This window comes from Paenibacillus sp. USDA918EY (genome assembly GCF_009870825.1).
Classification (GTDB): domain Bacteria; phylum Bacillota; class Bacilli; order Paenibacillales; family Paenibacillaceae; genus Paenibacillus_AQ; species Paenibacillus_AQ albilobatus.
This window is the reverse complement of record NZ_WTWY01000006.1, coordinates 171,603-227,850: the sequence shown is the minus strand read 5'-3', so window position 1 is coordinate 227,850 and position 56,248 is coordinate 171,603. Positions and strand designations below refer to the sequence as shown.

Sequence of the window (56,248 nt, the reverse complement as noted above, 5' to 3'; positions counted from 1 at the left end):
GAAGATATGCATGCAAGTCCGAATAATCAACTTTCTCAAGAAGATATGAAAACACTCAATAAATTCATGGTAAATAATATAGCATATGTTTTTAAGTTAATTATTGAAAATCGTTGGATTGAACTTGATTTCCTTATTAAGCATACTGATATGATGTATGGGCATGACTGGGATAATGCTGAACCGGACGATGGAGATAACAGAAAGATTATTGAAATGATGATTAAAATGCAATAGATTATGGGATTATTCAAAGTACCGTCGTATAACAAAGTATTCATGCATCGGAGCTATCGCCCCTCGGTCCGGCCGGAGTTGAAGAGGATTCGATTGAAGTGATCTCAAATACTGGAAGTGAATCAGCCGGACACATCGATCTCCCTAAGATAGGGGCTATCTAAGGGAGATCGACGTCGTGAATACAATAACGTTATATAAAAGAGATGCAGATAAAGTGAGAAGTCCTCTATTACAGTAGATTATAATTGTCGTTGTTCTGTTTTTATAAGGCCAAAGGAGTTAGGTTATTAATGAAATTTATATACGAAAGTTTCGCGTGTGATGTCGATACTTTTTTTTATAATCAAGATATTTTAGTTCGATTTTATGATGGCTCTAAGGAGCAAGAAGAAAGTGAAATTATTAATTTGGTTTTTGTAGATCCTGGTTATGGATATCTGCTTGTTAAAAATAAGGGCGAAAACTCAGCCCTGTTAAGTGGCTTCTTAGATGAAGATGTATTTAGTACTGATGAGATAGTTGATGCTGCAATTAGTTTCATAGAAAATTTATCTCCTATTTTAAAGAATAAATATATGCCATATCATATAAAAAGATTTAAAAAAACGAGTTTTGTAGAATACAATGGTGAGTACTAAGTGAATATGAAAATACCAAAGTAGTTTACTCGAAGAAGGCATCTTCATCATATAACACGGTATTCACGCATCAGGGCTATCACCCCTTGGTTGACAGATGTATAATCATGGATGAAGTTCAGTCAACAAATGACCCATCCTAAGATAAGAGCTATCTAAGGCTGGGTCGTTTCGTGAATAAACAAACGTTAACTGAAATGCGATTGTAAACCAATATGAAGACCAAAGATAGTTCAACAAGAAGCAAACCAATACTTGAGACGTTATTTTTAAATATAGAAAGATCGATTCCGTATCTTGAAACTCATTGCTTGTAAGGGTTACCTAGATATGGTTTTGTCGTTTGAAGGAATGTAGCAAGATAAGGTTGAATTCCTTTTAGGAAGATATTGGATTTTCGGATGAAGGCGTATCTGATAAGGGACTGACTAGACGAAATTTGAAATGGCAGAAAGCAAACATTAGGTGGTAAAGGTCAAAGCGTCCATCCGTCAAAAATAATGTATATGCAAAACGTTAGGAGAAGAAGTCGTGACTGACAATAAAATCATAGTACAATTTACGCTACTGACATTTTGCATAGCCTATCTTGTGTCAGGTGCTTTGATTACTCTTGGGCAATTCGGATTTTCGGTTCACTCTTCGGTTCAATCGTTACAGCAGTTTGGGATGCATATTCCTTTTGCGATCTATATTTTGTCGCCCGCTATTGCTTCATATATCGTTCTGAGGAAAAATAACAAAATAGCAGATTTTAAGGAATGGTTGAAAACTGTTTTTTACGCCAAAAATAACACATTTCTTTATTTGTTCGTTGTTGCAGGGCTTGCGCTGTATTTTTTGATACATTTTGCAGTTTCAGGCCGCACTGATACGGTTCTTCCACTTTATATGTTCTTCCTTGCCCTGCCTGGCAACCTTATTATCGGTGGCTTGGAGGAAGCTGGCTGGACGTACATGTTGCAGCCGGGGTTTAATAAGAAATATGGTTATGTATTATCATCTCTTTATGTTGGAATCATTTGGATTTGGTGGCATGTCCCTCTCTTCTTCATTCCAGGGACGGGTCACTACGAGGGCCTCATTGACTTCTGGATGTTTGCAGTTCAACTCATTGCGTTTCGGTTTTTATACGGGGCAATCTACAAAATATCAGGCAAAACCCGTGTGTTTATGTGCGTATTATGCCATACCATGTTCAATGCGGCAAGCTCCGTCTTTGGCATCCTGCCTATGACTTGGGCGGGAACCATTGCCGCAAATGCGGTGATTGTTCTTGTTTCAATTGTAACCGTTGTGATATACGACAAAAAGAGCAGGCGAATAGTATAAGTATTTTCTCCATTATGCCTTAGTCCAACAAAGTGAATGTACAACTTGCAGATTTACTCGCAAATCAGGCCGTTACGCCTATCCAGCCAGTCAATGGACGAGTAGTATTTTGCTGACGTAAAATCTCCATATATAGTTTGGTTCATTATTATTTTTTTAGAAGACTTACAATAGGGAGAACCACATTGAAGAAAATACTAAGTAAAACAGGCACATCAACAGCATGTGTCATCCTACTTATCGCAATCATTACTACTATAGCGTGTTGGGATGAACTTGGGAGTTTAATAAGGAAAGGGAATTATGATAATACGGATAATATGGTGGAAACCATAATGGCCAAAACAGCGACTCCAGGGGTGGCTATGGTAGTATCAGAGCAGGGCAAGACAGAATATAAGAATTACGGATATGCGGATGTTAATAATAAGAAGAGGGTGACTGAAGAGTCATTATTTGAATTGGGATCGACTACAAAGGCATTTACGGCTTTGGCCGTTATTTTATTAGAAAATGAGGGCTACTTATCTCTTTCAGATTGTATTACAGATTATATTCCATCGTTTGAGCCAACCATTAAGGGTAAGAAAGTTAATATTACGATTCATCAGTTGTTAGCCCATACAAGTGGAATTCCACCGTGGAGTATTCGGTTAATTCCTGAAGGTACCACGGATGATTTGCTTGAAAAAACGATACATAATGTGTCAGGCATTGCATTAGATACGTATCCTGGGACAGCATATAATTATGCTACAGTTAATTATGATATTTTAGCGTTGATTATTGAAAAAGTTACAGGCAAACGTTATCAGGATTACATGACTGAAAACATACTGGTTCCTTTAGGAATGAAGGATAGTTATTTTTCAACAGGTCAGGAAAAGGAATCTGATAAACTTACCAAAGGGTATCGTGTATTTTTTGGAAAAAGCTTAGAATATGATGCCCCTAGATATTATGGGAATATCGCTGCAGGATATTTGGTAACGAATTCAAAAGATTTAGAACGCTGGATTAATGCCCAAATGGGGATAGGCGACATACCCGATCATTTATTGAAAGCGATACAACAATCTCATCAAGTCGACATCAAAACGGCGGGATATGAAGGTGAAAGTCGATACTATTCATTCGGATGGAGTATTCATACGAAAAATAGAGTTGTTAGTCATAATGGATCTAATCCTAATTACTCCTCGCAGGTTCTTATTGATTTAGAAAAGCAGCAGGCCATATTTGTTCTGGCTAATTTGAATTCAACTGCACCATCGCTCATTGCTAATAACATATATGAGAATATGAATGGAAATCACATGAATAAATTTAATTATGATGACGTGTATCTATTCATTGATTTGGTATTTTCATTCTTAGTCATAATAGCCGTCGTTATCTTATGTGTCCAAGTAATTAAAATCTTTAGAGGAATAAAACTAAATATTAAAGATGAAAAGACAAGATTCAGAAAAATGACAGGAAGTAGTATCACTCTAATCTTAAGCATTATGCTTTTGGTATTGGTAATGATCTTACCTTATTTATTAGACAATAATTATTTAATGGTATGGGTGTGGATGTCGTATTCAGTATTTATTTGGATGGGTCTTACTTCTATCAATTGTATTTTATCGATAATAATTAATATTAAAAAAATCGGGATTATTAAAAGCAATTTATAAAAAAAAAATTAGAGGTGAAATGTAAAAAAACCACATACAATTGTTTGTCTGATTTTGATTTCTCAAATCTTTAAGGAAGAATAGGTATATTTCGAAGAAGTCGCTGACATCCGATAACACAGCATTCCTACAGCGGGCATTCGCCCTTGATCGCTAAGAAGGATTTCCAAGGAGTTTATTCAAGCGATACATTCAACCAGCAAAGTCAGACGACACGTTTCCTACGGTCACTTAAGCTGCTTGATCGTCAGGAATGCCAAACGTTATATGCAATGCTCGAAAATCCTTAAAAAGAAGGTACTACTAATGCTAAAAGAAATATCTAATTTGCTAAATAACTCAAAACAATTAGCTCAGATTTGGGCAAATGTAAATTTGAAAGAAATTAACTTTAGTAAGATTGTTATTCCTGATGAAGATCAGCCACGCGGTGATGGGATAGAGTCATTAACAATAATTTCTTGTAGAAACAAATTTACTTCTTATGAGGCAGCATTCGTAACCCTATTGAAGAAGATGATATATGATTCTGAGGAATGGCACGAGGAACAATATAATGACGGACCTGAAATCTGGGAAGAGTTGTTAGATAGAATCTGGATCCCAGAATATATAAAAAAAGAATCGTTTAAAACTTGTGATCCAACTAATTTCTTAAATAATTTATCAGTAGATCTACACAGATTGAATATACCGCAAAGCGTTATGGAAGATCTATTCGAAAATATGAATGATTTAAAAGTTATTGAATTTAATAACGGTCTTTTATGCTTAGACATATTTGGTTTATCAGATGATATTTGTTTCTTTTACTCATGGTGGATTGGTTATTAAGAATTGTTTTTAGTATTTAAGAGATGTCGCGTACTACATATAACACTGTATTAACGCATCATGGCTACCGCCATTAGATTGTCAGGTGTATAATCATGGAAGAAGCTCAGACAACACACGACCCGTCCTAAGATAAGAGCTATCTAAGGCCGGGTCGTTTCGTGAATACAATAACGTTATAGAAAATCAGCGCAGAACGTTTAAATCATAATGAGTACCTCGATTATTCATTTTGTATTTGATGGAGGGATTGACTTGTGGTTTGTTCAAATCGCTAATAGCAATCAATTACAAATAAAAACAGGATCATTTGAAGGAATAACGGGTAATGCAGCTTTCAATTCAAATCGTTCAAGACGTTATTTCTTAGAAAAACGTTGGGAACAAGGTGGAAAAATACTAACTGCAATTATGATGAATCCAAGTAATGCAGCTCATAATAAATCTGATAAAACAGTTGATCAGTTAATCAATGTTGCAAGAAACCAAAGTTGTCATGCGTTATATGTGGTGAATGTTTCTAGTGTAATTGATGGTTCTAGTAGTAATTTAAATACTTCAAAGTTTGCTTATGATCCTATCAATTGGTCTTTTATCACTGGAGCAATCTCAGAAGCAAAAATCGTTTTCATCGGATGGGGTTTGAAGGGTCATAATGGAATACTAATGCAACAAAAAAGCAATCCCTCTATTATAAATACTTTTAGAAATGCACTAAATAAAACATATTGCTATGAAGTTTTGAAATCGACTGATAAAAAATATGTTAATAAACCGCTACATTATGTGCCTCATCCGCGCCCTCTTTATGAGCAAGATAAATATATTGATGTAGAAATTCAGAAGTTGAACGATTTTGAATTTACAAGATTATTTATTCGATGATTTCATTTCAGTCTGACTCGTATGGGAAATGAGACATTAATAAGATTTTGAAGTGATTCTGAGAAGGCGTTGACATCCTATAACATCCATATCCATGCGTCGGAGCCTTTCGCTCCTCGGTCTGCCCGAAGGGGATTGGCATGGGAGAGGAATCAAGCGGACACAACCGCACCGACTAATCGCATCGCGGCCGCCACTTCGTGGCTTAAGGTGGTGGGACGTCGTGAATACAAGAACGTTATGCGAAACCCCGTAATGAAAAATAAGAGCTGAGGGGGAAGTACAGTGAGAAACATTATCTTATTGATATTGCTGTTATTTCTCACATCGGGATGCTCTATGAGTGAAGGAAAAAAGGTTGAACATTTGGATGATATTTTGTCAACTGTTTTCACTTATGAACTAAATCAAATTGAACCTGAACATGGTCGGGAAGTCAATGAATGGTTGACTAAAGCAAGACAATCTGGGGAAGTGGGACAGTATTTTATTCATTCTTTCAACAATGACACAGATGAATATATGTACACATATGTTTACGAAAAAGGGTATTCCGATTATGAAGTATCATTTGTATATAACCCAAATGACTTGCAAAACAAAGGAAGTATACACGTAACAGGACTAAAAAACAATTCGATAAATGATTCTTTTGTTAAAATCAAATCAATAAATGATTTGTCAATTCGGTTTATTATGTCAAATGATACGATAGAAGAAAAATTAAAAGACTAACGCTGAAAGTAATTCGTTGAAGACGGGTGACCGCATAACACTGTAATCACGCTGCGGGGCTAATGCTCCTTGATTTTTATTAACTAATTAGATATTGGAGAATGAATACATGGGAATCCGGAAATGGTCTGGATCTAGATTTTTTCAAGCAAATCAAAAGTGTACCAGATCTAAGAGCAACATTTTCCCTTTATCATAATGGAGGAGAGATATGGATTTCCTGTATAGATATTCTTGGTGCAGATATGCAATTAATTAAAGAATAGGTAAAAAATAATGAAGACTTAATGAGGACTTAATGAGGACTACTAGTAAACAATATCGTGTACTATACCATTTAGATGGGACAGATGTCATATATGAAGTCGCAGAATATATAGTGGAAAGCCTAATAAGGACTAATCAAAATATAATGAAGATTGCGATAGTTGGGGCTACAAGAAGCGGAAAGAATAATATCCTTAAATGTTTAACGAATGAAACTGCGAGGCGTAGTTTAGGTATCAAATATTTTTCAAGTATGGATCAAGCTAAAGACTGGTTAGTAAGTGAGAGGTATTAATTTACTTTTTAAATACGTAAATACTACACGGGATTATTCGAGAAGGCCTAGACGGCATATAACATCGTATCTGCGCTTGCGGGCATACGCCCTTGGTTCGTCAGATGTAGTAGACAATAGAATATTCAACTCACACCCTGCGAGGCTAAGTCCGTCGGACCCGGTCGCGTTGCTCCCTTAAGCCTCTCGGGTTCGTAGATACAAGAACATTATCAGAAACCGGAGAAGTGCATTTAAAACATATAGAAAGATGGTATAACTATTTGAAACAAATCATTTATTTCTTAATATTGATTTCTTTCCTATGTAGTTGCTCCGGTGGCAATCATACAAAAATTGATCTGAATCATAATACTATTTTTAGTTATAACAACAATTCATTGAAATCAGTAGAGATCAGTATGTATCGAACCAATTCTATAAGAGTCCAACCCGAGTTAATAAATGTATATTTTGAGCAATCTGAGATAGAAAAAATAAAAAATTGGATTATGAATATAACAAATGCGACCACATCAATTTCCTCATCAATAAATTCAATATTTCTTTATAAGTTCATTTATCAAGGATTAAATCATATTGAAGAACAAAAAATGCTAGTATATGTGATAGACCAAAATAATGATGTATTTATTCATCAGATTTCGGCAGACACTTTAAGAAAAATAAATAGTTTTGATACATTCCAAGAAAAAGATCGGTCAACCCTATTAAGTTATATAGGAGAAGATGATTGGTATAAGACAAACGATTTAATAATGAATTAAGAGACTGTGTAAGTAGTTCAAGAAGCCTCTGGATCTGAAAACACCATATTCACGCTTCGCCCCATTCAGCCTTCGGTCCTGCCGAGTTTTTTCGGGGAAGCGGGAGCAGCCGGACACATCAAACTCCCTAAGATAAGAGCTTTCTAAGGGGGATTGACGTCGCGAATATAATAACGTTATAAGAAATCAATGCAAGTGATGCTGTAAGGTGTATAGGAGTTGATGGTTATGAACTCAATCATTGAACAAGCAAAACAAACTTTCGAAACATGGGGGATTAAATGGGCCATTTGTGGAGGAATGGCTATTGATATATTTCTAGGTGAAGAAACTAGAAAACATTATGATTTAGATCTGTTCGTTTTCTGGTCAGATAAAAGAAAGATTGTTGAACTAATGTTGAAAGATGATTGGAGAGTATTCGAAGCATGCGGCAATGGAGTGGTTCAAGAATTACTTATCGAAGCACAAGCGACTGAAAACCACCGAAATTTATTTTGTTTCAAAAGAGATGAGCCCAGAGTTTCATTAGAATGTATTCGTGAACAGAAATATCGATTTCATTTTGAGGAAAGGGAACAAACTGAATTTACATATATTGAGTTCTTATTTAACACAAAAGATAAGGACTATTTCTACTATGTTGATCAACCTAACATCAAAAGAGAGTTATCAAAAACAATAATAAATCAGAATGAGACTCCATATCTTTCACCTGAAATTGTACTATTGTATAAATCAAATTATGTAGATGATAGAAGTGTTGGTAAACATGATAATGATTTTAACAATACAGTATTACATATCGACATGGAGCAGAAAAAATGGTTACGGGAATCCATTCATCGATTACATAATGGAAACCACAAATGGCTAATGCACTTGTAAGTAGGTTCCATAGATGGCATTGACATCTGATAACATAGTATTCACGCAGCGATTCGGCTGGCGCCGTCTCTAGTATTTTCGGAGAAGAAGAATCAGGCAGACAACACTACATCATATAACCGCATCGCGGCCGCTTCACTTCGTTCGCTTAGGGTAGTGAACACGGAAAAGTTCGGCGAATACAAGCAAATATTTTGAGTGAGGGATCCAAAGATGTCGATTAAAATGCCTGAAACATTAGAAAGACTCGTTCTATTGGATACGGAATTGCGTAAAGATTATGGACGGACGATCGACGATTACATAGGATTTTATATATCTTTTAATAACGATGAAGATAGATACTACTGTACTCCTAATGATTCGATCGTATTTGGAAGGACAGGGGTAAATGGAGATCACTTTGCTTTTTATACTTTTAAAGGTTCTACCATAGACTTAGAAGAAGCACCTATTATTTTTATACAGCCTATGTCTTTTGGAAATGAAATTAGTTTAGTTGCAAGAAATCTTAAAGATTTTTTATCTTTATTCGTTAGTCTTAGAGAAATTTATATTCTGGAACGCTTTAGATTTTATAATAATAAGATGGATTTTATTAATGACTATAACGAGAATTACTTTACTGGGATAAATTCGAGAGAAAGTGACCTATATTTTTTTATTGAGTTATTAAGAGAAAAGATTAAAGGAATTAAAGAGATTAATGATGTGTACAAATACATTACTGAACTAAGAAAACAATTAAAACTGGAAATTGATAAAGAATGGGATATTTAGGGCCATTCAAAGATGTCCCGCACTTTGCCTAACAAGTATTCACGCAGCGGGGCTATCACCCCTTGGTTGTCAGGATGTATAATCATGGAAATAGCTCAGACAACACACGACCCGGCCTAAGATAAGAGCTATTTAAGGCTGGGTCATGTCGTAGATCGAAAACGCTAAGTAAAATTTCATAAAGAACGGAGTGAATGTATGGTCACGGTAGTAGATGTTACTTCGGAAAATATTGAAGAAAAGGGTTTCTTCTGCATGAGAAGTAAATCTAAGACACAAGGCTATAAAAGAAAACAATCATGGCTGCTCGATAGATTCCAAGAGGGACTCAGATTGAAAATCATTGAAGAAGAGGGACGCCCGAAAGGTTTTATCGAATATATACCTATTGAGTATACCTGGCGTGGGATACAGGGATCTAATTACATGGCTATACATTGTTTGTGGATTGTTGGGAAAGGAAAAGGGAAGGGATATGGATCTCGCCTATTGACAGAGTGTATTGCAGATGCACGATCAAGTAACATGTCCGGTGTTGCTATGGTAACCAGTTCGAAAACTTGGCTAACGGATACAGATTTTTTTGTCAGACATGGTTTTGAGTTAGTTGATTCTGCTCCACCACACTTTGAGTTAGTCGTAAAACGCTTTGACGATCAGTCTTGCCCAGTTTTTAATCATGGTTGGGATGAAAGAGCAGGTAAATTCAAAGATGGAATTACCATTTTGAAATCTGATCAATGCCCTTACATTTACGATGCTATCAATACGATTATTGAAGTAGCTGAAGAGAGAGGTATAAGATCGCAAGTAGTTGAGTTGCGCAATTCAATGGAAGCACAGTTTGCACCATCCCCCTATGGAGTCTTTAATGTCATCTATAACGGCAAATTACTTACATATCATCCAGTTACCAAAAGGGAATTAATTAAACTGCTTGAGGAAGCATAGTCAATGAAATGCCAATCCCCATCCTACAATGCATTTACGCATCGCAGCCTTCAGCTACTCGGTTCGCAAGAGGAATTTCGGAGTGATTCAGCGGAAACATGACACTTACTAACCGCATTCGCGCCCTGCGACTCCTCGCCTTGCGTCGGTGGGACGTTATGAATGCGGGAACGTTATCAGACATGGCCGAATAAAAATTGGGAGAAAAATGTATGTGCAACATAACTCCAAATTACAAATTCATGTTTAGTAAGGAGATTTATATGAACATAAAATTGATTACCGAGAATGGAACTGATATTGCCCTTATAGATAGTAGTGAAATTTTGATTTATGATATTCAGTCCGCCTTGGATCTTATGGCTACGATTAGTTATCAAACAGGGGCTGATCGGTTTGTTCTAAACAAATCAACCATTGATGAGAAATTCTTCGATCTAAGTTCTGGACTTGCCGGAGAAGTTCTTCAGAAATTCACCAATTATCGAGTGAAAGTCGCTATCATAGGTGATTTTTCAATCTATTCGAGTAAAAGCTTAAAGGATTTCATATATGAGAGTAATAAAGCAAACCATATATTTTTCCTACCCAATGAACAACAGGCCATCGAAAGATTAAGCAAAATATAGATTATCATTTAACTCAGATTATGAATGCACCCCCCAAAAAAAGTCCTTCGATTGTTATAAAACGGAGGGCTTTTACCATTTCTTTGACAATTGCAGATTTATTTTGAAAATAATTCGAACGATATCATTCGTTTTTACCAATAAATACTGTAAGGCTTAAGGGGGAGGTGGCAAATGAATCATTCAACTGATTATTTAAGGCTCGTTGCACTTGCATTAGCGGGATGCCGTGATGCATTTGGCGAGTTATATGAAGCAACCATCAAGGACGTTTACAAAACCGTTTGTTTTCTTGTTAAAGAACAGTCTGACGCAGAGGATGTCATTCAGGAGATCTACATTCAAGTATATCGGTCTTTGGACAAATTTGATGCAAACAGGCCGTTTCGGCCTTGGTTAATGGGGATCGTGATGCGGCAAATTCAAGCACATCGAAGAAAAAGTTGGACACATGTACGGATCATCAAAAGAGTGGAACAGGTTGAACAATTGGTGACCTATGATTTCTCCAACGAAGTGGTGAACAAGGTATCGAACCGTTCGCTGCTTGCATGCGTAGATCGGCTTCCTTTTAAGCTGAAGATCGTAATTACCCTGCATTATTTAAACGATTACACGCAAGAAGAGATTGCAGCCATACTAGATATCCCTCTGGGAACCGTAAAATCAAGGATCCATGCTGCTTTGCAAAAGATACGCAAAAAACAGAATATGAACATTCCGGCGATGGGAAGGGTGGAGAAACTAAATGAGTCTTGATGAAAGATTGAAAACGGCTTTTACGGAAGAAAGCAAAGATTGGAACGTACCCGCGGATCTTAAGGGAAAAATAATGAGCCAGGTCGTCACTCATCAAACTGGACGGCGAATGAAAAAATGGATTGCTGCGGGTATTTTGGCCGCGGCCTTGGTAATCCCGACAGGCGCATATGCCGGGTACAATTACCTAGCGGATTCCATCTATGGTTCACAGGAGAATATCGCCAAGTATGGGGTGGGTCAAAATCAGTACGAAGAGCTAGAGGCAAAGCTGCAGAGCGCCAAACAAAACCTCAGTGAAGAGGAATTTACAAAATGGATGTCTTTACTTCAAGAGTTGGGAACCATGAATATGAAAATTGCCGATGCCCATGGGGACATTCATCCTGATCGCTTGAGCGCAGAGGAGCTTAAACACTATAAAAGCTTAACATCAGAGCTTGAGCCTATCTTTAATAAATTGAACGAAATTCAAACATCATCAACAAGGGAAGTAAAAATGGTAGATAGCGCTGCTTTCTGGGGAGGAATCGTAGACCAAGCCAGGCTGGCATTGAGTAAAGAGGAATTTGATGCGTTCCAAACGTTGATCAATGAATTGAAGGCGTATGACGACAAGACGCTCGATCCGGATGGAAGCGTTCATTTAGAACGAATCTCAGAGGAAGATGAATCGAATATAGATCGGTTGACAGAGCAGCTGCAGCCGTATTTTAAGAAGTTGGGCATCACAGTTAAACCAAGATCTTGATTTTCCCTGATTTATATGAGTTTGTTAAAATGAGCATTCTATACTGGAAGTAAGTCTATCAACATTGGGGCGCATCATCACTGCGGGCCGATTGACGGCCCCTTGGTGTGCCCGGTTCGTAATCCATTTTTTTAAGGATGATTCCATGAAAAAGAATCTTATACTCGTTGAAGGAATTCCGGGTTCAGGCAAATCCACATTTGCCCGATTTTTGGACAATCAATTTGAACGGAATGGGATCGCGTGTGGATTATATCTTGAAACGACATATGAGCACCCGATTATCGAGTTTACCGGTCACGAAAATAATGCAGTGTTCCTTGAAGCTTATTATGATCGATGGTCTAAATTTCTGGATCATTTTCCTAAAGAAGAAGTGGTTGTGATGGAATCCGCATTTTTGCAGAGCCCGATGGTTCATTTGCTCCATAAAGAAGCGGAAAGAGAGCTTATTAAGTCATTGGTACATAAAGTGAGTGATCGGTTGAGTAAGGAAAATTGTAATTTGATCTACTTTTACCAGAAGGATGCGCCAACCGCCATTAACAAGATGATCGAGGCCCGTGGTGGCAGAGAGTACTTGCTGCGAAAACATGAGGAATATAAAGACGAGCCCTACTTTAGAAACCGGCAAGAGCAAGGTCCCGAGTCGCACATCTCGTTCTTTTTGGAATATGCCGAAATTGCCAATGAGATTATTCGTGAATTGAACATCCCAGTTGAGATCATTGAGAACTCGTCCGCAGATTACGAGACGTATCAAAAACAAGTGCTTGAAAAATTTAATCTGAAGCACATTCCGGATCCCGTTCTTGAACCTTCATTGCTCAGGAAATACTCAGGTGTTTATCATCATCAGGAAATGGATCTCAAGATTTCAGTAGAATTCATCCATGATGAACTGTGGATTTTTGGGAACAAAAGGTTGAGACCGAAAAGTGCCGATCAATTTTATCTGGATGATATCAGCGTAACTGTAAGGTTTATTACAGATCAAACGAATGTCACTGGTTTACTGATCACCGAAAAGGATTGGTATGCTAATCGAAACGATGAGGGGACCGTTTTTGAAAAAATCTCAGCACCAGATAACAATTCTGTTTAAGGCTTATTAATAGATGATACAATATATTTAAAACGTTTGAAGGGATCTAACGTGAAGTGGCAAGAATTACGGAAAATTTCACCAAACCAGTTTGTAAAGTTTGAAATTCTTCATTCCAGAAAGACTGCCAAGAAATAATTGATGATGTGGCTGTAATTGGACCTATTAGAGATGAAGAAGCGACAGAGGAATTATTAAATAGTAAAGGTAAAACTTTGGTTTACCACACTTCAAAGGATCAGGTTATCGTGAAAATTCGGAAGAATGTTGGCCTTTCTAGAGATTATATAATAACCAGTTATGGAATCGGCGGAAAAGAACATGCATTCACCAAGGAAATTGAAGCGATCCAGGCAGGGGAATACACCCTAAGGAATATCCAATTGGACTTTACTTCATTCAGATATCATTCGATTAACGGATTACTAGGATTGGATATCTTAATAAACGGCAAATTCAATATAGATCTAGACAAACCCGAACTACTAGGTCTGCAATGATGATTGCGGATTTTTTTGTTTATTTTCAGAGGATAAAACCCCCGTATCAGACACCGACTTTCTGTTAACAAATATGGATATATACCAAAACCGCTGCGAGAAAAGGAACGAGCATAACAATGGAAAATAAAATGAATCCCAAAGTAGATGCATTTGTAGGCAGAGCCACAATGTGGCTTGAAGAAATGGAGAAGTTGAGGGAGATCCTGCTAGACTGTGGGCTTACCGAAGAATTGAAGTGGGGGAAGCCTTGTTACACGTCTCAGGGACGAAACATCGTGATCATCCAAGGGTTTAAAGCTTACTTGGCGCTTCTGTTTTTTAAAGGTTACTTGTTACAAGATCCTCACGGTGTTCTAGTCAAAACCGGGGAAAATACGAAGGTAGGACGCCAGATTCGGTTTAACGATACCCAAGAAATCGTGCAGCTGGAACCCATCTTGAGAGCTTATATTGCGGAAGCCATTGAAGTAGAACAATCCGGTGTGAAAGGGGATCCCATCCAGGATACAGAGCTTGATATTCCCGAAGAATTTCAACATAAACTTGACGAAAACCCTGCCTTGAAAGCGGCCTTTGATGCCCTGACGCCAGGACGGCAGAGAGCGTACGTGTATTACTTTTCGGTGCCCAAACAATCCAAAACCCGGGAGTCCCGGGTCGAAAAATGCACGCAGCAAATCCTCGATGGCAAGGGATTGAACGATCGGTAAAATCCGGTGCGCAGGGCATAGCGAGATTCAGTTTTTAAGACGGATTTTACATCTGGAAAATGCAGCATTCATCCAATACTCCAAGTCCTTTTATATACTTAAATCTGAGTATAGCTAATCACAAGGACTAGGGTGGCGATGACATGTTAAAACAACGTGAGTTGCACGAATGCCATGTACTTTACAACCTGATGACGGATCCGGCCGTTTTTCCCTATGTCCGTTATCCATGCCAATCGTATGAGGAATACTTATTCATCACCAAGCAGTTAATCGTTGAAGAAGAGCAGGGGACATGCATTTCCAGAACGATTCTTGACGAGATCGGCCATCCCATCGGCACCATTGATCTATATCATATCCATCATCAAACAGGCTTCCTGGCGACTTGGATTGGGGCCCCTTATTTTGGAAAAGGGTATAACCAACGCGCAAAGGAAGCATTTTTGGCTGAGCTGTTTTTTGGACATGATATCGAAACAATCTTTTTGAAGATCCGCACCCAGAACATCCGATCGAAGAAAGCAGTGGAAAAGCTGCCGTATGTCACATTAGCCAATGAACGGTACGAGCAGGTCTATCAATCGATTAATCATTCGCAGCAGCGCTATAATTTGTATTGTGTGGAGCGGTCTGATTTTTTGGAAAGCATTGGAGGCATACAGCATGAGGTTGCCACATAACCGACCGTGCAAAAATGCTCTTGATGAAATTTCGCAACCCGGCTAAAAAAGAACTTAAGGCTAAGGTGTTTCGGCAATATATCATGAACACCGTACTGTTGGGATGCTGCAGGCGGTTTTTTTCTTTTTAGAAGGAAACTTAATGGAACCCCCGGTAAAAACGAATTTCACGCTGCAGGACTACCGTCCTTTGGTTGTCAGTTGTATAATCAAGGGAGACCTAGCAGACAACAATCGACCCAGCCTAAGATAAGAGCTATCTAAGGCTGGGTCTTTTCGTTGATACAGAGCGTTAGCTGCAGTCATATCCAATGACAATTAGGGGGGGAGATCAATGAAAGTTGACCAATCCGTAATCAATCAAATTCTTGATGTATTGGACCACCACGGAACAGACATTCATTTACTTGGTGGATATTTTAATAACGTTTACGAAATCACTTCCGAAGTACCGATCGTTGTTAAGATTTTTAATAGAGAGTTTAATACGGAGCAGGAAATGTTGTCTGAAATCGAATGGACTCAATTCCTTCATGAAAATGGAGTAAATGTATCGATTCCTATAATCATAAATGGAGAATCATATATCAATAATTTGACGAACGATCTATTTTTTGTTGCTTACGAGAAAGTTAAGGGAACTCATATTGATATTAACGGTGAAGACTGGAACGAACAATTATTCAAGCAATGGGGTAAGGGGATGGGGACGATGCATTCCTTATCCAAAAAGTACAAAGGGAAGTACAAACGACCGGAATGGAATGAGCATAAGATTTATCAGATGAGTATGGATTCGTTTAACAGTAGGATTAAAGAGAAATGGGAGCAATGTCTTAAAAATATCAAATCAATGGGCAAGTCTGAAGAATTTTATGGAATCATACATGGCGACCTAAATCATCATAATTTCATATATGATAAGGGCGAAATCACATATATTGATTTTGGAGACAGTGAATTTAATTGGTTTGCATATGATATTGCAATTGCTATATACCATGCTTCGCAAACGATTAAAGATAGAGCTCGGCGGGATCAGTTTGCATCCATATTTTTCGATTCATTTATTGAAGGATATTCAATAGGGAATTCAGTGAATGAAATATTGAAGCACGTAGATTTTTTTGTTGATTTTAGGCATCTGTATTCATTTGTTTATCATCATCAATTTTCACAAAAAGATCAGTTGAATAAACAACAGCTTAAATATTTAGAAGAAATGGAACAGACCATAATAAACGAGAAAACTTATTTGGGAATTTCGTTAGTTTAACAGGAAGGCATATGGCATTAGCTAACAATGCACCTACGCTGGGGTCTTTGCCCTTGTTTCGCTAGAAGAAATAGGCGGTGAAGTGGATTAAATTCAAACGCCTTCAAGGCTAAGTCTGTCCGGATCCGGGGCGTCGTCATGAATACAAACACGTTAGCTGAAATCAACGAAAAAGTGACTGAAAATCGGAAGGAATATAAAGAATGAATTTAATCCATATTGAACCAATTAATAAAGGTAACTGGGAAGAAGCCCTCTAAAATTAAAATAAAACTTGTTTTTGGCTACTCGAAGACCCGGCTGCCTTAAGCCGCCTGACGTCAGGAATGCGAAACATTAACTGAAATTAATGAAAAATTAAAAAATCAAAAGCCGGAGGATCCATATGCCATTTAAAGATGCATTTCATACTTTTCCTAAGCTTGAAACTGAGAGATTTATACTGAGAGAGTTACGTTCTGATGATGCCAAGGAATATTACACTTATCTCTCGGATCATGAAGTAACAAAATATTGGGGATATGAAGGACCTAAAAATGTGGAGACAGCCGCAAAAACATTTACGCGGTTTCATAACGCATTTACTAGAAAAGAAATGATCACTTGGGGAATAGCTGCCAAAGATGATGATAAAATTATTGGGACATGTATATTGAATGATTTTATTAGGGCATCGATGGTTAGTTTATCCTACAACTTATCAAGAGATCATTGGGGAAAAGGCATCATGACTGAAGTGCTCCAAACGATCATTCCCTTTGCATTTCATACACTTGATATGAATCGAATACAAGCTAAAGTAATGCCGGAAAACAATTCATCTGTAAGGCTTTTATCAAAATTGGGTTTTGTGCAGGAGGGTTTACTTCGGGACTTTATATTTGGTGAGAGCATTACGGATACATTGATATTTTCAATTCTAAAGAAAGATTTTATTAAAAAGGCTCTTTGAGTTAATTCAGAAGATGTTTGCAACAGTAGCTACACCGTATTCACCTTCGGGATATCCTCCAGTTTGCCCGAGGCATTTCACAGAAGTGGAATCAGGCGAAAAACCCTCGAACCTAACCGTGTTTGCAACCGGCAGCAGAAGTTGCCTTATGGTTCTCGGGTTTGTGAATACGGGAACGATTCTTGCTATTACAAATCAAGTGAATCTTCAAGTTCATGCTTTAACTGATTCAATATTTCTGGAGCACTTGTTAAAATACCCTTTTTAAGAAGGAAGATTATTGTATCCTCAATAGAGCACGTGGTGGAGTTGTTGTTGATTTGATTGATTATATTGATTTTGTTTATTATGCTCTTAGGAAGCCGAATAGTAATTTCTTCTGTAACTGATGAATCATTTGTATTAGTAATTCTAGTTTGAATAGATGGTAGTGTTATTTTTCGCCCTGAACTTGTTTGAACGAATTCTAATCGTGGATTATTTCCTGAATTCATTCTAATATTTCTCTCAAGTGTTTGAGCAAAGGATAATTCAGGTTCCTTTGCAGAACTGGATACTAAATTTCTATCAATAATTAATTTTGCAAGTTCCTTAGAAGATAAAGGTTGGTTAAATTCTTTTAATAAGGTTTCTGCAGCTTGTTGGACAGTCAACATAAAATCACCTCTTCAATGATTATAATCTGATTATAATCATTGGATAAGAAGTTGTAAAGTGATTCTTTTAGTGTTGTGGTTAACAATTCTAGATGATTATTCAATGAAGGCAATTCAATAAAGGCAATTCAATAAAGGCAATAACTTCATCGACATTGCATTCAACGCTGTGGGCCGAGCGGCCCTTGGTCAGTAAGAGGCATTTTCAGGGAGTGATTTCACCGTCGTGGATGCAAAAAGCAAAGGAGCTCAGAGCATTGACATTCAGATGATTCAAGGAGGGTTTATACATATTGAAAGATCACGAGGAAATCCTGACCGGTGGAAATATTAATAAAGTCGTAAAGGTAGGGGAGACGGTACGCCGTGAATCAAAACCAAACCCATATGTAAATGATCTTCTAATGTATCTTGAGCAGCGAGGTTGTCCATACGTTCCAAGATATTTAGGAGTTGACGGGAAGGGAAGAGAAGTACTCTCTTACATTCAAGGCGTAGTTCCCGGGAATAACTACCCTGAAAATGAAAGTTATATGTGGTCAAATATGGCGCTGGCTGAATTGGCAAAGATCTTAAGGGGCTTCCATGATTCATCTGTAGGATTTTCAACATCTGAAAAATCTTTAAATGATTATCCAGAGGAATCTCAGCATGAAGTAGTCTGTCATAACGATGCTGCGTTATATAACGTTGTGTTCAAGGATGAGCTCCCAGTTGGGATTATTGATTTTGATATGGCGGGATTTGGGCCCCGTATTTGGGATATTGCTTACACTCTGTACACGTCTGTTCCCCTAGCTGGGTTTGCGCCAAGCGGAGAAGATTATACGGTTGTTGAATACAACAAAATAGATCATGCATCCATGCGGAAAGAACGAATAAAGTTATTTTTTGATTCCTACGGTATGGATGTGCCGATGGATTTAAAAAGATGGGTTATTTCTCGTATCAATTTTATGTGTACCACACTGTCTGAGCGTGCTGCAGCCGGGGATCCTGCCTTTATAAAACTAGTTGAAGAAGGTCATCTAGCTCATTATAAAAAGGAATTAATCTTCCTTGACAAACATTTCGATGATTGGAGTTAATTGGTTCTCTCCGCCGGTAGTGAAGTAAATTCGATTGAGGTACTTCGGGTTGACGAAGCATATTCAGCGGACACATCCATACTGACTAATTGCATCGCGGTCGGCAGCTGTCGGAGCCTTAAGTCTGTGGGGCGTCGTGAATACGGGAATGTTATAGGAAATCAGCGAGAATCTAACCCGTTATTATTTTTGGTTTAAACCCAAGATCGTATAATTTTCGGTGGGAAATCCGGAACCAGATCATGATCGAGCGAGTAAAAAATACCGTTAATTCTAATCAAGGTAAAAAAATTCTTTGCATTATAGGTGCGGATCATAACTATATCTTCATCGATGAATTAAAAGGGCACGACATAGAGCTGAAATATCCTTTAAGATAACTCGAAAATGTCGATGTATTCAGATCACAATAAATTGGCATGCTGGTTTTCCTAGGGGGCCATTGTAGCTAGAGGTTTTGTTAGGAATCAGATACAGGCCAGGCGAAAGACCCTGCAGAAAAGGGTTGAAACACATATGTGTTAGATTGGAGAGGTGACTTTGAAGATAGAAAAAGTATTTGAATATGATTTAAGTAACGAATTAGAAGCAGCTATACAAGAATTGTTAATCGACAGTTTTCCGGATATTTATCCTAAGGATCGAATTTATTTTAAACAATTACCGCATTTTAGATTTTTAGCTTTTAACGAAGAAAATCAGCTCATAGGGCATGTAGGATTGGAATATAGAGTGATGAATTTAAATGGGAAACCGGTGAAAATACTGGGTGTAATTGATTTGTTAGAAGTTGATCAATTTTCTGAGGGCCGAAATATCGATTTTATACTTTTATTTACCGATAAGATGAACTTCTATTTGAGAAATGGATATAAGCCGGTAAAGAATAAATGTAAATGGATGAAAATTGATTATGAAACGCAGACAATCAACGGTATAGGCCATGAAGAGGTTGATCAGTTAATGATTAAGGAAGTAGGAAAGACCGTTTGGAGCGGGGGAGATTTGGATTTTTTAGGCTACTTTTATTGATCTAATGTTTTCTGATGAGAGGGGGATGTAAGGGATAAAATGGCTGGCTAACGTTATACGAAATACGATAAAAAAAGAGGAACCACAATGAAAAGAGGAATTACTTTAAAAATCCCAAATGAATATGGAAGTTTTCTCTCGGAGCTGTTAGAGCCCCTCGAAGTATCCCAATATGACTGGCGTATTGGAGGAGAGGAGTCCTACTTAATAAATGACGGCGATTTAGAGCCGCTATTCCCTGACAATGTAGAAGCGGTGGACGGCGCGCTTTTTAATAACATCATTCGAAAGACGTATTATTTGATTTTTGCAGATTTCAAAGCATTTCCAAAAGGCAAAAAAGTAATTCATGTTGAAACCTATGAAGAGTTTTTGAACAGCGAATGTTACCTTGTTCTGTTGGTAGTGGATAGCGTCTATATCACTATTTACTGTAAAAACGATAATGAAATAGATATCCTATATAATAATGCCATTGAAAAAGGATTCATACATGTTCGTCTTATCACTGATGAGAACGATTCAAGGACTAAGTTGTCTGTATGGTAAAAAGTTACCGCGTCGCGGCGGCTCTCTTGGGGCTTAGTTTGTTTTTGGTGAGGATTCATGAATACTGGAACGTTTATGAAAAGGCACAAAAAACATGTGAAGAAGAGGAATCTAATCCATGAATATACATGATATTCCCGATGAGATATTGGGGCAAATCGGAAAAATCCATAATATTAATTTTCCACGACAGGGTCATACTTCAATCGTGGCAATACTTGAAACTACGAATGGGAAATTTGTAATCAAAAAGACAGAAAACGAACTCTATAATGAGTGGTTATTAGAAGAATATAAGGCACTTCAATACCTCTCGCAAACAGGACTACTTGTTCCTAAAGTATATTCTTTTCATGTTGAGAATAAAACGAGATGGCTTTTAATGGACCATATTGAAGGTATAAGTTTACGAGCGTTTTTATCCGGAACACCAAACCTCAAAGATAAAGAAAAAGCAATTACTAATTTTGGATTAGGTTTAAGAAGTATACATGAATGCCCGTGTCCGATTGAATTCATCAAAGACGATAAACCGTGGTTGGATACAATGCTCAGTAAAGCGGAATATAATTTAAATCACTTTGAAGTTGACGGAACAGAAGAGCTTCTCTCGCAGCTGAAAGAGGTTAGGCCCAAATCCATGGAAAACACATTCATTCATGGTGATTTTACAATTGACAATGTATTGGTGAATGATTGCAATATTGTAGGAATTATTGATTGGTCCGGAGCAGCATACGGAGATCCAAGATATGATATTGCATTAGCAATTAGACCCAAATTTAATGCCTTTGATCATGATAGAGATAGAGAGTTATTTTTAAATGCGTATGGAAAGATAAGATTGACTGAAGAAGAATATAATTATTTCGAGGGTGGGTTATATCAATTCTTTTAGTATCGTTTTAAAGCGTGCTCCTTCAAACCATTAAGGGATCGTGAAGTAAAAGAACGTTCTCTAAAATTACCGAATTACATAAAATCATAAACAAGTAGGTGAATATGGAATCGTTTATATAAAATCTGTGAAAGCAATATCAATGGAGGTACTCTTATGGAGGTTTCATTTAAAAATTACCTGATCTCAGATGATCGTTTCAAGATTAATCGGGAAATTGTTTTAGACTTTTTAAGCAAAAGCTACTGGGCAAAAAATAGAGCTCCAGAACGTATCTTAAAATCAATTGAAACTTCTCATTGCTATGGTGTTTATTGCGAGGATAACCAAATTGGATTTGCTAGAGTCATCACAGATGAAGCAACATTTTATTATATTTGCGATGTATTTGTTTTGGAGGAATATCGTGGTCAAGGCATAGGCAAAAAGCTTATTGAAACCATTGTACATTCTGAACGATACGAATGGATGACTGGACTATTAGGGACAGCAGATGCACATGGATTATATGAACAATATGGTTTCGAAAAGGATCCAGAACGTTATATGAGACGAGCACCTCAAAGCAGAATGAAATAATTTCTTATTCGAGATGTGCAGATCTTTATGTAACTTATCGGAGATGGCAGCAACAAAATTACAAAGAATCATCGCGAGGTGTAGTAATACTAAGCAGTCCATAAGCCGTAATGCCATACCGTTAGATGCACCAAGAAAATACAGCATTCGTTCAATCCCATCGGTACGCTGGGGCGCGTCGTCACGTCGTAAACACTATCATGAAAACCATGTTGTTCGGATCGCCGGCAGGCGGTCTTTTTTCTTCTTCAGGGAACTTGGCGTTGTAGGGTGTTTTTGTAGTAAGCTGAAACTAAAGTGAATTTAACCTGAAACAGTGAGGATACGAAAATGACGAAAAAGCTTTATTACGAATCCGCTTATATCCGGGATTGGGAGACGCGAATCACGAGCAAATTGAAGCGGGAGGACGGAATATATTTGGTGCTGGAGGAGACGGCCTTTTATCCGCACGGCGGGGGGCAGCCCTGTGATTTGGGGTGGATCGATGCCATTCCGGTGCTTGATGTCGTTCAGGAGGAAGGAGAAATTCTGCATAAGGTCGAGCGTGTTCCTGAAAAAGACGTGGTTGGCTGCCGGTTGGATTGGGACAGAAGGTTCGACCATATGCAGCATCACAGCGGCCAGCATTTGCTGTCGGCCATGTGTCTGGAGGCATGCAAGGCGGAAACGCTTAGTTTCCACTTGGGTCAGGATTACGCCACCATTGATATTGCCCGATCCGACTTGCCTCAGGACGAGCTGATGATGCTGGAATTGGAAGTAAATGATCAGGTTTATCTCAACCGGAAGGTAACGAATTATTTTGTGAGCCGGGAGCAAGCGGCCGCCTTGCCGCTGGTGAAGCAGCCGACGGTAGCCGAAAATATCCGGATCGTTGAAATCGAAGGGATCGAATACAACGCCTGCGGCGGCACGCATGTCTCTGCAACGGGTGAAATCGGAATGGTCAAACTGCTGAGAGCCGAGAAGCAGAAAGGACATATGCGTCTTTATTTTAAATGCGGTTATCGTGCGCTTAGAGAATTTAATGCCGGCATGGAGATTCTCGGCAGTCTGTCGGCCCGTTTTAATACCGGAAAGGAAGAGATATTGGACCGGATCGCAAAATGGGATCAGGAGCAGAAGCAGCTCCAAGCTGAACTGAACGCCGTGAAGGCCGAAAATGACGCGTACTTGGCCGAAAAGCTGTTGGCAGACCGTCAGGGCAGCCTGATCAAGCATGTCTTTGCGGACAAGCCGCTGAAGGATTTGCAAAACCTGGCGTCCAAGCTCACCGACCAAGCCGATGTGACCGTGCTCTTTGTGTCGGAAGGAGAAAATAAGGTGCTCCTTGCCCAAGGAGGAAAAAGCGAAATTGCCTGCGGCGCATTTTTCAAGCAGCATTTGGCCGATTATCGCGGCAAAGGCGGGGGCAGCGACAAGATGGCACAGGCCGGTTTTGCCACCGGGGAAGATGCCATGGCATTTTACCATTTTACGGCCCAGTCGTTAACGGCGCTTGAACAGGATTAAGTGATCCAATAAGTAGAAAGCATTCAAGTTTCTTTTCTGCTGCGAACGAGAATTCAATATTCCGGGCCTTAGCTTGGCATGGATGCAAGTTGAGCCCCGGTGTATTGACTCTATGCGGATAAAAAACAGTATTTTAATTTGTACTGCTCGAATCGCCAGGCTTACTTCAAAAAGTTGTTTAAAACGACTGAGCCACTATATTTCTAAGCAATTGAATATACAAGCATTTCCCGGGTCCTCCTGTTTCGTTCTTTAGTTAAAAAAAGTCTTTTTTATATCGAACTGCTAGATAGATTGCTGAAGCAAGGAATGCAAAAGAATATTTAAACAAGAAGAAAATCTGCCACATATATTCTTTCGGGAAAATCACGTCGCATAAAATTACTACACATAACACTATAAGGGCACTATTTAAAGATATTTGCTTTGTTCTTTCATCGGCTTTACCTATTTTTTTATGTAGTACGTATGTTAGAATAGCTCCGACAAAAACCAATAGAAAACCGCTAACAATGAGAAGATTCCAATTTCCTTGTGATTGTTCAGCCCAAGACTTCAACGGGTTAAAAATAGCGTTAGAGATATCAGAAAAATTAACCACTATAATCCACTTCCTTTCTCATAAGTAAAAATATCGTTTACATCAACATTAAAAAATTCGGCAATTCGAAAGGCCAACAGCAGTGTCGGAACATAATTTCCTTTTTCCATGACGAAGATGGTTTGTTTGGAAACCCCCACTTTCTCTGCTAATTCTTGCTGAGACATTCTGGCAAGTACGCGATATTCATAAACCTTATTTGATATCGAATCACCAAAATCTTTCTTCATGACCATCACCTCATGAATCAAATTATAAACTGATTTTTCACTGAGGTAAAGTAAACTTATACAAAATAATAAAATAACTTTATTTTTGATTTTATTACTTTGATTCAACAAAACCCAGAATACAGAAAGAATGAAGTGGTGCAAAAAACAGTCAGAGTGGTGCAGTCTGGTGATAGTATTCAGAAACGACCTGTCCCAAAAATACAATAAATTACCAAAATGACAGAAGGGGGAAATCATCTTTTTGGAGAATTGAATATAAAATTGAATATTAACACGAGCATCTACGAGATTTTACCAAAAATTGAACTAAGGAGTGGGAAAAAATGAAATCTCCAGGCGGTTCGATATTTCCTTATTATTATAAGGGCGGCGAAATCCATTGCCTAAAGTATGGGAACAAATATAAAGATGAAGAAAAGCTTTTTGAATTGATGAGACAAGAAGAAGAATTCATCATGAACACCAACAAGAAGCTGAAAATATGGGTTGATATGTATAAAACAACGATAACCGGTAATGTTCTTCAAGAGCTAATCAATAATCTAAACAACTTGGATGGCCATATTGAAAGATTATCGTTTGTCGGATTATCTGGAATGAACCAATGGAGATTAAAAAGAAAAATTAAAAAAGCGGGAATGAATTATAAAATTTCATTTTATTCCGACCCTGAAGATGCAAAGACATGGTTGGTAAGTGAATGATTGTTTTGAGGAGCTACTAAGGCCGGCTTGTGTCATGTTGCGGAAACATTAGCTGAAGCCTATTCAAGATAACAATTTGAATCTGTGAGGGTACAACATGGTGAAACCATTTAGATTAGAACAGGCGGAAAAAAATTCATTTGCGGTTCATCAAGCGATATATTCTAACGCTGACCTTGAGATGTGGTATGACTGGAATGCTCGTCTGGATGATACGAAGTTTACGGACCAATGTTTTTGGATCATGTGCGGCGATGATCGGATTGGAGGGGTGATAAAGATCGATGACACGGTCATGTATCCTTTTATCATACCTCCTTTTTCGGATCGACAACATATGTGGAGAATCTTATTACAATGCTGCCAAGATATAAAACATATTAACGGAGTTCTGCAAGATGATGTAAATATACTGCTATCCTTAGGTTTCAAAGTAAATGTCATTCGACAGGTCATGTGCTGTCCTGCGGGCGCAAGTAAAAAGCCGGTTATTCCAGATGGATTGTCTCTTTATGTGTTGGACGATTCTTTGGACCTAACCAAAATCAAAGAGGTCATGAAGGAAGGATATCATGGAGGAATTGACTTCGAGATTTTTGGTGTTCCTACTGATGAAAAGATTATGGAGGATGTATCGTATCTTTTACAAGTTTACAAGCATAGGAATCTTTCGATTTATATCGTAAATGAACAGAACCAAGAAATCGCGGGACTTTGCATAGCCGGTATCAGTGAAAAAATGCCGTTAGCATTTGCCGAAATCGGTGAAATATGTGTTGCCCCTCAATATAGAAACAAGAGAATTGCAGACTTCATGTTAAATTACATCAAAGAAACGGCGAACCCCTATACAGAGGTTGTGAAATTATGCGTTACTGTAGGGAATTATGCGGAAATGCTTTATATAAAAGCAGGATTTCAGGCAGGTCCTAGATTTGCTAGAATGACTAGAAGATAGAGGTAGTGAATACGGAACGTTGAATGTTTTATAAAACCAACGCAAAAACACGAAAGGATCGATTTGCTTGATGGCTTTAAGATTTACTCAATCCTTGCTAAAAGACATGAAGGTTACGCCGGAAACAGTAGAAGAAGTGGATGATTTTTGGAGTTGGCATGCAAATATCTATTATTTAAACAACAGGAAGCATATTTTATTTGTAAATGATTTAAGCCGGATTTGCATCATTATAGATGGGATCAGAAAAGGGCAGTTAACGTTACTTCAGGAGAAGTTTCTAGAGACATTAGAGGCTTACCTTAAATACGAAGATATATCAACAACTCTAATAGAGAAGTACTTAAATTCTGGAACGGATCTTTGTATTTCCAAAACCAATAGTAGAAGTGTACTGGGAACAATGAATGAAATTACAATTTTTAACTCAGATAATTTTGATAACAATTTGGATCGACTGGAATGGCTAAACAGATTAATTCATAAACCGATAAAACACGACTACCCGATAGAATTCTTTAAAAAGCGATTGGAACAACTTAATTAAAGAGCTTTGTCGGATTTTGACGGGGAAATTGTAAGGTGAATATTTTAGGATTCCGTATCTAAGAAAGGACACATCCCATGATGACTTCAAAAGAAATGATCCACATCGTACAATCGCAGCTTGCCATCGACCTCAATTGTACCATCGACGACTTGAACGGAGAAAAAGACAGCATTGTTTTTGTAGACGCAAAGGAAAACCCCGGACGCAGGCCGTATCCAAGAAAAGAGCGTTATTTTGAAATTTTGTCCATGGGCAAATCCATCGTCGTCACGGCTACACCGGAACGATTGGCTATCGCTAAAACGCATATGCAAGGAAAAGATCGGGACACGATATTCTCCTTGCCGTTTATTAAAGGACTCTACCTTCACTTCCTCCCTGATTTGGAGAAAATAAAGCCAATGACACCCCCGGATGATTTTTCGTATGAAGTGGTTGAGAAGGATGAGGTATACAAGTTATTTGGGCTTGAAGGTATGGAAAATGCAATTATTTCTGACTCGAATCATCCTTATCAAACGGTATTGGTCGTACTGGCCAAGCAAAATGATAAAGTTGTCGGCATGGCAGGGGCGAGCAATGTGAGCGCAAAGATGTGGCAAATGGGGATCGATGTGCTTCCTGAATATCGTCATTTGGGGTTGGCAACGTATCTTGTAAACCGCTTAACCTTAGAAGTATTAAATTGTGGTTGTGTCCCGACTTATGATGTGATTTCAAGTCATATTGCCTCTCAAAGGGTGGCTTACCGGGTAGGATATTATCCGGCGTTTGTGACGGATTGGCGATGCGATTTTAGGGATTACGAATCCCAGTGAAATGAAGCTGGTTGGGATGGGCTGTCACTCGGATTGTGGTATATTGGTGTAAAAAAATTAAAGGTGCAATACATGAAGAAAATAACGATTATCGGTTCGGGCGGTTCAGGCAAGTCGACGCTGGCAAGCGAATTAGGAAAAATATTAGGACTCCCGGTGTACCATCTTGATGCTCTTCATTGGAAAACAGGGTGGAAACCTACTCCGAAAAAAGAGTGGGATCAGCTTATGGAGGAACTAGTATCAAGAAATGAATGGATTATCGATGGGAATTACGGGAGATCCATGGATGTACGATTGCAGGCATCGGACACGATTATTTACCTTGATTATCCTACTTACTTAAGCCTATTCCGTGGAATTAAAAGAAGTATGCAATACTATGGAAAGACACGCCCGGATATGGGAGAAGGATGTGCTGAAAGAATTGATTTTCAGTTTTTTAAATGGATTTTGCATTATCGACGGGATCAAAGGCCGAACATTCTGAAAAAGTTGAACATGTTACAAGACAAGAAAAATATTCATATATTTGCATCACCCAAGCAATTAAAGAATTTTCTCAAGCAGCTTAATGAAGGCACCGCCGGCAAAACCACTGTATAAGAGAGGAATCAGAAATGAATAAGATTAAAGGCATCATTTTTGACATGGATAACACATTGTTGAAATCAAGAATCGACTTTAAGGCCATGAAAAATGAGACGTTTCACTTTCTGGTTTCCCGTGGAATACTTCCCCAAGAACTGGATATAACAAACCATACCACTTCAACAATCGTTGAAGAAGCGATGAAAACCCATTTGATGACAGAGAAGCTGCAGTCCGAAATGTGGGAGATACCGAGAAGATTTGAAATGGATGGAATGAAGGACGCTGAATTGGAGGCCGGAGTTGTTGAAATCCTCGAAGAATTGAAGGGTGGATACCAAATGGCTGTTGTTACGAATAACTCGGTTTTAGCCGCAGAAATAGCGCTCAAAGATCATGATATATTGGACTTTTTTGATTTGGTGGTTGGGAGAGAACAAATGAAGTCACTAAAACCATCGCCCGATGGATTTCAATACATTTTGGATCGGTGCAGCGGTATTTCCACAGAAGAATGGATTTCAGTAGGGGATTCTTGGATCGACGGGAAAGCCTCGTCGGCTGCCGGGATCAAATTCATCTCATATCAAGGCGATTTTGAAAAGATGAACAGAATGGGCGTGCATCCCTACGCATCGATTAACGATATTAGGGAATTGAAGGGATTGGTCTAGTCATCTCAAGGAAGGCACACTTCAAACACCAAGCGCAGCAAAAGACCGGTCATAGAGCTTTCATCCCCGACCGATCTTTTTGTTGCCGCTTTTCTCCAGTCGCTTCACTTGCGCTCGAATTGCTTTTGACAAAGCCTCCTTTATCGGGTCTTCAATTCCCGCTCCCGGATGACACGTTCCAGTACGGCAAGCACGGGCTGGCTTTTGACGGGTTTACTGATATAATCGTCCATCCCCGCTGTAAGGCAGATATCCCGGTCTTCCTTCAGAGCATTGGCGGTGACGGCCACGATCATTGGGCATTTGTCCTTTGGCAAGGAAGCCCTCAGCTTCCGGGTGGCTTCCAGGCCGTTTAACCCCGGCATTTGAACATCCATAAACACCACGTCGTAGGACGACTGCTCTACCGTCCGAAGCACGTCATGACCGTTCGTGACGACGGTGACCGTATGTCCCTGCTTCTCCAACATTTTCCGCAGAACGATCTGGTTAATCTCATTATCTTCCGCAATCAAAATGTTCAGCGGGTCGGCATCCGATTTGTGTTGGTCTTTGCAGTCTTTCGGATTGCGGGGCTGATCATATTTCCTTAGCAGAACCGTAAAGACAAATGTCGTACCCGGCCCTTCTTTTTTCTCCACCCAAATGCTCCCGCCCATCACGTTTACCAGCTTTTTGCTGATGGCCAGCCCCAGGCCTGTTCCTTCATAGTTGCGGGTCATAAAGTTGTCCACCTGGGAAAACGGCTCAAAGATCGCTTCCAGCTTGTTGTCCGGTATACCGATCCCTGTATCGGAAACCTTGAACTCCAGGTTAACAAGGTCTCCTTCCTCGTACAGCTTTCTTGCGCTGACCGTAATTCCGCCGTGAAGGGTGAACTTGACCGCGTTGCCCACCAGGTTCATCAGCACCTGCTTCAGCCGTTTGGAATCGCCATAAAGCAATTCAGGAATATCTTCGTCCACCGAAAAGGACATTTCCAGCTGCTTGGCGCTGGCTCTGGCCGACAGCACATCCAAGGTTTCCTGAATGCACAGCTTCACATCAAGCTCATCCTCCTGAAGCTCCGTCATGCCGGCCTCGACTTTGGAGAAGTCGAGAATATCGTTGATGATCGCCAGCAGCGTTTCACCGCTTTTGCGGATGATCTCGATATATTCCTTCTGTTCATCGTCCAGCTCGGTCGTCGTCTCCAAAAGGTCCGTCATTCCGATGACTCCGTTCATTGGCGTGCGGATTTCATGGCTCATCATCGCCAGAAATTCGCTTTTGGCCTTGTTCGTATTTTCGGCCAGCTCTTTCGCCATGATCAGCTGTCTTTGCTCGGTAAAATCCTTGGCGATGATATAGAAGCCTACGTTTTTGTTGTTGATAATAATCGGGGCCAACGTCGTAATAACCTCAACCATATGGCCGTCTTTATGCCGGATCGTGTTGATCTCCTGCTCAATGGCAGGGTTATCCAAGGCCTCCCGCAGAACCCGCTGCAGATTGCGCTCCCCGATAAACCGGGCAATGCTTCTGCCCGCCATTTCGCTGACATGGCAGCCCGTCATTTGCTCCGCCCGGGTGTTGGCATTCAGAATGTTTCCGTTCAGATCGAGTGAAATGATTGCATCATGGTTATATCTTTTTAAAGACGTATACCGTTCGACGGTTTCCTGCAGCTTTTGTTCGGCCGCTTTATTTTGGGATATGTCATTCACCGTCACGATATAATATTGCGGAGTTCCGGCCTTATCGGGCATAAGGGAAATATGCACGGAAGCCCATACGATCCGCCCGTCTTTTCGAACATAGCGGCCTTCGACTTCAATTTCGTTCTGTTCCGGGTAATTTTGCAGCAGCGCCTTGAGTTGACTGATATTTCGCTGCAGGTCGTCGGGATAAATCAGCTTGTCAAACCGCTTTTTTTTCAGTTCCTCCACAGAATACCCAAGGATTCGGGTGAGCGCCGGATTCGCTTTGACCCATATCCCCTTGCGGGTAATCATGGCAATGCCAAAAGGAGCATGGGCGTACACATGCTGCAAATAGGAGTACTCATCATCGATTTGTGTTCTTTCCATTTTGCGCCTCCATCGCGAGAATATACAGCTTCTGCTTGCAGCTTCACTTAAAGGGTGTTGTATGTGATAGGGAGCATAGCCCCGCATTTACGGTCAAAAAGCCTAGTCATAATTATAAAGTAGATTAAACAATTGTGACAATTTTGAAACTCTTTAATCCGATTATAGCGCAAAAAGACGGATTTTTAGACATCGGGCAGAATTGGATATTTTATGGAAAAATTGTTTCCGAGGAAAAAAGAATCCGCAAGTCAAAAGGTTCAAAAATAGGAGATTTGGTACGTGGTGGAGAACTACAATATAGTGGAGATGATGAGCACGTAGCTTTAAAAGAGTTTCATGGACGGATGAAAAATACAAACAAATGAGAATGAATAGCGGATGCGAAATTATCGGGTGCATACAAGAATGTGACATAACCAAAAATCGATGGGGGAACACATGAAATGTATTTTATAATCGGCATCATTCTAAGCGTCCTCATTTATTTCGTTCTGACAATCCTATTTGGCGGCATTGGCGGATTAATTTTTCTACTGATTTTAACCGGCATCATCGGATATCTGTATGGCGAGATTCAAAAATTAAACGAAAGACTGCAAAAGATCGAAAAGCTTAATGGAATAGACGACTCCGAGGATTTTCATGTAAGCGATGAAGAAATCGAAAAAGAGTTGGAGCAATATGCAGACTCCGGAGAGAATAAAAATGAATAGGTCATAATCATGTAAGCGAAAGGGGGCGGCTTATGAAAAGAGGGATCATTTCGGTATTCATTTCCTTGGTTATGATTGCCTTAGCGACATACAGATTATGGTCATTGGATCAACCTAAGGTCGGTCCTGTGGGAGATGGGGAAATTCCTCAATTTGCTTATACCTCCATGTATGTAGCACTTGCTGCAGGCATCGTTTGTTTAGTCCTTGGGGTTGTAAGAATTATTATTGAATTTAAGAACAAAGGGGAAGGTAGGGAAAACTAATCCCCAGGTTTATCAAAAATGGGAGGTTATCTGAATTCCCGAAAAAACGATTTAAACCAAACCGTACGTTTCCATGATGAAGATGATGTTATAAAATGTAAATTATGCAATACTTCAAAAAGGAATGATCACTTTGACTAGAAAAGAACTATTAATCAAAGCGAAATTATCAAGCAATGATATATTTATTTTTCAAATTACATATTTAATTCGACAATGGTATGTATGGTTGCTTATACTTACGTTTCTTATCTCGATTGGAAATATTGCCTATCGGTTAAGTGTAGGTGAACTTTCAGAAGTACCGCCTCAATCTTGGTTTTTCAGCTTGGTTATGTTATTTTTCCTTTTTCTTTTAATCTCAAGCTCGAAGAAAAGTGCTAAAAATAAAATTGTTAATGAAGAAAAGACTTATAGAATATCTGAAGAGTATTTTATGATGGAGACGGAATCAACAACGCAAAGGGTGTTTTGGAGTGATTTTGTGAAATACATTTTAACGGAAAGATTTGTTTATTTATTTGTGTCTAATAACTCTGCTCATCTTGTGCCCTTAAATGCACTTTCCAATGATGAGAAGAATTTTTTAATTCAAATTATTCAATCTAGATTAAAAACACAACAGAAAAGCTCGTTTTCTACGGTAGTGATTTGTCTAGTTTTGTTGTTGCTAACCGTTGGGTTCATACAATATTTTAATTAATGCTCCTGCTTAACTCGTGGAGTACGTGCATTTCGGCCCTTGAAGATACGATCGAATGAAAAAAATGAAATGGTATCGGCAAGCGCATGAAGAAATAAATGATAAGTTAAATACACGGGAGGCGATTCCATTGGTAACAAAATAAAATGAGAAAATCGATATGTGAACCCGAGCCCCAAATTAGCATGCAGGTTTTCTCTTAACCGTTGCAAATAAATATAGAGGAGAATTTGACATGCTAAATAAAATAAGTGAATCGATCTATTACTTGCCGAACCAAAACGATAAGGAAAGACCGACGCTAGGACTCGTTTGCGGAGACAAATACAGCCTGGTTATCGATGGCGGGAATTCGGTTCAGCACGCACGGGACTTCTTGCATGAAATCGGGAAATTAAACGTACCTCCGATAAAATATTTGGCCATTACGCATGCGCATTGGGATCATTTTCTAGGGATGAACGAATTTGAAGCTGCGATTATCGTGAATACCCGAACGAATGAAATCATTCAGGAATGGCGCAGCTTTTCGTTTGACGATCGTTCCCTCAAGGAATATGCGGATGCCAAGAAGATGGATTCACTATGTGTGGAGACCATCAGGAGCGAAATACCGGATAGAGACACATTCCAGCTAACTTCGCCGGATATCATTTTTGAGGGATCTCTTCATCTCGACTTGGGAAATAAAGTTTGTGTTCTTAAAACCATTCGAAGCACGCATACGGCTGACTCAACCATCGCATATATTCCGGATGAAAAAGTCCTTTTTCTGGGGGATAGTGCATATGGCACAACGAAAAATTCCTTGTATCATTTTAAGCAATCTCTGTTGTTGCCTATGATCGAGGATATCCGGAAATATGACGCCACTCACTTCCTGCTGGGGCATGAATCCATTTGTGACACAGAGGAGATGGATCTGTATTGGAAAGAGCTCATCTCAACGAGCAATGCCGTAACATCCGCATCTTTAGAGAAGGCGGTAGAGGCTTTTGAAAGGGAGCACAACCGAAAACCCAATGAAAATGAGCTCTTTTTCTTAAAAGCATTCGTGAACGATCAGATATTAAAATCGCAATAAGAAGAAGCGAAACCCAGCTTAAGATAAGGTTATCTCAGGCTGGGTCGATTTTTTTATTTTTGCAAGAAGGGTTTCAAATATGAAGAGACGGGCGGTGTTTCACAATGGAACAAGCAAAACATATGATTGCCGTTTCAGCAGTCGTTAAGAATGAGGAAGGACATATTTTAATGGTTCGAACCCATCTGCGTTCAGACACCTGGGAATTGCCCGGAGGGTTCGTGGAAGCCGGCGAGCCGTTGGATATAGCGGTGTGTCGGGAGTTTCTGGAGGAAACAGGAGTTCATATCCGCCCTTTAGGCATATCCGGGGTCTACTATAATGAAAGGCTTCATGTTTTGTCCGTCGTTTTTAATGCGGAGTATGTCAGCGGCGAAATAACCATTCAACCCGAAGAAATTCGGGAAGCAAGATATGTGAACCTGGATGAAGGAAATATGGACGAATACATCACAAGGCCGCAACTAAAGTCGCGCATACGGGATGCGATGGATTCAACACACTCGACTCCGTATGAAACATGGGATTTAAATGCCCCGAACTTTAAGCTGATGTCCAGATTAGACGGGGAACATAACCATTCCCAAAATGTGTTTTTACTGACGGGCAAGCCCAGAATGGGCAAATCAACGATGGTCAAAAAGCTTATAGGCGACGTGGGAGCGGAACATTGCAGCGGATTTTATACAGAGGAAATAACAAATGCGGGAGATCGGGTAGGATTCAGATGCGTGTCCGTGAATGGAGAAAGCGTGGAAATCGCCAACGTAGACAACCCCAGCCAGACGCGAATTGGAAGATACGGAGTCGATATCGAAACTTTCGAACATTTTGCGGTTAAAGTACTGCAAGACGCTTTGTCTTCCAAGAAAATCATCGTCATTGATGAAATTGGGTTTATGCAGATGTTATCCGCCTCTTTCCAAAATATCGTACAGGAGATTGTTTCGACGAACGAACATATTGTTCTCGGGACCGTTCCTGTAGACAGCCATCCCGGAATCGATATAATCAAATATTCAAAGCATGCAAAGATCATTGGTTTGAATGAGTTTAACCGTGATGTGGTGGCGGAGTTTTTGATGGAGGATATTTTGAAAAGAAAGCTTTTAGTTGAACGAGATGAAAGACCGAGTAGGGCTCTTAGACACTAAACATACGAGGTAATACCTCGTACCAGGAGAGTAAAAAATGATATCAGAACTTAATATACAGGACTTCTATAAAATACGGCATATCACGGATCAGTGTCGGAACGTCGAAGTAAGGGCGATCATTAATGGGAATAACCCGGGTAGAGTCTATGTGGATGATCCAACAGAACCAACGGCAGCATTGATTTGGATACCAGGCCAAAAAGGTTTTCAGATGGTTGGAAATGTCCACAGCCTATCCTTTCTGACGGATTTAGAAGGATACATGAGGCAACATATCGAACCCAAACTAAAGAAGTTAAATATTCATTCGGTTGAGATTGGTGCGGAGATGAATATTTGGGCTGAAGCGATACCGCAAATATTTCAAAGCCACAGCATTTCAAGCGATCATCAACATGTGTTTAGATTAACGGGGAATTCAAAGCCCATTGTAGCTGTAGATCATGGAATAACGGTTCGAAGGATCGATAGGGATTTATGGGATTCAAGACGGCTTACCAACCATTCGTTTTTAGAAAAAAAGATATTGCATTTTTGGGATTCGATGGATTCCTTCTTGCATCATGGATTCGGGTACTTGGCCGAATACAATAATACCATGGTAAGTATATGTTTTTCCGGATTTGTTGCCGATCAAACGCATGCCATCGATATAGAAACCTTGGAAGGGCACAGAAGAAGAAATTATGGCGCAGCCGTTGCCGGCGCTTTTGTACGGGAGTGCATGCAAGAGGGAATTCATCCTTACTGGGATTGTAACCCAGGGAACACCGGGTCCATTCGATTAGCAAAATCCATTGGAATGTCCCCTTCTTTTGACTATCAGATCTTCTGGTACAATCTATCCTAAAGTCATGGTTAATCATAAATCGAAGAGAACCTGCAGACCACCCGACCCAAGATAGGAGCTATCCAAGGCCGTTTAGATATCCAAGTGTCATTGCAAACGTTAGGAGGACATATTTTGACCGCTCCAAAATTGATTCTATTCGAAGGCATTCCCGGATCGGGGAAAACCACCACTTCTCAGCTGCTTCATGCCCGTTTTAAGGAACATGGAACGGATTCCATCGTTTTTGTGGAAGGCAGCGAGCATCCGATCGACTTGCCGTTTTACGCTTATCTGTCTATGGATGAGTTTGAGGAGATGCTTTCAAAATATCCGCTGCAAGCAGGCTGGCTAAAGCAAAAGTCCATTATGGACGACGCATACGCACTCACGCCGTACCAATCGCCTGAACCGGATCCCCGGGATGATACGCTGCTGGCGTATTTGCGCGCAAAAGAATTTTGTTATGCCGATCGTCCCGTTGTATCGTTTGATACCTTTACGCAGGTATTTTGCAGACGGTTCGAAAAATTTGCAGCGTCGGCGATGAAACAAGATACCGTTACTATTTTCGAGAGCGTCTTATTTCAGCACCAGATTCATGACATCCACAGGTTATACCCCGAAGTCGGTGAACGTGAAATCATTGAATATCTAGGCGTGTTAGCCGATATCATTAGACCGCTAAATCCGGTATTATTTTATTTAACTCAAGACAGCGTGAAAGAATCGCTAGAGCATACAGCCCAGATACGTTCCAAACCGAAGTGGGCGGCCGAAGAAACCATTGCATATTATGTTCGCCGAAAAAGGCTGGAGCTGGACGCCATCAAGGAACTGCCGATTCATTCGATGATCATTAATAATACGGATCGGGATTGGGACAAGATGTTCGGGGTTATTTTAAACGCGCTTTCCGGATAAAACCAAGATTATAGAGCCTACAGCAGAGGAGGGCAAATCATTTGAACGAACAAAGCGAGCAAAACAAAAAAGCGTGGGAATATCGAGCCTATGAATTTTGGCATAAAAGAGACGGTTCGCCAACGGAGAAAGCCATTCAAATCCTAGAAAATCCGCTGGCCAGTTTGAAAAAGCACCAACATCATTTCGAAAACGTTGCAGGTCAAAAAGTGGCTAATCTCTGCGGATCTAATGGGAGAAAAGCGGTGCCGATAGCTTTATTGGGAGCAGAGGTCACCGTCTTCGATATTTCCGAGGAAAACCAAAAATATGCCTTGGAATTGGCCGCAGCTGCAAACACCTCCATGGATTATATCGTCACGGATATCTATGACATCGATTTGGACAAGTACAGGGGATATTTTGACCTTCTCTATTTGGAGGGAGGGATTCTGCATTACTTTGGCGATCTCGGCAAGTTCATGTCCATTCTTTATGAATTATTAAAAGAAGGAGGCAAATTGATTCTTAGTGATTTCCATCCATTAAGAAGATGCTTGCTTAGCCAAGGGGAAGTTGAATATTTCGATGCGGAATTAAAAAGCGGGGACGTGGCTTACAAGGGATTTTTTAATGAGCAGGAACAGGCGGATTTTTCCGATGTCTCCGTCCGGCTGTATACGTTAAGTGATATTATGAATTCCGTTCTTGAAGCAGGTTTTACCTTGAAGAGGTTTGACGAACATCGCGGATGGAACAATGAAAATATCCCTTGGGAGTTTACGATTCTGGCGGATAAATAAGATCATGGGACCATATATGTTTCCTAAAAGAGGAGGTCATACCTTGGAGTTTTCCCAATTTATTTTGATGTTTGTTCTGTTTTTATTTTTCGGCATATTCGTCGTAAAGCTTGGGATCGATAATTCTCAAACCAATAAGCTCACGAAAGACATCTTGCAAGAATTGAGAGAAATTAAGGAACTTTTGCGCGAACGTCCTCCGTATCATTAAAACGGGCGAAGTTGCGAATACATAATATCATTTTTGTGAAGGAGATGAACCTATGGGCTGGGGTGAAGTAAGAGAAATCCGATTTGAATATAATGAGGAGATCAAAGAAATCGATGAGCAAATGATTCGCTTGATTTCGACTCGCCGATCGCTGACAAAAGGCAAAAGATTTTTTCCAACAAATGAGCTCATAGCCGAATGGGCCAAAGCATTCGAAATGGAGGAGTTAGAAATCCGGTTAATCCTTCATCATTTGCAGCCGCAGATCATGCGGCATGTTCCAAACGAACTCGGAGAGCTAAAGAATGTGATGCCGATCATGAAAAAAACGGTTGTAGACTCTTGCGAGTATATGCTTACGCATGCCATGCAGCATGAAAATGTAAGCATCGTGCACGTGGAAATCAAGCTTTTGGATGAAGAAAAACGCAGTGAAGTTCACTTGAAACCAAACCTTACGCTTGAAGTGATTAGCGATCAGCCCTATTTTGTTCAAAGACATGGAAGCCGTGGAGGAGGCCATCATACGGAGATGGAATTTGCGATCTCTCCGCCGCTCCCTGAAACCCTTGAACATATTGAGTTTTCTTTAGTGCCAAGCGCCGTGTTTATGGAGCATCCAATCAAAGAGCTCATTTTGGATAAACAGGTTGATTTTGAATAAAAAACGTTGGACAGTGGAAGCCGGCAGCCGCCGGCTTTTATGCTGTTGCCGGATATCATCGCTTCAATACACCTTATACGTTCCATCGTTCTCTTTAAAATAGGAAATGATAAAATCACGGAACTCTGCCACGGCCGGAGACAACAAACGATCTTTGACCCATGACAACCTAACGGTATAGGTAGGGTCGATGTCCGCGATTTTGACGTAATGCAAAGCGAGCGTTCTGCATGCCGAGATGGGAAGCAGCGCCACGCCTTGATCCAGCTTTATGATTTCCGCCAAAAGATGAGAATCCACCTCAAAATTGTTGCTGGGGGTAAAACCTGCCCTTTCGCAAAGGCTCGTCGTAAAACCGCGATACTCCCCGTTGTTGGCCAAGGATATAAACGGTTCGTCGGCAACTTCGCTTAACGATATTTCGGATTGGCCCGCCAGCTTGTGGCTGGAGGGCAGAACCAGTACGATGTCTTCATCCACCAGCACGCAGCTTTCGATTTCTTCATCCGCGATGGGCGGACCGCCTGCGATGCCTAAATCGATAGCCCTCTTTTTCAAGCTGGTCATGATTTCGTTTCTTTCCCCGACTTCCTGCTGCATTTTCGTATCCGGATACCGGGTAATATATTCGCTGATCAATCCCGAGAGAAATCTCGGATTGGAAATCGATATCCTGATGGTCCGGTCACGTTCATGATCCTGCGACCGTATTTCCGTTTTTGCATTTTCAAGCTCGGTAAAAATTTTGTTCACATGTTTTAAAAGGATTTTTCCGGAGGGGCTTAACTCGATGTTCCTTCCTTTACGGAGAAACAGGCTCGTGCCTAATTCGTCCTCCAGCCGCTTGATCGTCAGGCTTAAAGAAGGTTGGGCAATATTCAGCTGTTCTGCGGCCTTGGAAATATGCTCGGTATAGGCGACCGCCTGAAAATATATTAATTGGAGCAGCTCCATGGATTTCCTCGCACCTCATTCATTTATTTTGATAAATGTATTTATATTTTATTATGTATTAGATTAAATGTAAAACCGCGATGTAAAATAGGGATAGGGATCGAACAGCAGGACAGCATAAATGCAAAAGGAAGGTGCATTCAGGTGAAAAAGGATGAAGTGGTGAAGCAGTTTACGACTCCGCTTGATGCGGGGGCGTTTCCTTTAGGCCCGTATCGTTTTTATCATCGCGAATATTTGAACATTTTATATAGAACGGATCTGGAAAAATTGAAAAAAATCGTTCCGGAACCGTTGGAGGTTACAGATCCGCTTGTCCGGTTCGAGATCATGAAAATGCCGGATGTGACCGGGCTTGGTTCGTACACGGAGTGCGGACAGGTCATACCGGTAAGCTTTGAAGGGGAGGAAGGCGATTATCTTCATGCCATGTATGTGGACAGCTTTCCGGCCATTGCATCCGGCAGGGAAATCGCAGCCTATCCTAAAAAGCTGGGCAAACCTAGCTTATATGTCGATTCCGATACGCTGGTGGGGCTTCTGGATTACGGCACGTTGAGAGTCGCTACAGCCACCATGGGTTATAAGCATTTTCCGCTGGATCATGCGGAGGCGCTTCAAGAAATCGTAAAACCGAATTATATGCTGAAAAAAATGCCGGGATACGACGGTTACCCAAGAATCTGCGAATTGGTCCGGAGCCAAATTACGGATATTCAAATCCTTGGCGCTTGGTCAGGCCCGGCCAGGTTGGAGCTATTCGCACATGCGCTTGCGCCGATGGCCGATTTGCCTGTGCTGGAGGTCGTGTCGGCTTCCCATATCGTGACCGAGCTGTCGTTGGCTTCTCCAACGGTTGTGTACGATTATTTGGCCGAAAAGTAAAAAGGGGGACTTTTAAATGCGAATTGCGGTTTTAGGAGCGGGTTCATTGGGAACCATTGCCGGAGCTTATATTGCTGCGGGTGGACAAGACGTGGAATTGATCGATGTCTACCAGGCACATGTGGACGCGTTAAATCAGTCCGGCGCGAAAATTACCGGTACGACGGATTTTCATACCAAGGTGAAAGCCATCACTCCTGACGACATGTCCGGAACCTATGATTTGGTGTTGCTGTTGACCAAGCAGCTATATAACGATTCCGTCCTGCAGAATTTGCTGCCGTTTTTAGGCGATGATAGCGTCGTGCTTTCCTTGCAAAACGGCATTCCCGAAGAAAAAGTGGCTTCCATTGTCGGCCGGGAACGCGTCATTGCCGGGTCGGTCGAATTTGGCGCTACGTTTTTGGAGCCGGGGGTTTCAAAACTTACGACAGAGTACGGCCATTTTAAAAGCTATGCTTTTCAAATCGGGGAATTAAACGGCGAACGGACGGAAAGAATACGGCGGATCAAAGCGATTTTGGATCTTGTGGGGGGAACGCACATTTCCGACAACCTGGTGGGGACAAAATGGTCCAAATTGCTGGTCAACAACGCGTTTAGCGGTTTGTCGGCTGCGCTGAATACGGAGTTCGGCGGGGTGCTGGATCATGAGGTCAGCGTTGTCAGCGCGGCGCATATTGCGGATGAGACGATCAAAGTCGGCCATGCGAACGGCGTAACCTTTGCCAAAATGAACGGATTTGATATGGCGTCCTTGGAGATTCAAAGCGAAGAGGATCTTCCGGAACGCGTTCAAACGCTTCGCAGCTTCATGAAATCTTCGAGACTGCTAAAAGCAAGCATGCTGCAGGACCTGGAGAAAAAACGCAAGACGGAAATCGACTATATCAATGGGGTCGTACCGCGGCTGGCAGAGGGGAAAGGCATTTTGACCCCTTATAATGACATGGTCGTTCAACTGGTAAAGCAAGCCGAAGCGAACCAAAGCGTGCCGGATTTCGATGTAAACATTCGGTTTTTTGAAAAACTAAACCAGTAATCATAATTTGTAGTAAAAGAGGCGCGGCCCATAAGGCTGCGCCTCTTTTGTTATGAGTGCAAGCAGTACCGTCTTCCTTGAAAAATAAATTCGAATATTTGCGTTGACCATATACTGTTTATATAATATACTGTTTTCGACAGTTACTGTTTATATAATAAACAATAAGGAGAGGGTTTTTAAATGAACACTGCAACCCCTGCCGCGGCCAAACCGGCTGGCCGCAAAGAGTGGATCGCGCTTTGCATCCTTTGTCTCCCGCTGATGGTCGTATCGATGGATGTTTCCGTCCTGTTTTTCGCAGCACCTGCCATTGCCGCGGATTTACTGCCGACGGCCACCGAACAGTTATGGATTTTCGACATATACGGCTTCATTCTCGCCGGTTTGCTCCTGACGATGGGCGCCGTCGGCGACCGGATCGGACGCCGGCGCCTGCTGATGATCGGTTCCGTCGGATTCGCCCTTAGTTCTTTGTTCGCAGCGTACGCCCAGTCGGCCGAAACCCTGATCGTGGCCCGCGGTATTCTGGGGATCGCGGGTTCGACTCTCATGCCGTCGACGCTGGCGCTGGTGCGCACGATGTTCCAAGACCCGGCGCAGCGGACGAAGGCGATGTCCATTTGGGGCGCCGTCATGGCGGGCGGCGTTACCGTGGGGCCGATTATCGGCGGTTTGCTTCTGGATTCGTTCTCCTGGGGATCCGTGTTCCTCATCAACATCCCCGCGATGGCGCTGCTGCTCATCATTGCGCCGTTTCTGCTGCCGGAGTCCCGCAGCACAGCCAAAGTCAAGGTCGATCTATTCAGCTCCATTCTTGCTCTCGCCGCGATCCTTCCCATGACCTACGGTGTTAAGACGCTTGCGGAAGAGGGCTGGGCGATCCTTCCCGCCGCTTTGCTCGCAGCAGGTTTGCTCATTGGAGTGCTGTTCGTACGGCGCCAGCTGATTATCTCCAATCCTCTGCTCGATATCCGTGCGTTGATGGAGCGGCGGACCGGCGGTTCGATTCTCGTGAACTTTATCGCTACGTTTACCCTTATGGCCAGCTCGCTCATCAATACCCAGTTCCTTCAGTCGGTTCTTGGATACTCTCCGTTCGTCGCTTCCCTCTGGAGCGTAGCGCCTTCGGTAGTGGTCGGGGCAGCGGCACCGATTGCGGGAAAACTGTCGCAAATCTACGGAAGACCGCGGGTCATGGCCGGAGGTTTTCTCCTGTCGGCGGTTGGATTCGGCGTACTGACCCAGGTCCGCCTGGAAGGCTTTTCGCCGCTGACCGTGCTGCTCGTCGGCGCCAGCTTGGTTGCAGCGGGAATCGTCACCGTCATGACCCTCGTCACCGATTACGTCATTGGCGTCGCACCGGCCGACCGTGCGGGAGCCGTCGGCGGTCTTATCGAAACGTCCAACGAGCTCGGAGGCGCGTTCGGCATCGCGCTTCTCGGCTGCGTCCTTGCGGCCATCTACCGCCATGCGGTCACCCCTTTCCTGCCTTCGGGGCTCACGCCGGACGCAGCCCGGGCAGCCGGCCAGACCATTGCCGGGGCATCGGCCGCCGCCCTGCATTTACCGGCAGATGCCGCGGCACAGGTGATGAAGGTTTCCCGGGAAGCCTTTATCACCGCCATGCATGCCACCTGCCTCATCTCCGGCGTCATCCTGCTGCTTGCCACCGCAGTTACGCTCGTAATGCTCCGTGATCAGAAGAAGGCCGTTCATACCGCTGCTTAAGATCAGCGCATAGGAAATGAAAAAGGCTGCTTCCAGGACTCATCCTGGGAAGCAGCCTATTTTGTTGAGCGGCAAAATTATCCGTTGGCGCCGCTGCTCAGTTTCCGATTCAAATATTGTTCGATCCCGTCCAGCACCCGCTCTAACCCGAACTCCAGATCATCGCCTACGGTGTTTTCAGCCTCGTTTTCGCCCGTATAAGCCCCGGACATGACGATCGGGTGCAGGTTCGGATATTGTTCCGGCTTGACCAGCGTCCGCAGCGCCGCCGAATAATTGATGCCGCTGAACGCTTCCTCGCTCGAACCGGCCTGAACAGCCCGATCGATGTCGCGCCGGAGCATCCCGCAATTACGGGCATAGCCGCTCAGCAGAAGAACGATCGACATTTTCTCGAAATCGTCCAGGGGCATATCCTGCAGCGGCCGGAGCGCCCAATCGACGATCCGTAGATTGTTAGGCGTGATCGGAATGCCGAGAATCGGAATATCCCCATACCATGGATGTTTCCGAAAAATAGCGACCGTTCCCAGCACATATTCGCGCATGCTCTCCCGCCATTCATGCGGGGGGCGCTCCGGAGGCAGAGGAATATCGCATGCTGCATCCTGCATGAGGATGAGCAGGTCGTCTTTGCTCGGGATATAGCGGTAGAGAGACATCGCCGTAAAGCCGAGCGCGGACGCGATCCGGTTCATCGAGACGGCGGCGAGGCCATCCTGGTCTGCGATTTCAACCGCCTTCGACACGATCTGGTCGATGCTCATCTCCCGCTTAGGCCCCCGCTGCGGCGGCTTTACCAACCCCCAGCCGAGAGCCGCGCCGGCAGGAAGCATCTTCGCCGCTTCTTCCGGTGTCATATCGTCATTACTCATTAGAATCTACCCCCTAATCGACCGTAGAAGTCTCCCTCAAAAATGTTTACCATATAAACAGTATATCACAGTTGCGCAGCATTATAAAAAGAAACGGAGCGCAAAGCAATCCTCCGCAACCGTACCTTGTCCGAACCCGATTTTATGATGCTACTCCTTGATGTCCATGGAGGACGTTTAGCGAATATAATTCCAACATTCAATATTTTTTGCGTTTTTTAGGAGGAAATCACGGTGATAAAAGCCAATGGTTATCGTGGCCCGGATTCGTTAAATAAAAGGCCGCTGATGAAGACGGGATAAAGGGGTTAAAAGCAGCGATTACGCTCATGCCTCGGTAAGCTTCTAATACATTCGGCATGTCGGGAATATCATTCAGAAGGCAAAGGAGGGAGCAGCCGGCAATGGTTTACAAAGGATCGCAATTTTATGATGACGAACAGCTTCTCACCAAATATCTTGAACGAAGACGATGGGACGAAAACGCAAACGATACGATTGAGAAACCTGTTTTTATGGACCTACTAGGCGAAGTAACAGATAAAGACGTCTTAGACCTGGGTTGCGGGACCGCCGCATTCGGCAATGAACTTTTGGATTTGGGGGCCAGCTCTTATACGGGAATCGAAGGATCCAAGAAAATGTTCGAACTTTCAAAGGATATAATGACGAGGAACAACGGAAAGGTGATTCATACCGCCATTGAGGCCTGGGATTTTCCTGCATCTTCTTATGACTTGGTCGTTTCTCGGCTTGTTATACATTACATCAACGACATCGATACCCTTTTTGCTCAGGTCTACAATACGCTTGCGCAAGAAGGCGCCTTTATTTTTTCGGTAGAACACCCCGTGATCACCTCATCCTACGGAACCGTCAAAACGGAAGGTTTGAAGCAAAGCTGGATCGTGGATCAATATTTTTATACCGGCTCCCGGGAGCAGGATTGGCTGGGAGGAAAAGTGATCAAATACCACCGCACGATCGAGGATTATTTTGTCGGGCTGCAAAAAGCGGGTTTTGTCATCGAAGGTTTAAGGGAATCCAAACCGCAGGAGAAGAACTTTCACAATCAGGAGACGTATCATCGAAGAATGAAAATTCCGTTGTTTCTATTTATTAAAGCAAGAAAGGTTTCGGTATGATCGGTTTGCATAAAGCTTGGGAGGCGGGTTCATGGGTGAAGCATACAAATTAAACTGCGGGCGCTGCTCATATAGTCAAGAGATATTTTTAGGCATCGGATTCAGATACTGCAGTTTGAGTACGATTCAGGAATGGTACGAAGAAGAAGAGGGCAAGAAACGAATCGCTGAATTTATTCACCATGAAGAGGAATCGACCTATGACTGCTTTGACGGTTTGTATGTATGCCAGTCCTGCGGTTACCTATTAAATGCAATCTATTTACATATGGAGTCGACCGCTGATTCTTATACCAATCGGTATGCCTGCCCGCGCTGCTCGGCGCCCATGCCGCCAAAACCTATAGAATATATCCCCAAAGATGCCGAGCTGAATTGCCCGGATTGCGGAAAGGAAAAGTTAACCGTCCAGGCCTTCATGGATTGGGACTAAGAGAGTGATGAAAAAAATAATTTTAAGTTTTGTGGCAACGGTATTGCTGCTCATTACAATGTTGGGTTTTATTCTGCACCGGACGGTCAATGAGGACATATCCAGAAGATGGATCGGCGTAACTGAAATACCGGGTATTTTAAAGATCGGCACCGTCCCTAATATTCCTGAATGGGAAATAAAAAAGATCATGGCCTACGACGATCATTTTACGGCTCCCACATGTACGGTTTATTTTGCAAACGGCATTGAATTGTTGCTTTCAACCGGATCGGTCGGCTTTGAAGGAATGGACGAAAACCAGACGCTTATCGGAAATCGTAAATATACGGTATTTGGCAATAAAAATGATAAAGTGTACCAGTATCCTGAAAAAGGGGTATGGTATTCTTTGAAAACAGCCAGGGGAGCGAAAGAAGAAATCATCGAGGCATATTTGCAAGCTAGGAATGTGGAGCCGGATTCGAAGTAATGGCGCAAGGACCTTGGAAAATGGAGGCGAGGCATCGTGAAACGCATTCTGCTTTCTCTTTATATAATCGCTTTGATTACGGCCTGCAGTTCAAATTCATCGAAGCAGCAAGCTCTTTCGATCATTGATCGAAATTTGGATGCGATCATTTCCAATGGCAAGATTCAAGCTTCAAGCAATCCTGCGGACTATATCAACGCAAACCTGGAAGGATACAGCGAAATACTAAACACCGGTAATGAAGGATTGGATTATTTGATGAATGAATTAAAAGAAAGCCCAGACAACGGCCTAAGAGAATGGATCATCGCCAAAGCATGCGAGGACATGTTAAAGGATCAAGCTCCTGATGCCCCGTGGGCTTCCGGGAAGGAATGGCTTCGCGTCTATGGGGAAAGCAGAGAAATAAACCAGCAAAGAGGGGATTTATGATCGAAATCAACGCCAAAAGCCTAAAACATAACGGCAGACCCGTATTATTTGCAATGATGGACCAGGAAAGCATCGGAATAAGCAACATAGTCTACCCAGACACGCAAATCAATCTATACGGGGACGGTAAGGCGCTAAGGCCACGTGCATTTTGATGGTTTTTCAACCCAGGGAAGTCTTGAACTCATCCTGCGCAACAAAGACACGGATACGATATTCCAATAAAAAAGAGGTATAAGAAAATGGACGTTCTTGAACGTGCGGAATTCAAAAGAAATACGGCCCACAGGATCATGGCGGACTTAAACCTGCCGGATTTATGGAAAACGGTGGGAGACCCGATTTTGGTCGGGGCGGTAGCGTATCATCTGGTCGTCAATCCGGATATCGATATGGAAATTTACTGCGATGAACCAAATGTAGAAAGCGGATTTGAAGTTCTCAAAAATCTTGCGATACATCCCAATGTCACCAAGGCAAGATTTTCCAATCATTTGGATGGGCCGGATCAAGGTCTGTATTTTCAGATCAGATACAAAAATGATGACGGGGAAGTCTGGAAGCTCGATATGTGGCTTTTGGCTCATGACCATCCGGGGCCGTGCGCAAGGGATTTAGTCGAACCGCTGAAAAATGCGCTTGATGATGCAAAAAGAAAAACGATTTTGACCTTTAAAGAGGAAGCCATTAAAAACGGTATCAAAATCCCCTCCATTCAAATTTACGAAGCCGTCATGGATCACAATATTCAAAACTTCAACGAATTGATGCGTTGGCACGAGAAGCAGCCGCAGGGACTGACGACTTGGAAGCCAAAGAGCCCTTAAGTGTGGGCAGACATTTCCTATTATTTTGAACGGTATGATCAACAGACGATCATCGAAAACGACGATCCCGGAAATGAAGTGAAAATATATTGCCCGATTAAGAAAAAGGGCTGAACGCAATGCGTTACGTGACGGAATGGGAGAGGCTAAAATGAAAGTTACCGTGGAACTAACGGACCCACATACGAAATTTATCATTAACAATCTGTACCCTTTATATTTGCATGATTTGTCGGAGATTTGGGGTTGGAAACCGAATAAATACGGCGTTTTATATACATCCGGATCTTGCCAAGAGGAGATCGCCGAAACCAAAAATGACGGAATCAAGCTGATTTTCAGATTTGATCATGGAGATTTCAACTCCGAGGAGGCCCTTTATGATTAGAAATCAAATGAATGAAATTTTGGACGCGTTACCGGAAAGCGAGCTGGAGAAGCTTTATTGGCCGCTTGTATCCATTCATAAAAATTATCTGTTCAGAAAAAATGTAACCGACAAAGGCGTGCTCATTTCGGAAGTTCTTGAAGATTCCCAAAAAATCATCGATTCATGGGATCGCGCATTTGCGCAAAACATCAGCCTAGACGTCAAGGAGTCCATCTACTACAACCAATTTAAATGGCATATATTCAGTTATAAAAAGCAAGAGTGTTTGATAGATTACTTGGCGAGAGAAGCGTTTGATGCAGCCTCTAAAGACGAACTGTATGTCATGTATCAGAACTCGCCCGACGTTTGGCTGTACAGCCATGCGAATCAAGTGGTTTCGGCTGATTTTGATTCCGAGCAGGACATTTATGTGTTTGATAAAAATTTTTCTTGGACGTATGTACACACGCATGAATCGATGTGCGGACCGTATTTTTATAGCAAAAGTTGATAGCTGTGCGTGAGGAGGAGATTTGATGAAGCATGCTTTGGTTGTCGGCGGTTCGGGGATGCTTGCAAAAGCTTCTTTGTGGCTGGCCGATCAAGGTTACATCGTATCCGTTATTGGCAGAAGCAGTCGCAAAATGAATAAGCTAACCGAGGCCTGTTCAACCATCATCCCGATGCTGGTCGATTACAATGACGAGGAGTTGTTAACCCGCGAGATTTGCAGCTCGGTTGCTGCCCATGGAGCCTATAACATTGTCGTTGCCTGGATCCATCGAAATGACGCGAAAATCATCCACGCCATCAGTAACGCAATAAGATCGGCTTCGGACCGGGAGTGGAGCTTGTATCACGTTTTAGGCAGCCGTTCGAACCTGGATGAAATCGGGGAAGAAATCGGAGGGATTCCGAACTGTGAGTACCATCAAGTGCAGCTTGGTTTCGTCATTGAAAATGAGGCATCCCGTTGGCTAACGAACGATGAAATATCAAACGGGGTCATCCATAGTATTCAAAACGGCGCCAAAAGAACGGTTGTTGGCACTTTGACGCCCTGGGAGAAAAGACCTTAGAACTGATTCAAAAAAAGGACTGTCGAGCGTTCCTTATTGCCATGTCATTCATGAAGGAATAGGCGATATAAATAACTCCAGCAAAAGGATTTACGATAACGATCTTGATCAAAGGGGAAGAGATCTTTGAACGGAGTTGCAGGTTTAATTCTTATATTATGCAGCTACTTTTTATGCAGCCTGATTTTTAATTCGAGTATATTAATCGAAGGGGCGGATGGGTCTACAGTTGTTATATATATTTTACTGTTTCTCTTTCTTATAACGAATACATATCTAGTGAATAGATTTGATCGATCGACGTTGCTAGTGTGGATTTTAATATCCATTGTACCTGGCGTAGGATTTATTTTATATGCTCGTTTCGCCGAAGGTGTAGGTGGATGGGTGAGTTTCCCATGGGATTGGGGATTATGGGGGGGCTTCATACCAATCATAGTCGGTTTTTTTCAAATATTAACTTTAGCAGCCTTTATAATTACTCTAGTCCAAGAAAACAACTTAAAATTAAAATGATACTCGGAAGAAGATAGATATTTTTCCTGAATAGACCCTATCATTTAAAAACGTCTAAAGTGCTATAATTTAGAAAACAATGAAGGAACAGGTGACACACATTAAACTACTTTTTATTTGCAGTCGCAATAAATGGCGGAGTTTAACCGCCGAGAAGATTTTCCATGGGGTTAACGGATATGAAGTTCGTTCAGCCGGAACGGAAGAAGGAGCAAGAATTAAGGTAACCGCGGGTCATATTGGATGGGCCGATATCATTTTTGCCATGGAGAAAAAGCATGTTCGAAGGCTAAGGGAGAGATTTTCAAGCGAATGCTCGAGCAAGCGGTTGATTTGCCTAAACATTCCGGATGATTTTGAGTTTATGGACGAAGAACTGATCGAGATATTACAGGAGAGGGTATCCGGGTATATTGAAGTTCCCGAGTAGCCGGCTCAATGTCATCCAAGGCAAAGAGCAAGAGTTCGAAGACAGTTTTCGCAAGGCATCCAAAATAATCTCCGGCATGAAGGGGTAAGACCACACGATCGGCTTTAGACAGCAAAAAGCATTAAAACCACGCATGGAAAGGAGAATCGCGCGCCATGTTTATTTCACGCAGAGCCCAAAAAGAAGATTTTAAAATCATCGCCTCTTTTCCTCAAAACCAAGACGAACAGTTTTATATGTTTCCGCGGGGGACGTTTCCGCTTGATCCGGCACATTTGGAAGAGGTCGCGAAGGAAAGGTTGCATCCAACGGTTATATTGGACTTCGAAACGATTGCGGGTTATTGCAATTTGTATGATGTGGAGGCCGACAGCCGCTGTTGGCTTGGGAACGTGATCATCAACCCAAGTTATCGGGGACGGGGAGCCGGGAAGTTTTTGCTCGATACGATGCTTAAGACCGTTAGGGATGAGCTGCATTTGCTTGAACTGCACCTGATTTGCCACAACCCGAATACGCCGGCGCTCAAGTTTTACCATAAAAACGGCTTTATCCCCTACGGCCTCAAGGAAATGGTCGACTACAACGAACAGCCGATTGTCGGTATTTTGATGAAAAAAACCGCGAGCCATGTTGAAAGGTGTGCCGAAGACATTGACGAGTATCAAGGAAATACAAGATCAGATATATAAACTGATCCCGGCGGATGATCTTCGGCGTATGTCCGGGGAGGAAATCGTAGGGCAAATCGCTCTTCGAATCTACGATGAAGAATTTGCTTGTTTACGAGAGGAGGTAGGGTCGATCCCCGAGGTGCTTTGGGACATCCTGCTTTTGATCGATTTGGACACGGAATTGGCGATGAACGGGATTCGGGTTTTTTTGGAAAACTCCAGTGGCAGGCATTTGGATAAAACGATCGAAGCGTTGGAGAGAATACGGTCCCGTAATGACTTGAACGTCAAGAAAAACATCAAACATATTTTAGCTGAGTACGGGGTTCGTACAGATAAACTGCGAGCAAACGTGAATCTTTTGGCCGAATATGAAGTGGCGAATCCTACCAAAACCCATGGGGCAGCCATTCAACAGGTGCTGGAACGGGTTGAGAAGGAAGCGGAACATCTGTATTTATACCGTGGGGACGAGAATCTGTTTGATCTTCTTTTTACATATGTGGAAGCAAACCAAACGAGACTTATCGAGGAAATAGGAGCCATGACGGATCTGCAAGTTTAGGGTTCCCAACAAGGGCGGCAGGAAAGACAGCAAACTGCTCCCGACAATACGAATGAGGTGATCACGATGTTCGAACGAATCGAGGAAATCATCGAGAATTACCGGCGGGACCATGTTTTATCCGGCAACGTATTCATTTCAAAAGAAGGCAAAGAAGTGTTCAGCAAATCCTACGGCCATGCCAGTATGCAGCTAAACGTTCCAAATCGGATCGGCACCAAATTCCACATTGCTTCCGTCACGAAAATGTTTATTGCTGCCGCAACGCTTAAGCTGTACGAGCAAGGTTTAATCGATTTGGATCAACATCCGGGAGCATACGTTGAGAAGTTTAAGGGCCTTCATTCGGACATCACGATCCATCATTTGCTGAGTCATTCCTCCGGGCTGCAGGATATTTACGGGGTACCTGATTTGCGTTTGGAGATGAGCCGATGGAAGGCGGAAAACCGGGATTTTATCGATTATTTGCTCCAACTGGAGCAGCAATTCAAACCGGGTGAGCGATGGGCGTACAGCAGCACCGGTTTCATTATGCTCGGATACATTTTTGAAGCATTGACGGGGATGGCATATGAGGAAGTTTTGGACTCATGGTTCTTTTCGCCTTTACTTATGGAATCCACCGGAGCGGATAACCCGCGGAACATCAACCCCGGGCGTGCATACGGACATGCTTTGGAGAACGGAAAAATAACCAATGCAGACAATGATAAGCTAAGCGATGCCGATGCGCCGGGAGAGCTTTTTTCGACCGTCCGCGATTTGGACCGATGGTGCCGGGCTTTGTTTGGCGGGGAACTGCTGAAGCAAGAGACGATGGATAAGATGTTTACGCCGTATTATGCCACGTCATTTGATCCGAATTTGAGTTACGGGTACGGGTGGTTTTTGAAGCCTGATATTCGTTTGATCGGCGGCGGCACGCCGGGATTCCGCTCCGAAATTTGGCATGATCCTGCAAATGATTTAAGGGTGATTATGCTTTGGAATTACGAAAAGGTCGATTCGCATCAACTATTCCGTCTGATTAGGCCGGTGCTACTAGAAGCTTAGTTAAACGCAAAATCATGGAATTTCATTTATTATAAGGGGACATCAATGAAACACAAATTCACCTCCATCCGCAAGAAGACGAGAGGAATGAGCAGAAGGGCGAGAAAACTCCCGGATTGGGGAGCGTATCATCAGGAGTTGGATGTAGAAGGCTTGTGCAAACACCAAAAAGAATACGTGAAACTATGGATCAGCCCCTTTTATAACCTGCATCAAATCAGCGAAAACGAGGTCGGCAAAAAAAATCCCCCTTATAAATTCAGAAAGCAGGTTCTGGAGCAGCTTATAGTAATCTATCTGGAATGGGAACAGAAACTCATCGAGCTGAAGAAGCCGTATTATTTGAAAATTTGGGTGGGGGATCCCGAATTTATGGATTCGCAGGTCGTCGCGGCCGTCCGTTCGGAAATCGAATATTATGATCAGCTTTTTATGCCGAGCCCGGAACCCAAGCAGTTCCCTTACCAGATCAAGCATCCTTCTTTTGGTCTTTTTACATGGGAAAGATGCGTCAATGGTTATCACGTATGGGAAAGCGATTTGGAAACAGAGGAAGAGATCGAGCAGGCACGGAAAAAAGCGGTTGAAACCAAGGAATACATGATCGGGGGCAAGGTGGAACGATCGTATTTTATTGGGACTGGGGATATGTGGGTCGGGTCGATTAGGAGATCGTGATGAAGCGGACCGGATAGTTTATAACCAAACAATAAAGCCGGTGAATCCTTACTCATACGGAAGAATTACCGTAAATTTTCGAAGGGAAGTTAGCTCGGGATTGAATATGGGAGCAAGGAGCTTCCTTTTTGAATAACATACAAGCCCTTAAGGAGAAAAGCATGGAAGTTGAACTTCGCCCGGTTGCTTATGCAGAGAAACCTCTTTTATCGAATTTGTACCAATTCTATCATTATGATTTTAGCCCGTATACTGAAGAAGACTTAAATGAAGATGGAAGATTTGAGGCGAATATCGATTATTTTTGGCAAGGGGATCCTAGATGGAATCCGTATTTTATTATGCTCTCGGGAAAAATCGCCGGCTTCTTGGTCGTGTTATTCGAAAATCTGGATACGGATCCGGATCCGACGCACGTCATTTATGATTTTATGGTTTTGCCGAAATTCAGAAGAACCGGGGTTGGCTCTGCCGCTGCCAAAAAAGCGTTTGCCTTGTTTAAAGCCAACTGGGCGGTGGCTCAAATGGAAAACAATACTGCCGCCATATCTTTTTGGCGAAAAGCCATCGGCGAATTTACGAACCAAAGTTATAGAGAAACGTACCGGAAAGATATAAAAAAATACATTCAAAGGTTTAGTACCAAATGATGCTGGGTTGAAGGCTAAGTACAAAATACGATTCGGAAGGATGAACGAGATGAAAGTCCAGGAATTGAAGTTTCCTACTTCATGGAATGCGCAGGCGATGTTCAAAAAATTCGAAACCGAGGGCGCTGCCACGCTCGTCGTCGAATTTCCAGGCGCTCAATACGGCACCGAACTGCCGCTTTTTCACTACCCGAGAAAATTGGCTTTCCAATATGGATTCGATGCGTTATCGCTCGAATACGGTTACCAAAGCGCGCGCCTTAAACCTGAATTCGATGACGAATCGATCCATAACATCGTTTCCGATCTGGAAGGAGCTTTTCAGACGATAGATCTCTCCCCATACAAACAAATCGTCTTTTTGAGCAAAAGCTTAGGGACCTTGATCGCCGGCTTGCTGGCCGAGAAATTGGGGATCGATGTAAAGCATGTTTTTCTGACCCCGCTGAGCCGTACGATTCCATATATCCATGAAAATAATTGTTTGGTCGTGACCGGGACCGATGATCCGGTATTTACGGAAATAGAGAGGAACCAAATTTCGAGCGCCAGAATGCTTGTCATAGACGGGGCTAATCACGGGTTAGAGACGCAGGATCCAATGAAGACGCTGAAGATGCTGAAAGACGTTTTAGAGGAAGTAGATGGGTACTATAAGGAGTTACGATAAGGTTTTGAACCGGAGGTAAAACGATGACTAAGCTTATACCGATTCGCGGAACAAGGATTTACATCGAGGAGTTCGGTGAAGCCGGCAAAGAAACATTGCTATATTTGCATGGCGGCCCCGGCGCGAGCTGTATTGATTTTACGTATCATCAGGCGTTGGCGTTGTCTTCGTCGATTCGGGTGATCGCCATCGATCAGCGGGGAGTGCTGCGGTCCGACCCGATCCTCAAGGAGGATTCGTTCGGCGTTCAAGACATCATCGAAGATTGCGAAGAGCTGCGACGCACATTAGGGATCGAACGCTGGTCCGTTTTGGGACATTCTTTTGGCGGATATATTGCGCTAATGTACGCAAGCCAGTATCCGGATGCAGTCAAAAAGGTCATGTATGAAGCGCCGATGTTTGACCAGACGCTTTCGATGAAATCGTTATTCAGACGCGCCCTGCCGCTGTTTGAACAAGAAAATCAAACGGATCGAGTCCAAGAGTGCATTCAATACATCGATGGTTCGTTTTCGCCAAGCGAGCTTTGGGAAGCCTGGATCCGCATCGGGAATCTTTTGGGGAACCGGCGGGATGAGGTTTATTTTCATGGGATTGATCCAAGCGAATACAACGCCATATTCGAAAATACCTACCTGACGGAAGACCAGTGGGGCAGGAGTTATGTGCACGGTCGCCGATTGCAGGAGGAAGGGAAGCTTTTTGAGAGTTTGCTGCCCCTGCTGCCGCAAGTCGAACATCCTTCGCTGCTTCTGTCAGGAAAATATGATCCGGTATGCTGCGAAGAACAAACGCATGCGTTCCGGGATTTAACCCCCAACGGGCGTATTGTCGTATTTGAAAACAGCGGCCATTTTCCGAGAATCGAAGAGCCTTCGAAATATACGGACGAGGTGCTGAAATTTATTTTGGAATAGGTCTTTTCATTTTAGGCGGAGGCGGGACGGATCTTCGAAAGGAAGGGGAACGACGGAGAACAACATGAAGCTTTTACCCGAATATGCGCAAATCTTGATCGTTGGCGTTGTTTTTCGAAAGGAATGGAGCTGGTACATCACCGAACGGGAGTATTGGTTTCTCAATACCGAGATGGAGGAACGGTTTGGCATTGAAATATTGGACGAAACGACGGCAGAATGTTTTTTGAAAAAATACACGACTATAAAGTGGCTACAAGCGACCTGGCACGCATGCTAATCGAGCTGGAAGACGCGTTTGGGAGTTATGACGACGTGCTGGAATTTATGCCTACGATCTATGTGGATTTTGACCAAAAGATGCTTTATTCGCTTTTTCCGGAGCCGATGTCTTTTGAAGATTACGTACCTGACGGTTGGATCGGGGCATATAAGGATTTTTATGCGCTTGTGCCTGAACGTGAACGGTATTGGATGATTCAGGGGGAAAGCTTTTTTGAACGGATGTGGAATAAGTTCAGGGCTTAGAAGAAAAGGAAGATGGACGATGGCATAAACGGCCCCAGCCCCAGGGAAGACAAGGCGAAGGCCGTTTGCAATGGCGATTCAAAAAGCGCTGTTATTTTTCAAAAGGTTGGAATTCGATTTGATCCGCAATCAAAGCCTGCTTGGCCGGATCGAATGTATATCTAATATTAAAATCGCATACATAAACCGGGGAAGGTCCGACACTTCCGGGTAATCTCAACACGATGTCTTGATTCTCCAATTGATATTGAACGACGCCGCCGAATTGAACTTGATCTTGATCTTGGAAGTGATTCAACGATATTCGTGATGTTAGAATAGACGGCACAAGTAGGAGAAGAAAAAAGGAGGCGTACTCGTTTGCAAACAAGGAACCTCATCATCCGCCATGCAGAACCCGAAGATGTTCCCGGAATGTGGCCGATCATTGAAGATCATTCAGACCAGAATAAAGAATTGTTTGTATGCAGAGTGCTGGAAAAAAGATTGCTGGCAGATCATTATATTCCGGTGGCGTTGCTTGAAAATCAAGTGCTGGGATATGCATGGGTTCACGATTATGGCCCGCATATTCGGACCGGACACAGCACGGCAAGATTAAATGACCTATTCGTTAGCGGCGGCCATCGGAGAAAAGGCGTGGGTCACCAATTGTTCCAGGCGGTCAAAAGCTGGTGCGATGCAAGGCAAGTCAGATGGCTGCAGTGGCAATCAAGCGCCGCAGGACTTCCCTTTTACGAAAGTTTGGGGTTTAAAGGTGATTCTTGTCCGGATCCGGAGCATCCTTTTTTCGAAATCGA

69 protein-coding genes and 1 pseudogene (2 of these 70 only partly in view) are annotated in these 56,248 nt (G+C 42.1%); 64 read left to right on the top strand and 6 right to left on the bottom strand.

Annotated elements, in window-relative coordinates; genetic code table 11:
• The 21 genes and pseudogenes from GQY55_RS15030 to GQY55_RS14935 all read left to right on the top strand — a co-directional run.
• A protein-coding gene (locus GQY55_RS15030) for a hypothetical protein (protein ID WP_160042683.1) crosses the window boundary here: on the top strand, window positions 1–237 show its final stretch. It extends 339 nt beyond the left edge of the window; the window shows 237 of its 576 coding nt (coding positions 340–576); its start codon lies beyond the left edge, outside the window; it ends in the stop codon at window positions 235–237.
• Window positions 238–530: 293 nt separating this feature from the next.
• The gene (locus GQY55_RS15025; RefSeq protein WP_160042682.1) at window positions 531–878 is read left to right on the top strand and encodes a hypothetical protein; all 348 of its coding nucleotides are present in this window, start codon (window positions 531–533) and stop codon (window positions 876–878) included.
• Between the two features lie 531 nt (window positions 879–1,409).
• Window positions 1,410–2,210 carry a CPBP family intramembrane glutamic endopeptidase gene (locus GQY55_RS15020; protein ID WP_160042681.1) on the top strand — a complete coding sequence of 267 codons (801 nt, stop codon included), beginning with the start codon at window positions 1,410–1,412 and terminating at the stop codon, window positions 2,208–2,210.
• 185 nt (window positions 2,211–2,395) lie between these two features.
• Window positions 2,396–3,892 (top strand): serine hydrolase domain-containing protein, encoded by a 1,497-nt coding sequence (locus GQY55_RS15015; protein ID WP_160042680.1) that lies wholly within the window; start codon window positions 2,396–2,398, stop codon window positions 3,890–3,892.
• A gap of 306 nt (window positions 3,893–4,198) precedes the next feature.
• Window positions 4,199–4,726 carry a hypothetical protein gene (locus GQY55_RS15010; protein WP_160042679.1) on the top strand — a complete coding sequence of 176 codons (528 nt, stop codon included), beginning with the start codon at window positions 4,199–4,201 and terminating at the stop codon, window positions 4,724–4,726.
• Between the two features lie 255 nt (window positions 4,727–4,981).
• Window positions 4,982–5,611 carry a DUF1643 domain-containing protein gene (locus tag GQY55_RS15005; protein ID WP_160042678.1) on the top strand — a complete coding sequence of 210 codons (630 nt, stop codon included), beginning with the start codon at window positions 4,982–4,984 and terminating at the stop codon, window positions 5,609–5,611.
• Window positions 5,612–5,950: 339 nt separating this feature from the next.
• On the top strand, window positions 5,951–6,346 hold the full coding sequence (locus tag GQY55_RS15000) for a hypothetical protein (RefSeq protein ID WP_236575631.1): 396 nt from the start codon (window positions 5,951–5,953) through the stop codon (window positions 6,344–6,346).
• Window positions 6,347–6,447: 101 nt separating this feature from the next.
• Window positions 6,448–6,612 carry a hypothetical protein gene (locus GQY55_RS31420; protein ID WP_236575630.1) on the top strand — a complete coding sequence of 55 codons (165 nt, stop codon included), beginning with the start codon at window positions 6,448–6,450 and terminating at the stop codon, window positions 6,610–6,612.
• 676 nt (window positions 6,613–7,288) lie between these two features.
• The gene (locus GQY55_RS14995; RefSeq protein ID WP_236575629.1) at window positions 7,289–7,675 is read left to right on the top strand and encodes a hypothetical protein; all 387 of its coding nucleotides are present in this window, start codon (window positions 7,289–7,291) and stop codon (window positions 7,673–7,675) included.
• Between the two features lie 228 nt (window positions 7,676–7,903).
• The gene (locus GQY55_RS14990; RefSeq protein WP_160042675.1) at window positions 7,904–8,563 is read left to right on the top strand and encodes a nucleotidyltransferase domain-containing protein; all 660 of its coding nucleotides are present in this window, start codon (window positions 7,904–7,906) and stop codon (window positions 8,561–8,563) included.
• 225 nt (window positions 8,564–8,788) lie between these two features.
• The gene (locus tag GQY55_RS14985; RefSeq protein WP_236575628.1) at window positions 8,789–9,343 is read left to right on the top strand and encodes a hypothetical protein; all 555 of its coding nucleotides are present in this window, start codon (window positions 8,789–8,791) and stop codon (window positions 9,341–9,343) included.
• A 198-nt stretch (window positions 9,344–9,541) separates the two neighbouring features.
• On the top strand, window positions 9,542–10,294 hold the full coding sequence (locus GQY55_RS14980; protein WP_160042673.1) for a GNAT family N-acetyltransferase: 753 nt from the start codon (window positions 9,542–9,544) through the stop codon (window positions 10,292–10,294).
• A 263-nt stretch (window positions 10,295–10,557) separates the two neighbouring features.
• Window positions 10,558–10,923, top strand: a complete 366-nt coding sequence (locus GQY55_RS14975) for a DUF4180 domain-containing protein (protein WP_160042672.1) — start codon at window positions 10,558–10,560, stop codon at window positions 10,921–10,923.
• 174 nt (window positions 10,924–11,097) lie between these two features.
• A complete protein-coding gene (locus GQY55_RS14970; RefSeq protein ID WP_160042671.1) occupies window positions 11,098–11,682 on the top strand; it encodes a sigma-70 family RNA polymerase sigma factor in 585 nt (194 codons plus the stop codon).
• Complete coding sequence (locus GQY55_RS14965; protein WP_160042670.1) at window positions 11,672–12,433, top strand: DUF3600 domain-containing protein; 762 nt, start codon at window positions 11,672–11,674, stop codon at window positions 12,431–12,433. Before GQY55_RS14970 ends, GQY55_RS14965 begins: the two co-directional genes overlap by 11 nt.
• 145 nt (window positions 12,434–12,578) lie before the next feature.
• Window positions 12,579–13,538 (top strand): hypothetical protein, encoded by a 960-nt coding sequence (locus tag GQY55_RS14960; protein ID WP_160042669.1) that lies wholly within the window; start codon window positions 12,579–12,581, stop codon window positions 13,536–13,538.
• Between the two features lie 51 nt (window positions 13,539–13,589).
• Window positions 13,590–13,822, top strand: a pseudogene (locus GQY55_RS32070) (hypothetical protein); the annotation flags it as partial.
• A 335-nt stretch (window positions 13,823–14,157) separates the two neighbouring features.
• Window positions 14,158–14,751, top strand: coding sequence for a YdeI/OmpD-associated family protein (locus GQY55_RS14950; RefSeq protein ID WP_160042668.1), 594 nt, complete (start codon window positions 14,158–14,160; stop codon window positions 14,749–14,751).
• A gap of 143 nt (window positions 14,752–14,894) precedes the next feature.
• Entirely contained in the window at window positions 14,895–15,434 is a 540-nt protein-coding gene (locus GQY55_RS14945; protein ID WP_160042667.1) for a GNAT family N-acetyltransferase, read from the top strand.
• A 334-nt stretch (window positions 15,435–15,768) separates the two neighbouring features.
• Window positions 15,769–16,710 carry a phosphotransferase enzyme family protein gene (locus tag GQY55_RS14940; protein WP_160042666.1) on the top strand — a complete coding sequence of 314 codons (942 nt, stop codon included), beginning with the start codon at window positions 15,769–15,771 and terminating at the stop codon, window positions 16,708–16,710.
• Between the two features lie 385 nt (window positions 16,711–17,095).
• The gene (locus GQY55_RS14935; RefSeq protein ID WP_160042665.1) at window positions 17,096–17,662 is read left to right on the top strand and encodes a GNAT family N-acetyltransferase; all 567 of its coding nucleotides are present in this window, start codon (window positions 17,096–17,098) and stop codon (window positions 17,660–17,662) included.
• A 188-nt stretch (window positions 17,663–17,850) separates the two neighbouring features.
• Here the strand turns inward: GQY55_RS14935 and GQY55_RS14930 are convergent, their stop codons facing one another.
• Entirely contained in the window at window positions 17,851–18,318 is a 468-nt protein-coding gene (locus GQY55_RS14930) for a winged helix-turn-helix domain-containing protein (protein ID WP_160042664.1), read from the bottom strand.
• A 293-nt stretch (window positions 18,319–18,611) separates the two neighbouring features.
• On the opposite strand from GQY55_RS14930, the gene GQY55_RS14925 reads away from it, so the two are divergent.
• The 6 genes from GQY55_RS14925 (at window position 18,612) to GQY55_RS14900 (ending at window position 23,979) form a co-directional block, all read left to right on the top strand.
• Window positions 18,612–19,406, top strand: a complete 795-nt coding sequence (locus tag GQY55_RS14925) for an aminoglycoside phosphotransferase family protein (RefSeq protein WP_160042663.1) — start codon at window positions 18,612–18,614, stop codon at window positions 19,404–19,406.
• A 534-nt stretch (window positions 19,407–19,940) separates the two neighbouring features.
• Entirely contained in the window at window positions 19,941–20,438 is a 498-nt protein-coding gene (locus GQY55_RS14920; protein WP_442953631.1) for a GNAT family N-acetyltransferase, read from the top strand.
• An 87-nt stretch (window positions 20,439–20,525) separates the two neighbouring features.
• A complete protein-coding gene (locus GQY55_RS14915; RefSeq protein ID WP_160042661.1) occupies window positions 20,526–20,987 on the top strand; it encodes a DUF2691 family protein in 462 nt (153 codons plus the stop codon).
• Between the two features lie 118 nt (window positions 20,988–21,105).
• A complete protein-coding gene (locus tag GQY55_RS14910; RefSeq protein ID WP_160042660.1) occupies window positions 21,106–21,885 on the top strand; it encodes a phosphotransferase in 780 nt (259 codons plus the stop codon).
• Window positions 21,886–22,041: 156 nt separating this feature from the next.
• Window positions 22,042–22,464, top strand: a complete 423-nt coding sequence (locus GQY55_RS14905; RefSeq protein ID WP_160042659.1) for a GNAT family N-acetyltransferase — start codon at window positions 22,042–22,044, stop codon at window positions 22,462–22,464.
• Window positions 22,465–22,794: 330 nt separating this feature from the next.
• Window positions 22,795–23,979, top strand: coding sequence for an alanyl-tRNA editing protein (locus GQY55_RS14900; RefSeq protein WP_160042658.1), 1,185 nt, complete (start codon window positions 22,795–22,797; stop codon window positions 23,977–23,979).
• A gap of 256 nt (window positions 23,980–24,235) precedes the next feature.
• On the opposite strand, the gene GQY55_RS14895 is transcribed toward GQY55_RS14900, so the two are convergent.
• Together GQY55_RS14895 and GQY55_RS14890 are read right to left on the bottom strand one after the other, a co-directional pair.
• A complete protein-coding gene (locus GQY55_RS14895) occupies window positions 24,236–24,580 on the bottom strand; it encodes a DUF2178 domain-containing protein (protein ID WP_442953629.1) in 345 nt (114 codons plus the stop codon).
• Complete coding sequence (locus GQY55_RS14890) at window positions 24,580–24,810, bottom strand: helix-turn-helix transcriptional regulator (RefSeq protein WP_160042657.1); 231 nt, start codon at window positions 24,808–24,810, stop codon at window positions 24,580–24,582. Before GQY55_RS14890 ends, GQY55_RS14895 begins: the two co-directional genes overlap by 1 nt.
• A gap of 326 nt (window positions 24,811–25,136) precedes the next feature.
• On the opposite strand from GQY55_RS14890, the gene GQY55_RS14885 reads away from it, so the two are divergent.
• The 6 genes from GQY55_RS14885 (at window position 25,137) to GQY55_RS14860 (ending at window position 29,108) form a co-directional block, all read left to right on the top strand.
• The gene (locus GQY55_RS14885; protein WP_160042656.1) at window positions 25,137–25,517 is read left to right on the top strand and encodes a hypothetical protein; all 381 of its coding nucleotides are present in this window, start codon (window positions 25,137–25,139) and stop codon (window positions 25,515–25,517) included.
• 97 nt (window positions 25,518–25,614) lie between these two features.
• Window positions 25,615–26,475 (top strand): GNAT family N-acetyltransferase, encoded by an 861-nt coding sequence (locus GQY55_RS14880; protein WP_160042655.1) that lies wholly within the window; start codon window positions 25,615–25,617, stop codon window positions 26,473–26,475.
• A gap of 70 nt (window positions 26,476–26,545) precedes the next feature.
• Window positions 26,546–27,022 (top strand): DUF6933 domain-containing protein, encoded by a 477-nt coding sequence (locus GQY55_RS14875; RefSeq protein WP_236575627.1) that lies wholly within the window; start codon window positions 26,546–26,548, stop codon window positions 27,020–27,022.
• A 95-nt stretch (window positions 27,023–27,117) separates the two neighbouring features.
• Window positions 27,118–27,843 (top strand): GNAT family N-acetyltransferase, encoded by a 726-nt coding sequence (locus tag GQY55_RS14870; RefSeq protein WP_236575626.1) that lies wholly within the window; start codon window positions 27,118–27,120, stop codon window positions 27,841–27,843.
• A 72-nt stretch (window positions 27,844–27,915) separates the two neighbouring features.
• Window positions 27,916–28,449, top strand: a complete 534-nt coding sequence (locus GQY55_RS14865; protein WP_160042652.1) for a DNA topology modulation protein — start codon at window positions 27,916–27,918, stop codon at window positions 28,447–28,449.
• Between the two features lie 14 nt (window positions 28,450–28,463).
• A complete protein-coding gene (locus GQY55_RS14860; protein ID WP_236575625.1) occupies window positions 28,464–29,108 on the top strand; it encodes an HAD family hydrolase in 645 nt (214 codons plus the stop codon).
• Window positions 29,109–29,248: 140 nt separating this feature from the next.
• Here GQY55_RS14860 and GQY55_RS14855 read toward each other — a convergent pair whose 3' ends face one another.
• Window positions 29,249–31,177, bottom strand: coding sequence for a PAS domain S-box protein (locus GQY55_RS14855; protein ID WP_160042651.1), 1,929 nt, complete (start codon window positions 31,175–31,177; stop codon window positions 29,249–29,251).
• 143 nt (window positions 31,178–31,320) lie between these two features.
• Between GQY55_RS14855 and GQY55_RS14850 the strand changes: the two genes are divergently transcribed.
• The 10 genes from GQY55_RS14850 to GQY55_RS14805 all read left to right on the top strand — a co-directional run bounded on the left by GQY55_RS14850 (window position 31,321) and on the right by GQY55_RS14805 (window position 38,513).
• Window positions 31,321–31,545: a hypothetical protein gene (locus GQY55_RS14850; RefSeq protein ID WP_236575624.1), complete on the top strand. Its 225-nt coding sequence runs from the start codon at window positions 31,321–31,323 to the stop codon at window positions 31,543–31,545.
• 78 nt (window positions 31,546–31,623) lie between these two features.
• The gene (locus tag GQY55_RS14845; protein WP_160042649.1) at window positions 31,624–31,893 is read left to right on the top strand and encodes a hypothetical protein; all 270 of its coding nucleotides are present in this window, start codon (window positions 31,624–31,626) and stop codon (window positions 31,891–31,893) included.
• Window positions 31,894–31,925: 32 nt separating this feature from the next.
• Complete coding sequence (locus GQY55_RS14840; protein WP_160042648.1) at window positions 31,926–32,159, top strand: hypothetical protein; 234 nt, start codon at window positions 31,926–31,928, stop codon at window positions 32,157–32,159.
• A gap of 133 nt (window positions 32,160–32,292) precedes the next feature.
• Window positions 32,293–32,862 carry a YcxB family protein gene (locus tag GQY55_RS14835; protein WP_160042647.1) on the top strand — a complete coding sequence of 190 codons (570 nt, stop codon included), beginning with the start codon at window positions 32,293–32,295 and terminating at the stop codon, window positions 32,860–32,862.
• Window positions 32,863–33,097: 235 nt separating this feature from the next.
• Entirely contained in the window at window positions 33,098–33,946 is an 849-nt protein-coding gene (locus tag GQY55_RS14830; RefSeq protein ID WP_160042646.1) for an MBL fold metallo-hydrolase, read from the top strand.
• Window positions 33,947–34,050: 104 nt separating this feature from the next.
• Complete coding sequence (locus tag GQY55_RS32065) at window positions 34,051–35,100, top strand: nucleoside-triphosphatase (RefSeq protein ID WP_160042645.1); 1,050 nt, start codon at window positions 34,051–34,053, stop codon at window positions 35,098–35,100.
• Window positions 35,101–35,137: 37 nt separating this feature from the next.
• Complete coding sequence (locus GQY55_RS14820; protein WP_160042644.1) at window positions 35,138–35,953, top strand: GNAT family N-acetyltransferase; 816 nt, start codon at window positions 35,138–35,140, stop codon at window positions 35,951–35,953.
• Between the two features lie 114 nt (window positions 35,954–36,067).
• Entirely contained in the window at window positions 36,068–36,856 is a 789-nt protein-coding gene (locus GQY55_RS14815; RefSeq protein WP_160042643.1) for a hypothetical protein, read from the top strand.
• 41 nt (window positions 36,857–36,897) lie between these two features.
• Entirely contained in the window at window positions 36,898–37,638 is a 741-nt protein-coding gene (locus GQY55_RS14810; RefSeq protein WP_160042642.1) for a class I SAM-dependent methyltransferase, read from the top strand.
• A 263-nt stretch (window positions 37,639–37,901) separates the two neighbouring features.
• Window positions 37,902–38,513, top strand: coding sequence for a hypothetical protein (locus GQY55_RS14805; protein WP_160042641.1), 612 nt, complete (start codon window positions 37,902–37,904; stop codon window positions 38,511–38,513).
• Between the two features lie 63 nt (window positions 38,514–38,576).
• Here the strand turns inward: GQY55_RS14805 and GQY55_RS14800 are convergent, their stop codons facing one another.
• A complete protein-coding gene (locus GQY55_RS14800; protein ID WP_160042640.1) occupies window positions 38,577–39,467 on the bottom strand; it encodes a LysR family transcriptional regulator in 891 nt (296 codons plus the stop codon).
• A 138-nt stretch (window positions 39,468–39,605) separates the two neighbouring features.
• Between GQY55_RS14800 and GQY55_RS14795 the strand changes: the two genes are divergently transcribed.
• The 3 genes from GQY55_RS14795 to GQY55_RS14785 all read left to right on the top strand — a co-directional run bounded on the left by GQY55_RS14795 (window position 39,606) and on the right by GQY55_RS14785 (window position 43,125).
• Window positions 39,606–40,352 carry an acetoacetate decarboxylase gene (locus tag GQY55_RS14795; protein WP_373309235.1) on the top strand — a complete coding sequence of 249 codons (747 nt, stop codon included), beginning with the start codon at window positions 39,606–39,608 and terminating at the stop codon, window positions 40,350–40,352.
• A gap of 16 nt (window positions 40,353–40,368) precedes the next feature.
• Window positions 40,369–41,394, top strand: a complete 1,026-nt coding sequence (locus tag GQY55_RS14790) for a ketopantoate reductase family protein (RefSeq protein ID WP_160042638.1) — start codon at window positions 40,369–40,371, stop codon at window positions 41,392–41,394.
• Between the two features lie 183 nt (window positions 41,395–41,577).
• The gene (locus GQY55_RS14785) at window positions 41,578–43,125 is read left to right on the top strand and encodes an MFS transporter (RefSeq protein ID WP_160042637.1); all 1,548 of its coding nucleotides are present in this window, start codon (window positions 41,578–41,580) and stop codon (window positions 43,123–43,125) included.
• Between the two features lie 77 nt (window positions 43,126–43,202).
• On the opposite strand, the gene GQY55_RS14780 is transcribed toward GQY55_RS14785, so the two are convergent.
• Window positions 43,203–44,000 carry a TetR/AcrR family transcriptional regulator gene (locus GQY55_RS14780; RefSeq protein WP_160042636.1) on the bottom strand — a complete coding sequence of 266 codons (798 nt, stop codon included), beginning with the start codon at window positions 43,998–44,000 and terminating at the stop codon, window positions 43,203–43,205.
• 404 nt (window positions 44,001–44,404) lie between these two features.
• Between GQY55_RS14780 and GQY55_RS14775 the strand changes: the two genes are divergently transcribed.
• From GQY55_RS14775 to GQY55_RS14690, 18 genes are all read left to right on the top strand, one after another.
• Complete coding sequence (locus tag GQY55_RS14775) at window positions 44,405–45,145, top strand: class I SAM-dependent DNA methyltransferase (protein WP_160042635.1); 741 nt, start codon at window positions 44,405–44,407, stop codon at window positions 45,143–45,145.
• 31 nt (window positions 45,146–45,176) lie between these two features.
• The gene (locus GQY55_RS14770) at window positions 45,177–45,578 is read left to right on the top strand and encodes a hypothetical protein (protein WP_160042634.1); all 402 of its coding nucleotides are present in this window, start codon (window positions 45,177–45,179) and stop codon (window positions 45,576–45,578) included.
• A 7-nt stretch (window positions 45,579–45,585) separates the two neighbouring features.
• Window positions 45,586–46,050, top strand: a complete 465-nt coding sequence (locus GQY55_RS14765) for a hypothetical protein (protein ID WP_160042633.1) — start codon at window positions 45,586–45,588, stop codon at window positions 46,048–46,050.
• 36 nt (window positions 46,051–46,086) lie between these two features.
• On the top strand, window positions 46,087–46,482 hold the full coding sequence (locus GQY55_RS14760) for a hypothetical protein (protein ID WP_160042632.1): 396 nt from the start codon (window positions 46,087–46,089) through the stop codon (window positions 46,480–46,482).
• A gap of 392 nt (window positions 46,483–46,874) precedes the next feature.
• Window positions 46,875–47,309, top strand: coding sequence for a hypothetical protein (locus tag GQY55_RS14755; protein WP_236575623.1), 435 nt, complete (start codon window positions 46,875–46,877; stop codon window positions 47,307–47,309).
• Window positions 47,310–47,689: 380 nt separating this feature from the next.
• The gene (locus tag GQY55_RS14745) at window positions 47,690–48,193 is read left to right on the top strand and encodes a DUF4275 family protein (protein ID WP_160042630.1); all 504 of its coding nucleotides are present in this window, start codon (window positions 47,690–47,692) and stop codon (window positions 48,191–48,193) included.
• Window positions 48,194–48,218: 25 nt separating this feature from the next.
• Window positions 48,219–48,761, top strand: a complete 543-nt coding sequence (locus GQY55_RS14740; RefSeq protein ID WP_160042629.1) for a short-chain dehydrogenase — start codon at window positions 48,219–48,221, stop codon at window positions 48,759–48,761.
• Between the two features lie 279 nt (window positions 48,762–49,040).
• A complete protein-coding gene (locus tag GQY55_RS31405) occupies window positions 49,041–49,277 on the top strand; it encodes a hypothetical protein (protein WP_236575622.1) in 237 nt (78 codons plus the stop codon).
• A 79-nt stretch (window positions 49,278–49,356) separates the two neighbouring features.
• Complete coding sequence (locus tag GQY55_RS14735) at window positions 49,357–49,707, top strand: low molecular weight protein tyrosine phosphatase family protein (RefSeq protein WP_236575621.1); 351 nt, start codon at window positions 49,357–49,359, stop codon at window positions 49,705–49,707.
• A gap of 155 nt (window positions 49,708–49,862) precedes the next feature.
• Window positions 49,863–50,399 (top strand): GNAT family N-acetyltransferase, encoded by a 537-nt coding sequence (locus GQY55_RS14730; protein WP_160042628.1) that lies wholly within the window; start codon window positions 49,863–49,865, stop codon window positions 50,397–50,399.
• Window positions 50,400–50,427: 28 nt separating this feature from the next.
• Complete coding sequence (locus tag GQY55_RS14725; RefSeq protein ID WP_160042627.1) at window positions 50,428–50,946, top strand: DMP19 family protein; 519 nt, start codon at window positions 50,428–50,430, stop codon at window positions 50,944–50,946.
• 66 nt (window positions 50,947–51,012) lie between these two features.
• Window positions 51,013–52,002 (top strand): serine hydrolase domain-containing protein, encoded by a 990-nt coding sequence (locus GQY55_RS14720; RefSeq protein ID WP_160042626.1) that lies wholly within the window; start codon window positions 51,013–51,015, stop codon window positions 52,000–52,002.
• A gap of 45 nt (window positions 52,003–52,047) precedes the next feature.
• Window positions 52,048–52,680: a hypothetical protein gene (locus GQY55_RS14715; protein WP_160042625.1), complete on the top strand. Its 633-nt coding sequence runs from the start codon at window positions 52,048–52,050 to the stop codon at window positions 52,678–52,680.
• Between the two features lie 128 nt (window positions 52,681–52,808).
• Complete coding sequence (locus tag GQY55_RS14710) at window positions 52,809–53,330, top strand: GNAT family N-acetyltransferase (RefSeq protein WP_236575620.1); 522 nt, start codon at window positions 52,809–52,811, stop codon at window positions 53,328–53,330.
• 49 nt (window positions 53,331–53,379) lie between these two features.
• On the top strand, window positions 53,380–54,000 hold the full coding sequence (locus GQY55_RS14705; protein WP_160042623.1) for a hypothetical protein: 621 nt from the start codon (window positions 53,380–53,382) through the stop codon (window positions 53,998–54,000).
• A gap of 23 nt (window positions 54,001–54,023) precedes the next feature.
• A complete protein-coding gene (locus GQY55_RS14700; protein ID WP_160042622.1) occupies window positions 54,024–54,920 on the top strand; it encodes an alpha/beta fold hydrolase in 897 nt (298 codons plus the stop codon).
• Window positions 54,921–55,139: 219 nt separating this feature from the next.
• The gene (locus GQY55_RS14695; protein ID WP_328803740.1) at window positions 55,140–55,448 is read left to right on the top strand and encodes a hypothetical protein; all 309 of its coding nucleotides are present in this window, start codon (window positions 55,140–55,142) and stop codon (window positions 55,446–55,448) included.
• 360 nt (window positions 55,449–55,808) lie between these two features.
• Window positions 55,809–56,248, top strand: the 5' portion of a protein-coding gene (locus GQY55_RS14690) for a GNAT family N-acetyltransferase (RefSeq protein WP_160042621.1). The gene runs 25 nt beyond the window's last position; the window shows 440 of its 465 coding nt (coding positions 1–440); the start codon lies at window positions 55,809–55,811; its stop codon lies off the right edge, out of view.

Excerpts from the sequence above, each read along its gene's own strand:
- GQY55_RS15025 (WP_160042682.1), top strand. The coding sequence starts at position 531 with ATGAAATTTATATACGAAAGTTTCGCGTGTGATGTCGATACTTTTTTT.
- GQY55_RS15010 (WP_160042679.1), top strand. The coding sequence starts at position 4,199 with ATGCTAAAAGAAATATCTAATTTGCTAAATAACTCAAAACAATTAGCT.
- GQY55_RS15000 (WP_236575631.1), top strand. The coding sequence starts at position 5,951 with ATGAGTGAAGGAAAAAAGGTTGAACATTTGGATGATATTTTGTCAACT.
- GQY55_RS31420 (WP_236575630.1), top strand. The coding sequence starts at position 6,448 with ATGAATACATGGGAATCCGGAAATGGTCTGGATCTAGATTTTTTCAAG.
- GQY55_RS14990 (WP_160042675.1), top strand. The coding sequence starts at position 7,904 with ATGAACTCAATCATTGAACAAGCAAAACAAACTTTCGAAACATGGGGG.
- GQY55_RS14985 (WP_236575628.1), top strand. The coding sequence starts at position 8,789 with ATGCCTGAAACATTAGAAAGACTCGTTCTATTGGATACGGAATTGCGT.
- GQY55_RS14980 (WP_160042673.1), top strand. The coding sequence starts at position 9,542 with ATGGTCACGGTAGTAGATGTTACTTCGGAAAATATTGAAGAAAAGGGT.
- GQY55_RS14975 (WP_160042672.1), top strand. The coding sequence starts at position 10,558 with ATGAACATAAAATTGATTACCGAGAATGGAACTGATATTGCCCTTATA.
- GQY55_RS14970 (WP_160042671.1), top strand. The coding sequence starts at position 11,098 with ATGAATCATTCAACTGATTATTTAAGGCTCGTTGCACTTGCATTAGCG.
- GQY55_RS14965 (WP_160042670.1), top strand. The coding sequence starts at position 11,672 with ATGAGTCTTGATGAAAGATTGAAAACGGCTTTTACGGAAGAAAGCAAA.
- GQY55_RS14960 (WP_160042669.1), top strand. The coding sequence starts at position 12,579 with ATGAAAAAGAATCTTATACTCGTTGAAGGAATTCCGGGTTCAGGCAAA.
- GQY55_RS14950 (WP_160042668.1), top strand. The coding sequence starts at position 14,158 with ATGGAAAATAAAATGAATCCCAAAGTAGATGCATTTGTAGGCAGAGCC.
- GQY55_RS14945 (WP_160042667.1), top strand. The coding sequence starts at position 14,895 with ATGTTAAAACAACGTGAGTTGCACGAATGCCATGTACTTTACAACCTG.
- GQY55_RS14940 (WP_160042666.1), top strand. The coding sequence starts at position 15,769 with ATGAAAGTTGACCAATCCGTAATCAATCAAATTCTTGATGTATTGGAC.
- GQY55_RS14935 (WP_160042665.1), top strand. The coding sequence starts at position 17,096 with ATGCCATTTAAAGATGCATTTCATACTTTTCCTAAGCTTGAAACTGAG.
- GQY55_RS14930 (WP_160042664.1), bottom strand. The coding sequence starts at position 18,318 with ATGTTGACTGTCCAACAAGCTGCAGAAACCTTATTAAAAGAATTTAAC.
- GQY55_RS14915 (WP_160042661.1), top strand. The coding sequence starts at position 20,526 with ATGAAAAGAGGAATTACTTTAAAAATCCCAAATGAATATGGAAGTTTT.
- GQY55_RS14910 (WP_160042660.1), top strand. The coding sequence starts at position 21,106 with ATGAATATACATGATATTCCCGATGAGATATTGGGGCAAATCGGAAAA.
- GQY55_RS14905 (WP_160042659.1), top strand. The coding sequence starts at position 22,042 with ATGGAGGTTTCATTTAAAAATTACCTGATCTCAGATGATCGTTTCAAG.
- GQY55_RS14900 (WP_160042658.1), top strand. The coding sequence starts at position 22,795 with ATGACGAAAAAGCTTTATTACGAATCCGCTTATATCCGGGATTGGGAG.
- GQY55_RS14890 (WP_160042657.1), bottom strand. The coding sequence starts at position 24,810 with ATGAAGAAAGATTTTGGTGATTCGATATCAAATAAGGTTTATGAATAT.
- GQY55_RS14885 (WP_160042656.1), top strand. The coding sequence starts at position 25,137 with ATGAAATCTCCAGGCGGTTCGATATTTCCTTATTATTATAAGGGCGGC.
- GQY55_RS14880 (WP_160042655.1), top strand. The coding sequence starts at position 25,615 with ATGGTGAAACCATTTAGATTAGAACAGGCGGAAAAAAATTCATTTGCG.
- GQY55_RS14875 (WP_236575627.1), top strand. The coding sequence starts at position 26,546 with ATGGCTTTAAGATTTACTCAATCCTTGCTAAAAGACATGAAGGTTACG.
- GQY55_RS14870 (WP_236575626.1), top strand. The coding sequence starts at position 27,118 with ATGATCCACATCGTACAATCGCAGCTTGCCATCGACCTCAATTGTACC.
- GQY55_RS14865 (WP_160042652.1), top strand. The coding sequence starts at position 27,916 with ATGAAGAAAATAACGATTATCGGTTCGGGCGGTTCAGGCAAGTCGACG.
- GQY55_RS14860 (WP_236575625.1), top strand. The coding sequence starts at position 28,464 with ATGAATAAGATTAAAGGCATCATTTTTGACATGGATAACACATTGTTG.
- GQY55_RS14855 (WP_160042651.1), bottom strand. The coding sequence starts at position 31,177 with ATGGAAAGAACACAAATCGATGATGAGTACTCCTATTTGCAGCATGTG.
- GQY55_RS14845 (WP_160042649.1), top strand. The coding sequence starts at position 31,624 with ATGTATTTTATAATCGGCATCATTCTAAGCGTCCTCATTTATTTCGTT.
- GQY55_RS14840 (WP_160042648.1), top strand. The coding sequence starts at position 31,926 with ATGAAAAGAGGGATCATTTCGGTATTCATTTCCTTGGTTATGATTGCC.
- GQY55_RS14830 (WP_160042646.1), top strand. The coding sequence starts at position 33,098 with ATGCTAAATAAAATAAGTGAATCGATCTATTACTTGCCGAACCAAAAC.
- GQY55_RS32065 (WP_160042645.1), top strand. The coding sequence starts at position 34,051 with ATGGAACAAGCAAAACATATGATTGCCGTTTCAGCAGTCGTTAAGAAT.
- GQY55_RS14820 (WP_160042644.1), top strand. The coding sequence starts at position 35,138 with ATGATATCAGAACTTAATATACAGGACTTCTATAAAATACGGCATATC.
- GQY55_RS14805 (WP_160042641.1), top strand. The coding sequence starts at position 37,902 with ATGGGCTGGGGTGAAGTAAGAGAAATCCGATTTGAATATAATGAGGAG.
- GQY55_RS14800 (WP_160042640.1), bottom strand. The coding sequence starts at position 39,467 with ATGGAGCTGCTCCAATTAATATATTTTCAGGCGGTCGCCTATACCGAG.
- GQY55_RS14790 (WP_160042638.1), top strand. The coding sequence starts at position 40,369 with ATGCGAATTGCGGTTTTAGGAGCGGGTTCATTGGGAACCATTGCCGGA.
- GQY55_RS14785 (WP_160042637.1), top strand. The coding sequence starts at position 41,578 with ATGAACACTGCAACCCCTGCCGCGGCCAAACCGGCTGGCCGCAAAGAG.
- GQY55_RS14780 (WP_160042636.1), bottom strand. The coding sequence starts at position 44,000 with ATGAGTAATGACGATATGACACCGGAAGAAGCGGCGAAGATGCTTCCT.
- GQY55_RS14775 (WP_160042635.1), top strand. The coding sequence starts at position 44,405 with ATGGTTTACAAAGGATCGCAATTTTATGATGACGAACAGCTTCTCACC.
- GQY55_RS14770 (WP_160042634.1), top strand. The coding sequence starts at position 45,177 with ATGGGTGAAGCATACAAATTAAACTGCGGGCGCTGCTCATATAGTCAA.
- GQY55_RS14765 (WP_160042633.1), top strand. The coding sequence starts at position 45,586 with ATGAAAAAAATAATTTTAAGTTTTGTGGCAACGGTATTGCTGCTCATT.
- GQY55_RS14755 (WP_236575623.1), top strand. The coding sequence starts at position 46,875 with ATGGAAATTTACTGCGATGAACCAAATGTAGAAAGCGGATTTGAAGTT.
- GQY55_RS14745 (WP_160042630.1), top strand. The coding sequence starts at position 47,690 with ATGATTAGAAATCAAATGAATGAAATTTTGGACGCGTTACCGGAAAGC.
- GQY55_RS14740 (WP_160042629.1), top strand. The coding sequence starts at position 48,219 with ATGAAGCATGCTTTGGTTGTCGGCGGTTCGGGGATGCTTGCAAAAGCT.
- GQY55_RS14735 (WP_236575621.1), top strand. The coding sequence starts at position 49,357 with ATGAAGGAACAGGTGACACACATTAAACTACTTTTTATTTGCAGTCGC.
- GQY55_RS14730 (WP_160042628.1), top strand. The coding sequence starts at position 49,863 with ATGTTTATTTCACGCAGAGCCCAAAAAGAAGATTTTAAAATCATCGCC.
- GQY55_RS14725 (WP_160042627.1), top strand. The coding sequence starts at position 50,428 with ATGTCCGGGGAGGAAATCGTAGGGCAAATCGCTCTTCGAATCTACGAT.
- GQY55_RS14720 (WP_160042626.1), top strand. The coding sequence starts at position 51,013 with ATGTTCGAACGAATCGAGGAAATCATCGAGAATTACCGGCGGGACCAT.
- GQY55_RS14715 (WP_160042625.1), top strand. The coding sequence starts at position 52,048 with ATGAAACACAAATTCACCTCCATCCGCAAGAAGACGAGAGGAATGAGC.
- GQY55_RS14705 (WP_160042623.1), top strand. The coding sequence starts at position 53,380 with ATGAAAGTCCAGGAATTGAAGTTTCCTACTTCATGGAATGCGCAGGCG.
- GQY55_RS14700 (WP_160042622.1), top strand. The coding sequence starts at position 54,024 with ATGACTAAGCTTATACCGATTCGCGGAACAAGGATTTACATCGAGGAG.
- GQY55_RS14695 (WP_328803740.1), top strand. The coding sequence starts at position 55,140 with ATGTTTTTTGAAAAAATACACGACTATAAAGTGGCTACAAGCGACCTG.